The sequence below is a fragment of the Brevibacillus sp. FIR094 genome (assembly GCF_050477165.1).
Taxonomy (GTDB): Bacteria; Bacillota; Bacilli; order Brevibacillales; family Brevibacillaceae; genus Brevibacillus.
This window is the reverse complement of record NZ_JBEAES010000009.1, coordinates 171,795-222,840: the sequence shown is the minus strand read 5'-3', so window position 1 is coordinate 222,840 and position 51,046 is coordinate 171,795. Positions and strand designations below refer to the sequence as shown.

Here is a 51,046-nt window from a genome sequence, read left to right as displayed (position 1 = left end):
TGGCCTAACGGCCCGGGTTTTTCTTACTGTCCACTAAACGGGGCCTTGACCACCCTTAACGAGCGGAAAAGAGGGGGTTTTTCACTATATGGGGGAGAGGGCTTTAGCGACTGGTTGTAGCTTTGTGAGTTGCCTTCACGTTATGGGATGTTCCACCCATACGCTTGATAAGCGTCTCAATGCTTTTCGCATCTTCTGTACGTGCTGTACTCACGTTACTGGAGCGGCTTGCTACACGAGCGATTTCTTGGATGTCATTCGGATTATCGGTAACATACACTTTGTAATAGCGTGGTGAAACCGATTCAGCGTTCATTTTTGCTTGTTTTTTCGCTGTGTGCGCATCTGCTCCTTGTGTGTGCACACCTACAAAAACTTCTTTATCCGTTACCAAGACGGTAGAACGCTGAACGCCAGGGCAACTGGCAGTGACATTCCCTACAGCTTTTGCCAATGCATCACGGTCTACATAGACGTTTGTTACACTGGCGGTTTTCATATGCTGACGGTCAGTCTGCGCATAGCCCATGTGAGGCATTCCGGTTTGCATGACTCCTGCTCCACCGCGATTCCAAGAATGCTGTTGATAAATGGAATGGTGTCTTCCAGTCGGAGTATTGTAAACACCTGCTGTACCCGTACCGATACCAGCTGTACCCGTACCGATACCAGCTTTATGATCCGTAAAGGCATTGTACGGTCTCATCCCGCTTGTGAAGGCGTTGTAGTTGTTTACATTTGCTCGTGGAGTGGTAGCATTTGGATATACACCGTTGTTAATCCCAGCATTGTTGGTCAGTCCCATGCCATTGCGGACGTGAAGTCCATCACGTGTGCCGTCGTAGCTGCGGGTGTGAATGCCGTCGAAATTAGTGGTGCTTGTACCGTTGTAATTACGAGTGTGATGATACCCGTCAATGTTTGTCGAGCGCATGCCATCGTAATTACGGACGTGCATTCCATCAAAATTTCGAACGTGCGGAGCAGATTGGTACGACATCGTCTTGTTCGGATGCGTGTAGTTAGGCGCAGCATTGTTGTAACAACCAGTAGCTAAGAGCGCAATACCTGCAATTGCAGGATACAACCATGTCTTTTTCAATGGTAACACCCCCTACACGATAGAATGTCCAAAGGCACAGCTCAGTTATCGTGGGAAATTTAGCTCATGTTGCGTGAAATATGATAAGATGGACATAGTATACATGCGTAAGGAGGAAGCGAGTTTGATTCGCACGCAAGCCGGTACTTATGAAGTCATGGAAGTAAATCGAGACGGCTGGAACCTTGAAGCGTTCAAGGAGCGCTATAGCGATATCCTCGACAAGTACGATTATATTGTAGGGGACTGGGGCTATGGTCAGCTTCGTCTTCGTGGGTTTTATATTGACGCCAATCGCAAAGTACCGTTCGAGCAGCGGATCGCCGCTTTGGATGAGTACCTGCATGAGTTCTGCAATTTTGGTTGTCCGTACTTCGTTTTGCGCAAGGTAAAAGCAAACGTTGGCAACGGTGACGACCAAAGCGGACAAGATGAGGCTGCTTTTGATGTCATTGATATTCGTCAGGACATTCCTCGTGAAGAGGGTGGCTCTTCGCCCTATGTAGAACGAAAAGAACGCAGACGCTATCACCCGCGTCAAAATAAACAAGATCGCCAGAACAATGCTGGCGCTGATCGTAATGGGGCAGGGAGAAACGAGCGCGGGGATAAGCCAAAGTTTCAAAAGGATCGACCCGATAAAAACGGCAAGGATTCCAACTCACGAGAGCGCCGTCCCAATCAAATGAAACCCAATCGCGAACGCGATAAAGTCCCAACAGGACCAAATACGCCGAAACGTGAATCCTAAGAATGAATCAGAATAACCGAAGCATAAAAAAAGAGCCCTGTATGTCAGGGCTCTTTTCGTTTTTCGATCTAAAAACCGCCGCCAAAACCACCGGGACCACCAAAACCACCGGCTCCACCAATACCACCGGGACCACCAAAACCACCGGGTCCGCCAAAACCACCGGGTCCGCCAAAACCACCAGGACCACCAAAACCACCAGGTCCCCAACCAGGCCAGCCCCATGTGGGCCAATAGCCAGGCCAGCATGTATTGCATCCCCACCAAGGATATGGCTGTGGGACGACAACGACTTCAGGACCTCGTCTTCTTCGGAAAAAGACTGGATGTGCCTGATCTTCTGGAATGTATCGAAAATCCTGATCTGCTGGGTAATAAGGTGGTTGGTCATATTGAGCGGGAACAAATTGGTTTTGATCGTATTCGTTTTGATCATATTGAGTTTGATGATATTGGTTTTGGTCGTATGAGCTTTGGTCGTATGAGCTTTGATCGTATGAGCTTTGGTCGTATGGATAAGATTGCATGATGCGATTCGCACTCCTCTCGTTATCTGTCTGTGCATCTGTGCAGTAGCAGTATACGAGGCATACGCCTGTAAGGAGCATTGTCCAGTAGGAAATGGGCGGGGGCTACAAATAAAAAAAGGAAGAGCCCTCAATCGCTCTTCCTTTGGTGAATGTAAATTAAATAGCTGCTTCCAAAAATGCTTTCAATTCTTCTGCTTCACGCTCGTTCAAGTTGAACGCGAATTCCAGATAGCCTTCTTCTTCCAGATCATCATGTCCAATAATAGCCGAGCGTCCATTTTGAATGTTGATGACAATCGCCTTCCCATAAAAACGGCTGGTCGTTGTAATCGCAAGGTCAAAACGCGTAGCTTCGCCTGTGAAGCTGACAAAGCGCGTTCGAGTATCCTCGGCTTCGTCGTACAAGTAAAACAAATCATTTGCCATATAGGTATCCCTCTACTTCCATAAAAGATTTGGTTTGTGTTCGGTATTGTGTACAGCGCGGACAAAGCGAATGGTTTTGGTTTGGGCACGCATGACGATTGAATGAGTTTCCACCATATCATCACCGAGATAGCGCACGCCTTGCAACAGCTCTCCATCAGAGACGCCTGTTGCCGCGAAAATGGCGTCGTCCCCTTTGACCAGATCGTTCAGCGTCAATAGCTGCTCCGGATTGTCGAGCCCCATTTTGATACAGCGTTCGCGCTCGATGTCGTTTTGCGGCTTGAGCTGTGCTTGCATGTCGCCACCGAGGCACTTGATCGCCGCGGCACTGATCACGCCCTCTGGCGCACCACCGATTCCCAAGAACAGGTCAATCCCTGTATGCGGCAGACAGGCAGCAATCGCAGCACCTACATCGCCATCTCCAAAAAGCTTCACTCGCGCACCCTTTTCACGAATGGCGTCAATAATCGCCTGGTGGCGGTCGCGTTCCTGAATAATGACCGTCACATCTTGGACGCGCTTGTTGTTTGCTTTTGCTACAACCTCTATCATTTTATCCACGGGATCGTAAAGATTGATTTGTCCGGCAGCACGTTTGCCGACGGCCATTTTCATCATGTACATATCTGGTGCATGCAACAGTGTACCACGGTCGCCGATGGCGATAACAGACATGGCATTGTTGTGACCCTTGGCGACAATCGTCGTTCCTTCTAGTGGATCAACCGCCACATCTACCTCAGGCCCGCCTGCTTCCGGGTTACCGAGCTTTTCACCAATATAGAGCATGGGGGCCTCATCCAGTTCACCTTCGCCAATGACGACGGTACCCCTCATGTTGATCGTATCAAACATGGCGCGCATGGCGCTGGTTGCTGCTCCATCTGCTTCATTCTTTTTCCCGCGTCCCATCCAGTGAGAAGAGGCGAGTGCAGCCATTTCCGTTACCCGCACAATTTCCAGAGCCAATTCGCGTTCCACAGTATGTTCCTCCCCTTATGCTTGCCGGCAAAAATTCACCCCATCATTGTAACATAAAGTAATACGTGATTCGTGACAGGTCGTACAAATTTGGTATACTGAGGGATGAAAAGAGGTGAAACCGGTGAGCAATTCCTATTTGCAGGAAGGGGAATTGGTGCTTCTCGTCCTGGTGCTAACATTTGTGTTTACCGTTTACTACTCAAAACGCAAATCAAAAAAGCGAAAGTAAGGAGAAATATATGTACGACGTGAATACAAAACGAATCGACCAAGTATTGGAACATATGTCTCGTATGCTTGATCTGTTGGACAAGCTCAGCGAACGAGGAGCCAAAGCGGTTTTGGCAGATGAAGTAGCTGTTGCAGCGATGGAGCGAGCCCTGCACTTGTCTATCGAAGGAATAGTGGATGTCGGAAACGCGCTGATCGACGGATTTATTATGCGCGATCCAGGAAGCTACAGCGACATCGTGGAAATTTTGCGGGATGAGCAAGTTATCACGGACGAACAGGCTGCGATCCTGACACGTGTGACCGATTTCCGCAAGCATTTGGTTAATGATTATACAAGTGTGCCGGCCAATGAGATGTACAGCCTTGTAGAAGAAGCTGCCGGTACCATTCGTCAGTTTGAGCCACAGGTGAGAGCCTTCTTGAAAAAAGAACTGTTTTAACATGTTTTCATTCCAAACACTAGGTAGCGGATATTTTATACAAAAGACTTTCGTTTGTTTACTAAAACGTCTTCATCCACTACAATAGGGAGAAAGGACGGTGATACGTATGACAAACGAAGGAACGTCCACTCGTGATCAAATCCTGCACATGCTCAAGGTCAAAGGTTCACTCCCTGTCAGCGACATGGCCGTCGAGCTAGGGATTACTGAAATGGCGGTTCGACGTCATTTGAACACCCTGGAGAGAGATAATTTGATCAAGTCTACGCTTGTTCGCCAAGCGATGGGACGCCCAACGAATGTTTATTCATTGTCGCAGGAAGCAGACGAACTGTTCCCGCGCAATTATTCTCATTTGACATTAGATTTTTTACAAGACATAAAGGAAATCGACGGCTTGTCCAAAATAGAAATGCTATTTAGACGCCGCGAGAATCGTTTGGAGGAGACTTATCGCTCCCACATGCAAGGCGACTTGGAAAATCGTGTAGCCAAGCTAGCCGAGCTGCAAAACGATAAAGGCTACATGGTGGAATGGGAAAAGGACGAAAATGGAGACGGCTATCGGATTCAGGAGTTCAATTGCCCAATCTCGCAAGTAGCTCGTGAATTTAACCAAGCGTGTAGCTGTGAGCTCTCGTTGTTCCGTCGGGTCTTGAATGCCAATGTCGAGCAAACCACGTGTATGGCAAAAGGCGGAGACAAATGCGTGTTTCACATCAAGGAAGCGAAATAAACGAGCCATAACGAAAATCCACTCGAATCGGGTGGATTTTTTTCTTTTTTCTATAATCAGGCAGGTATTAAGTACCTTTTTGCTACATTCTAGCAATCTTAATGTTGGATTAACGTTTTCTTTATGTTGGACATCTACTATTTATGATGTAAAAAACAACAAAACACACAAAAAACAACAGGAAGGTGGAATGATATCAGGATAATATTGGTTAATCGGATGGCCGTCGTATCGAAAAACAGATGAGGAGTGATCCGTAATGAAAAAAATGGTATCAAGTATAGCTGCTTCTGCCCTCTTGTTGGGTGGAATTCTGCCAGTCGTTGATTCCGCTCAAGCAAAAGACAAATTTTCTGAAACAAAGATGACAATGACATTTGACGTGATCAGTGACATCCAAGGAGACCTCCGAGATTTTGATCACGTTTTGCAAGACATCAATGAGGAAAATCCAAAGTCCGAAGCGCTGATCATTAACGGTGATATTACTCCTCGCGGCTATGATTTTGAGTATCAAGCCGTGCAAGATGTGCTCGATAAAAATCCTTCCCCTGACAACGTGTGGTACAGCATCGGTAATCATGAGTTTTATGTGCCGAAGTGGAAGAATCCCCAAACGCTTGCACAAAGTAGCTGGCCAAACGGCACAACGGAAGAAGAGTTGTTCGATAACTTCTACCAATTCAGCGGAGAAGACAAAGTCTATCACCAAAAAGAAATCAATGGATATCCCTTTCTCTTCCTCGGCACAGAAAAATACATGAAATACCACGATCCAAAATTGTGGGATGAAGTATACATGAGCGACGAGCAACTGGATTGGCTAAAAGAAAATCTGAAGCGTTATAGCAAGAAGGACAAGAATAAACCTATTTTTATATTCTCCCACCATGTGCTTCCAGATAGCGTCTCCGGCTCCAGACAAAACCCATACATGAACGATTACCTGAATGTGGACAAGCTCCTTGACATCTTGAAAGACTATCCACAAGTCGTTTTCTTCACAAGTCACACCCATTGGGATCTGAACCTACCGGACTGGGCAGGCAAAAAGAAAGTCAAAGGCGGAGACAAACGCGGTTTTACCGTCGTAAACACGGGCGGCATCGAAACGGGATGGATGTCAGCCGGTCCAGACGGCGGCGAAAAAGTCGCGCCGGATGGAGGGGATTTCAAGCAAGGGCTGCGCTTGCAAGTGTATGGGAATGATGTCGTCATCCAAGCGTATGATTACCAACACGACAAAGTAATTAAAAAGCTCGGCATCCAAAATGGAAAAATCGAGCAGTTGGCGCCGGATGTACAGGCAGATGATGAGAATAATGTGCTTGTCAACACGTCGCAATACATGGAGTACGCAGTTGGCAAGCAAAAAAACTGGCGGGATTTTGATCCCGAAAATCCACCGACATTTCCAGGAAACCAGGTCGTGTATGTCCGTCATAAAGGGGAAATGAACCTAGAAGACGGCACGCCAATCATGGTCAAATTCAAGAAATAAACGGGACTTCCATGCATTGTTCGTTAGAAGAGGGCCGATCGGGTCCTCTTTTATTTGTGTCTTATTCATACCAGTAGATGAAGAGATGACTAGAAAAAAAGCAGGAAGCGGTGGAAGGCCGTTTCCTGTTTTTGCGATAGAAAGGACGAAGGTTTACACTAAGGGGGGAGAGCCTGTATAACTGGCTTACGACAACAGATGGGAGATGGAACAACGTGAAACCATATAAAGGTTACTTGCTTGATCTAGATGGAACGATTTATCGGGGAAAAGAAGCGATTCCGGGAGCTGCAGCATTTATCTCCCACTTAAAAACTCATCAGATTCCGTATTTGTTCCTGACCAACAATTCTTCAGCATCTGCACAGCACGTGGCAGAACGGCTGGTAGCAATGGGCATAGAAGCACAGGCTCGGGACGTGTATACCACGAGCATGGTGACCGCTACCTATTTACGAGAACAGGCACCAGCGGGTACACGCGTCTACGTGATTGGAGAGGCGGGCTTGCATGATCAGCTAACGGATGCAGGCTATGTGATTACAGAAGAAGATCCGGCATATGTCATTGTTGGGATTGATCGTGCTTTTACGTATGAAAAGCTGGCGATCGCCGCACGCGCTATCCGTGCAGGAGCAACTTTTATCGCTACCAATGCAGATGCAGCCCTGCCGACGGATGGTGGTCTGTACCCAGGCAATGGTTCATTGGTGGCAGCTGTCTCCGTTGCCTCAGCGACCAAGCCTATCGTGATTGGCAAACCGGAGTCCATCATCGTCCGATACGCTCTGGATCAGCTTGGTACTGCTGCGGCAGACACGCTGATCGTCGGGGACAATTTATTTACGGACATTGAGGCAGGTGCCAACAGCGGCTTGGACAGCTTGCTCGTTTTGACAGGCTATTCCACGCGCGAAGAAGCAGACAAGCATCATGCTACGCCTACCCATATTGCGGAAGATTTGCCTGAATGGCAGCGACGAATCTCCCTATGATTCTGCGCATTCTTCCTGCTGCTTCTGGCGGTGGGCAATACGGCTGGAGGCGGCGGCTGCGACCGCACCGACGAGATCGTCCAAAAAAGTATGGACACCAAAACGCTTGTCGTTGAGATCGGCGAGTTTGCCGTGCTTCAGCTTGTCTACATAACCGAAATTAGTGAATCCGATGCTCCCGTAAAGATTGACGATGGCGAGGGCTAGTACCTCGTCTATGCCATAGAGAGGCTCGTCTGATTCAATAATCGCCTGGAGCGGAGGCAGCAGCTGCTTTTGTTCTGCGAGGATGTCGAGTTGAATCCCAGTCAGCAACGCGTTTTGGACCTCACGTTTTTTCAAGACGGCAGTAACACTGTCCAGACACATGTCCAAGGTGATGTCCGGGATATATTTTGACTGTAGGAACATGACAATTTCAGCAATGTCGTCCATACTGACTCCTCGTTTCTCCAAAAGCTCAATAACGAAGTCCAGACAACTCTCGCTATTTAGTGGATGCTCACTCATGCTTGGGGTTCCTCCTTTTTCACATAGGTGTTTCAAAAAGTCGACTTTTCAGCACCCAGAAAGTCGGCATGAATGTATCTAGTATCTACATACAGATAGGCACCTATCCCGATCTCTCGACATATAATGCCAGAAGAGCAGTATGCAAGGAGGGTGAACGACTGTATGGAAGAAAAAGATCTTCTTCAGGAGAAGTACGGTTTTGAACTCCAGGGATATCGCACGACGGGGGCAAGCAAGGTACTGGAAACGGATCGAGGCCTTTACTACATGTTCGAGGCGCCAGCTGGATATAAATACAAAAGCAAGTTTATTGAGAAAGTAAAACAGCATTTGAGTCAACAGCAAAACATTCGCTTGTTAAAGCTGGTGAACACAACAAGCGGGCAGGCTCACATCGTTGATGATGAGCAGCTTTACTATTTATACAGAGGTGTGCGAGAGGCTGTTCCCGACAATCCACATTATTCCAGTGGTCAATCACTCGCACAGTTCCATCTGGCCACGAATGATTTTTCACCTGACAAGATGTTTATCCCCTTTAGCTCACTTGGCAACTGGCCGAGTACGTGGCGCAAAAAGCTACGGAATTTTAATGAGTATCGGGATGAGATGGATGAGGAAAATGTAGAGCTCGCGCCAATGGATGAATATTTGTTGACCTGCTTCACGTACATTACTCAACTCGGTGAATTGTCCGTTCAATATTTGTTGGATGCTGGATACGATAAAGTCGTGAAGGAAACAGCTGGCCTCGGGAAAGTAGCCTACCAAAATTTTGATCAAGGGTATATGCTATGGAAAGAGAAGGATGTACGTCTAATGGCAGGTGAATGGAACTGGGTTCTTGATATGCGTACTCGCGATGTGGGGCAGTGGATCAAAGCCGAGACAAAGCGAAACGGCTGGAATGAAGAGGTTGTGACCAGCTTTCTCGACGGCTACAACAGCGTCTCTGCTCTGCAGCCAGATGAATATGGCGTGATTTATGCGCTCATGCTCTACCCAGGCAGGTTTTTGAAGCTCGTAGAGACATATATGGAGTTGCCGGTAGAAGAACGTCAGGAAGTCAACATCCAAGCATGGCAAACGCAGTTGGAAGACGAGCTAACGAAAATAGAAGACGGACTTCGTAAGTACCCTCCATTCATTGCACAGCGTTATGACGTATCCATTCCACAAATTGATTGGTTGTGGAGGAAAAAAGATGATCAAGCAACAAGTTTTCGTTACAAGGAAACTCAATCCTGAAGTGATCGCGATGCTTGAAAAAGTAGCTCAGGTCGAGCAATGGACAAAAGATGCACCGATTCCGCGTGAGTTGTTGCTGGAAAAGATTGAACATGTCGATGCCGTCTTGACCATGCTGACAGAACGAGTGGACGAAGAATTTTTGGCGCGTGCAAAACGACTTCGAATCGTGGCGAATATGGCGGTCGGTTATGACAATATTGATTTGGAAGCGTGCAGACGACATGAGGTCATCGTAACCAACACGCCCGATGTGCTGACAGAGTCTACAGCCGATTTGGCTTTCGCTTTATTGATGGCAACAGGCCGCCGATTGACGGAAGCCAATCGATTTTTATTGCAGGGGGAATGGACATCGTGGAGTCCGACCCTCATGGCTGGACAAAATGTATACGGTTCGACTCTGGGGATTATTGGGATGGGGCGAATTGGGGAAGCTGTGGCGAGACGCGCCAAAGGATTTGGCATGCGGATCTTGTATCACAACCGGAATCGCAAACCGCAGGCTGAGCAAGAGACAGGTGCACGGTATGCTGATTTGGCGGAGCTTCTGCAAGAGTCCGATTACGTCGTTTTGCTTACACCGCTGACAGAGGACACACGTATGTTGATGGGGGAAAAACAATTTTCGCTCATGAAAGAAACTGCTGTGTTTATCAATGTTTCTCGTGGTGGGACAGTAGATGAGTCCGCACTGTATCAAGCGTTGGTAGACAAAAAAATATGGGCGGCAGGCCTGGACGTTTTTGCGGTCGAGCCTGTCCCGATGGATAACCCGCTCTTACAGCTGCCGAATGTAGTCGCTTTGCCACATATCGGTAGTGCAACTGTGCAAACGAGGGCGGAGATGGCGAGGCTGGCTGCTAGTAACATCGTAGCTGTACTAAGTGGGAGGGAACCTCTGACTGCCGTATGAACATGTTCTTTGTAGGAATCACAGGACTCTTATTGCTACTCTTGATTGCAGCAGTAGCCGTGTCGTTTCACGTAACCTGGCGCTTGACGCATCCCGTACGAAAGCCGGTTAACATGGACCCCCGAGATTTTGGGATTGAACAGGTGGAATCCATCGTTTTTTCGAGCAGGGAAACGACCATTTCGTTGGTTGGATGGTACTTGTCAGCTGAAAAAAATGGGAAAGTCTCCAATGGACGTACGGTCGTCTTTGCCCATGGGTATAGCCAAAACAGATTAGAACCGCATCTTCCCGCTCTGTCACTCGCCGCAAGACTTGTGCATGCTGGCTTTGACGTGCTGATGTTTGACTTTCGAAATGCGGGTGAGTCCAGCGACGCGCTGACTACGATTGGTCTTCGGGAACAGCTGGATTTGCGGGGGGCCATTGATTTTGCGGCAGCCAAGAAGCCGGAACATACACTGAGTCTCGTCGGGTTTTCCATGGGGGCGGCAACCTCCTTGATGGTGGGAGGAGTGGATGAACGCATCACGGCGATTGTAGCGGATTCTCCATTCTATTCCTTGCGTGAATACTTGGTTGAGAACTTGCCACAGTGGACGGGCCTGCCGCGCTTTCCATTCAACTGGCTCATCCTTACTTTGTGTCCTATATTGCTAGGAGCTAATCCGCGTGACGTCAATCCGTATCAGGCAGTCAAGCAAGCGAACAAACCGATTCTTTTTATACACGGGACAGGCGATACGACGATCCCCATGGTAAACAGCGAACGACTATTTGAGCTGACGCAAGACAAAGGTTCCGAGATTTGGATCGTACCGCGAGCGGGTCACGTCCGCAGTTATCCATTAGTTCCAGAGGAATACGAGAAGCGCGTCGTAGCTTTTTTGGAAAAAGGGAAGGGGAAATGAAAAAAGCAGCTACGCGGTTGCTGTAGCTGCTTTCATGTCGATGTGACTGGATTAGAATACTTGTTGAACTTCCTTGATGCCTGGGATTTCTTCCACCAGTGCACGCTCGATTCCTGCTTTTAGGGTGATGGTAGAGGAAGGGCAGCTACCGCAAGCACCCATCAGGCGCAGCTTTACGATGCCATCTTCTACATCAACGAGTTGTACGTCTCCGCCGTCACGTTGCAAGTAAGGACGCAGTTTATCGAGAACTTCTTGTACTTGATCCATGATATCCATGTTACATTCACTCCTTTCCAACCTCTCCTTTATTATAATCATACCATGGTGAGAAATCCATGGCTTACATGCCCTGTTGACACTTTGAAGTTCCGCTGACACACCGAAGTTCAGTAGCATGGACTTTTTGTAATCTTTGCATGTTATAATGAAAATGAAAGAAGCAAGTACTTCAATATAAGGAGTCAGATCTTCGTGAACGTATTTCGCAATGTGAAGGAACTGATTGGTAATACACCGATAGTCGAAATTACACAATTTGAGCTCCCTGAAGGTGTCCGCTTGTTCGCCAAGCTGGAATATTTTAACCCAGGAGGCAGCGTAAAAGACAGACTCGGCGTGGAGTTGATTCGTGCCGCAGAGGAAAATGGCCAATTGGCCCCAGGTGGTACCATTATCGAACCGACAGCAGGAAATACAGGAATTGGTGTAGCGCTGGCCGCTGTAGGAACTGGTTATAAAGTCATCTTCTGCGTACCAGCGAAGTTTTCCGAGGAAAAGCAAGAGCTGATGCGTGCTCTCGGAGCAGAAGTCGTCAATACACCGACAGAGTTGGGGATTAAGGGTGCAATCGCTAAGGCAAAAGAACTCGCAGAATCGATTCCAGGTGCTTTTGTACCACAGCAATTTGCTAACCCGGCGAACCCAGACGCACACTACAAAACAACAGGTCCGGAAATTTGGAGTCAAATGGACGGCCAAGTAAACGTATTTGTGGCAGGCGCGGGCTCTGGCGGTACTTTCATGGGTGCTGCTCGTTACTTAAAAGAACAAAACCCAAACGTAAAAACGGTAATTGTCGAGCCAGAAGGTTCCATCTTAAATGGGGGAGAATCCGGCCCGCATAAAACAGAAGGGATCGGCATGGAGTTTTTGCCTCCGTTCATGGATACGAGCTACTTCAATGCTATTCACACGATTCTCGATGTGGAAGCATTCGATCTGGTCAAGCAGCTGGCTGCCAAGGAAGGCTTGCTCGTAGGCAGCTCTTCAGGTGCAGCTATGGCAGCGGCACTGCGCGAAGCAAGAGAAGCAGCTCCAGGGACGAATATCGTTACACTGTTTGCTGACGGCAGTGAACGTTATCTAAGCAAGAAAATTTACCAGGGGGGAATTTAAGATGCGTATCAAAACTCGTCTGATCCACGGCGGAATCGATGGAGATCCACATACAGGAGCCGTATCCGTTCCGATTTACCAGGTAAGTACTTATAAACAGGAAGCAATTGGCGTTCACAAGGGCTTCGAATACTCCCGTACCGGGAACCCGACCCGTCACGCTTTGGAAACATACATCGCAGAAATCGAAGGCGGCGCTCGTGGCTTTGCATTTGGTTCTGGTATGGCGGCACTCTCTACCATCCTCTCCATGTTCAACAAAGGCGACCATCTCGTGGTAGGTGACGATGTATACGGTGGTACTTACCGCGTCGTTACACGTGTATTCTCCCGCATGGGTCTGGAAGCAACCTATGTAGATACGAGTGATCTGGCAGCAGTAGAGGCGGCAATTCGCCCGGAAACCAAAGCAATCATTATGGAAACACCGACAAACCCACTGCTGAAAGTAAGCGACATCAGCGCGTTGGCAGGCATCGCAAAAGCTAATGGCGTGTTGCTCGTGGTAGACAACACGTTCATGACACCATACTGGCAAAATCCGCTGGATCTCGGGGCTGACATCGTGTTCCATAGCGCAACGAAATATTTGGGCGGACACAGCGACGTAGTAGCAGGTCTGGTCGTAGCAAAAGATGCGCAAGTGGGCGAAGACCTCCATTTTGTGCAAAATGCAATTGGCGGTGTGCTTGGACCACAAGATTCTTGGCTCTTGCTGCGTGGTATGAAGACGCTGGGAATTCGGATGGAAGAGCATGAGCACAACGCACGTACGATAGCAAAATGGCTGTCTGAGCGCAGCGACATCAAACGCGTGATCTATCCTGGTTTGTCCAGCCATTCCGGTCATGAGCTGATTCAAAAGCAAGCGCGTGGCTTTGGTGGTATGATTTCCTTCGACGTAGGCAGTGCAGAGCGTGCTGACGAAGTGTTGGCAAAGGTAAAATACTACACGTTGGCTGAATCGCTAGGTGCAGTAGAGAGCTTGATCAGCGTACCTGCACGCATGACACATGCTTCTATCCCGGCAGAGCGCCGTGCTGAGCTGGGCATTACGGATGGCTTGGTGCGCATCTCTGTTGGTATTGAAGATGTTCAGGACTTGATCGAGGACCTGGAGCAAGCATTGTCCTAAGCTAGCTGACCCGGGGGAGGGCGGATATAGTGACTGTCGATATCATGGTTTTTGGGACAGAGCAATTGTGCGCAAGCTGCGTCAATTTGCCATCTGCAAAGGAAACAGCCGAGTGGCTGGAGGCGGCACTCTCTCGCAAATATGGGAGTGACAGCATCCGCATCGTTTATAGCGACTTTCAACAGCCGCAGACAGACGATGACAAAAGCTGGGCGAATCGCATTATCGAAGAAGATTTATGGTATCCGCTTGTCGTAATTTCCGGGGAAATTGTCGGTGAGGGAAATCCGAAATTAAAGGATATCTATGAAAAGCTGGAGAGCATGGGCGTGCAGCCGATTGCTTTTTTGGCAGAATAAGATTGCTCAAGAAACGACCAGATGATCAATATCTGGTCGTTTTTTTTAGAATAACAGTCTGAGCGCAACTTCGAAGGCCAAGAAGCGTTTAACTAGCATCAAATGAAAAAAGGGTGATTTTTCTATGTTTGGAAAAAAGATGGTGTTTAGCGTTCTAGCATGCTCCCTTTGTTTATCCACCATAGTTGTTACCCCATCTGCTACAAACATTGCAGAAGCAAACACAGAGAGCTACCGAATTACATATAAACTTCCGCCCAATCCGGAAAAATACTTGTTCTTGAATGTACAGATGGTTTCTATTACTAATCCGCACCCATTGCTTTTGCAACTACACCCTTATTCATCCGATGACTATATAATCGACATGGAAACGGAAGATTCGTATCACAAAATGAATTTCACTTATCGCTTGAATTTCTTATCCTCGAAAAAAGGATTTCTCTGGAATTTGTATGGCTTTATCGGTAATCTACCTCCAGCATATCCGGCTGACATGAATCTGAATGAGCTAGACCAAGGTATTAAGAATACGGACGCCTATTCAAAAGAGGGCAGAGCTCTACGAGAAACCAGAGCCCAAATTAATATGAATGCCCGCCTGCAGCCTCTTGTTCAAGCCGGTTACGTCATGCCAAATGAGATCGACGATGGGATCGCAACGAAGGATTTCGTCGCGACGGTTCTATATCGAATGTTCGGAACCGTTCGACCTTACCACGGTGGAATTGATCTGAAGGATTCGGAGAATGTTGCTGTGCGCTGGGCAGTTGAGGTAGGATTGCCGGGTTATATAGTAGATAGCGAAGGCTATATTTATCCTGATTCACCGCTTAGCATGGAATCCGGTCCGGAAAAATACGCGCAGGAGCATGCGTATGATCGTTTGCAGCATTTTATGAAACTCATTCTTCCCGGGAAAAAGACCGAATCAGGTTGGGAGTACTATCAGGTGAAATTAGCACCGGGGATGGTGCCGGCACAACCGCGTGATCTCATTTCAGTCAATGGAAAGCCTTATAGTGATGCTCCTGATTACTCTATTACAGAGACCCAAGAATACCAAAATGCTAGTAGAAAAATCGGGCAGTACTTTATTCCGAAGTTTCCCCAAATGCTCGATCAAGCACGTAAGGATGCCCTAAAGCCTCGAGCATGGGACTGGAGCCGCGATCTCATACACCATCCTAATTTTTCAAAGGGGATTGCCACTTATCGTAAAAACAAAAGCAGCAAAAATCTGAATGCCGTCTACCAAGCTGTAAGAAAGCACTACAACCTGAGTATCCGTCAAGACTCGCCAGCCATTATCAAAAGTGTGCTGGATAACGTCAAGTAACGTGCTGTTTACTATTTGTATATCATTCGTAAACCTTTTGTAACGAAATGGAACAGGCTTCGTCCTATAGTAGTAAATGTAACCAATAACTTACCATTTAGTGGAGGCCATAACGATGAATAAAAAATGGATGAAGCCTGTTACATATTTGCTGCTTGCAGGGGTTGTAGGCGTAGCTGGATTTTCTGCAATGAATACACAAGTAGCTCACGCAGACTCTGAAAAAGGAAAGCTTTTCTCGGCTGCGGCTGAACTGAAACTCGACAAAAACACCTATGTGATCGATCAAAAAACGGCTGACGTCAATGGCGATAAGAAGGATGACATCGTCTACCTGATTGGCGAAAAAGAAAAAGCGGATGACATCTATGCTTCCAATATGAACATCGTAGTGAAAGACGGAAAATCCGGCGCTTATAGCCAAACAGATATCAAAGAGCTGGGCGGCTATGAAGGCGAGCTGACTCTCGTAGACTTCACGGGTGATCATGTTGCGGATGCCTTCGTGAAAACAGCGACTGGTGGAAGCGGCGGTGTTTACAGCCATGTAATCGCTACTTTTGAAAACAACAAGCCAGCTGTGATTTTTGGTGAAAAGGAAAACGAAGGAATCCGTTACGAGGGGAAATTCGTGGATGGCTTTAAAGTAGAGGGCAAAGGCTCCCACCTGGATAAGCCGCTGACGCTTGACGTGAGTGCCAACCAGGATGTATACGTAGCTGCCAAGCTGTATGACAAAGCAGGTAAAGTACAGCCAACAGAAGATGCTGTTTCTGTATTCTCCTATCCATTCGGTTCTTTGACTCCAGTCGATATGGATGCGAACGGTACATTTGAGCTGGTAGGGGAGCAACGACTTGTAGGTATGAACAACACAGATACCGTTTCCCACATCAACTCCGTATGGGGCTACCAAGGTGACGGCAAGTGGAATCCATGGGAAGTAGAGTATTCTACTTTCTTGAAAAAACACCCGGGTGAAGCGATCAACACGATGATTGAAAAGTAATAATTGTAGAGCTTAATCCGCAGCCTCCTTTTCATGACGGAAATGAAAAAGGAGGCTGTTTTTCGTTGCCAGCGAATGGTTCTACCAACCGACTTTTTCTCATATGGATTTTGGGTACAGGGGTAACCAAAGGAGGAAGAGCGGATGGACCAACCGATTGCTCGCTACTACGAGTTGAAGGAAATTCAAAAGCAGGTAGAGGAAGAGTTGAACGAGCTGCGGAGTAAACTGATTGAAGCTTACAGCGAAGCAGGCAGCGCAGAGGAAGGCGAATACAAGCTGCTGATCTCCTATCAGGAGCGACGAGAATATAACGATGATCGCCTTTACAACGCCTTGCCAGATCCTTCGCTTTGGCGCCTCATGTCGAAGGCGGATACCGGGAAAATTTCGAGTTTGCTCAAGCTGAATGTCATCCATGAGAAGGTACTGGCAGACACCTATGAACCGAAGAAAGTACCGGTTTTACGTATTCAAAAGCGATAAACCAGCAAAATGAGGAAACCGTCAGGATGAATCTTGACGGTTTTTTTGCATGGAAAGAATTATTTTGTATAATGGAAGGATATTGAAAATTCCTGCTTTTTCCTTGTTTATTCTCTAGCAAGTCTTCCTTTAGAAAGAGGTATCCCCATGAAAATAGGTTTGGCTCAGACGAGGTTTCCCCAATCAGCGGCGGAGGGGCTCGCGATCATTAAGCAGCAGATGATCAACGCTGCGCAAAACAATTGCGATCTGATTTGCTTTCCTGAATCGGTGATTCCAGGGCTGCGCGGTGTAGGCTATGAAGTGGAAGCATACGATCATGAGGTACAACGGAGAGCTTTGGAAGAGATTCGTGCTCTGGCGCAGGAACGCCAGCTCGCCGTCATTTTACCGATGGAATGGAAGGATGAGAGCGGCTATCATCTTGTCGCCTTTGTGGTGGGGAAACAGGGAGAAGATCTTGGGCTACAAATAAAAAATCAGATCGATCCAGATGAGGATCAGTTTGACTATGTTCCGGGCGAAGGGCGCCAATTGTTTACGATTGAGGATGTGTCGTTTGGCATTGTCATCTGCCATGAAGGATGGCGGTACCCAGAGACGGTACGGTGGGCGGCACGCCGCGGAGCGAGCATTGTTTTCCATCCGATGTTTACAGGGGAAGTCAACAATCCTGATTTTTTCAACGGGGCAATGGTTTGCCGAAGTTTGGAAAACAACATCTACTTCGCCAGTGTGAACTACGCGATTCCGAATCAACAGGTGACGACGGCTTTGATTTCGCCTACGGGGGAACGACTGTGTGTCGCAGCTTCAGGGGGTGAGGAGCTGCTTGTGTACGAGATTGATCCTGCGAGAGCCACACGATTATTAGCCCAGCGCTTCCAGCCTGAATTGGTTGAATAGGAAGGAAAAGAGAGGAGTCGACCGCTTCGATTCTGTGCTTATACAAAAAGAAAACCTGTTAGACCATCTGGCCAACAGGCTTGCGCTTTATCCCATATGCTTTTTGTACATCCATAGCTGACCGCTCTTGATGACACGAGCCATCTGACCAACCAAAGACATTTTTCCCATGCTGGCAAAGCCTTCCTTTTTGCCAAGGGAACCGAGGAAGCCTTTGTGCTTGAGAGCAGGCAATGAAGCTGGATACTCCTCACCTTTGATGTCTTTTTTCAACATCAAGGCAATTTGTTCACCTTGGATCTCAGCTGTTTGTGCACTTGGCGCGATGATGGTACTTGCACAGTCACCTACCACATACACGTTCGTATGGGATGAGATTTGATGATACTGGTTTAGTTTGGCGCGTCCGATGTTGTCTGTTTCGATCGGCAGAGAGCGCACGATTTTATTCGCTTGAATACCTGCTGTCCATACGATAACATCACTTTCAACAGGCTGGTTGTGGTTGTACACGATTCCTTGCTCGATGCCAGTGACATTCGCCATGGAAACAAGCTGAACATCGTGTTCAATGAACCACTGAGATGCATATTCCTGAAGCTTTTTCGGGAATGGGCTCAAAATGCTTTGACCGCGGTCGATGATGCGTACATTCAGGTCGGGACGGCTCTCGCGCAGCTCAGCAGCCATTTCCACCCCGGAAAGACCACCGCCCACAACGCTAACTGTGCCGTATGGGTTCACATTATTGATTGCCATGTATGTGTTGCGGGTAGCTCCCATGGATTGAATTGAACACGTAAATTGTTCAGCACCAGGGATATCATGGTAACGATCCTCACAACCCAATCCGATTACAAGCCAATCGTAGGAGAGGGTGTCCCCGTTAGCAAAATTGACGACCTGCTCGTCCAATTCCACACCAGCAATTTCACCGTATTTGACGGTCAGGCGTGGATCGTTTGGAAAATTAACACGCAGGTGGGATTCCGGTGTAGTACCTGCCGCCAGAGCGTAATACTCTGTTTTCAAGCCATGAAACGGCATACGGTCTACGAGGGTTATAAATACGTCATCTGGTAAATCAGGGGACAGGACTCGCTCAATAATACGAAGACCCCCGTATCCTCCTCCAAGGATCACAAGTCGTTTCATAGAAGGTCTAGTCCTTTCTTCTGTCCGTTTTTTACAGCACCCACTCTATTTTTAGTCTCTTTCACTAAAAATGCAAGCAGAATCTTTTTCCCGTTTTCTCCGCTGGATTTTTATCAAAGTCGCGGTACAATAAAGTACGTGATGATGTCGAAATAATCGGTAGGTGACGATAGATGAAACCACTAGTAGAATTTTGCGCGAGCAATGTGTCCTCCTATACGCAATCCGTCGTGGATGCATTGGAAAATGATCCTGATCTGGACGTGGACGTACTCGAGTACGGCTGTCTGGGGTATTGCGGTGAATGCTACATGGAGCCATTCGCGCTCGTAAACGGCACATTGGTACAAGCTCCAACAGCCGATGAATTACTGGTGAAAATCAAGAATAAATTACGGGAGGAAGAAGAACTGCTGGATGCAGATTTTCCTCTGTAGGTTGTTCTCTTAGGATGTTCATTGGGGAGCATGATCAACCGTACACGAATCAAAATAGTAAAGCTGATGCCCAAGTGATATGGAGCATCAGCTTTTATTATGGATTAATGTTCTTTGATCACGTTGTAGAAGGTATCGCGTTCCAGCGCGCGTTTTCCTGCGCCTTTGATCAACCAAACCAATTCATCTACAGTCAGAGCTTGTTGGGTAAGTGCACCGGCTGAGTGGCTGATGCGCTCCTCGATCAAGGTTCCGTGAGCATCGGAAATTCCCATTTGCAGAGAAAGTTGTGTGAGCTGGGTACCGATGTTGATGAAGTATGCTTTGATATGCTGGAAGTTATCGAGCATCAGACGGCTAATCGCCATTGTTTTCAAATCATCAATGGCAGAGTTGCGGCGTTTGATACCAGCTGTTGCTTTAATCGGTTGAACAGCCAATGGAATGAACACCATGAAGCCGTTTGTGTCATCTTGCAGCTCGCGCAGGCGGAGCATGTGGATCACGCGCTCTTCCAACGTCTCGATGGAGCCGTACAGCATAGTGGTATGTGTTTTCAAGCCCAACTCATGAGCTGTGCGGTGTACTTGCAGGTACATGTCTGTACTTGCTTTTTCCGGGCTCATTTTCATACGATAGCGCTCAGTCAAAATTTCAGCGCCACCACCAGTAAGGCTTTGGAGACCAGCTTTCATCAGCTCTTGCAAAACCTCGCGGATAGATAGACCGGAAATGCGGGAGAAGAACTCAATCTCTGCACCTGTATACGATTTAATCGTTACATCCGGGTACGCTTTTCTCAAGGTACGAATGGTGTCGAGGTAGTATTCAAATGGCTTGTGCTGGTTATGGCCGCCAACGATATGGAATTCACGGATACCCGGATGGAAGCGCGTTTCTACATAATGAAGCAACTCATCTGTGCTCATTGTGTAGGCACCTTCATCCCCTTCATCGCGGCGGAAGCCACAGAATTTGCAATGAGCTTCACATACGTTCGTTGGGTTGATGTACAGATTTTGCAAAAAGTAAACGTTATCCTGATTCTTGCGATAGTTAACAACGTTAGCCAATTGTCCAATCGTCAAAAGATCGTTGGAATTAAAAAGGGTGACACCGTCTTCCAAAGTAAGTCTTTCGCCATGCATAACTTTTTCTGCGATTCCGGCGAGAGCTTTGTCTTGTATGGCAATCGTTTCAAGAGCCATTCCAAACACGTCCTTTCAAAGTCAATGGTTCTTAGATGAAAGAGCTTTAATCCAGTCATACCCAATCGATATTCGTTCCATGGGAGTGGAAAGGCTCTTAAGAATAGAGTAAATCTCGGGCAACAAGAGCACCTATATTATAAACCTCTTGGTAACGACGAACAATATCATAAGTTCTCCAACTCTCTAGAAGGAAGTTATGGATGTAAAAATATAACAATTACCGTCGTATTTTTGGTATATTTTCGGAAATAAAGGAATTTTTGTTTGCGAAATTCTAGCTGTTCTTGTAAAATATAGTAAGAAAGCCTGATCTATTATTAGGAGGAGCTTCAAATGCGGGACGTTTTGCTCGAGAAAATCGAACTCCTTCGACAGCGTATGGTATATATGGGGTTAGAGTTTGGGTTAGATCATCCAGATGTCCTAGAATACAGTATACAAATTGATCAACTACACAACGAACTGAACCAGATCGATCATAGTCTGTCTAAGGCAGGTAACCGGAAAAAAGCTTATAGATTTTATCTAATGGAAAATAATGCACATTTTGCATAGGAAGGGGAAACCCTTCTTTTTTATTTGTAAAAGAGAGAATGAGCGCGTAAAGTGCAGGGGAACCTTGTGGGAAGAAGCGTTTCTTAGTAAACTGAATATACTGGTTGTAACAAGTGCAGGAATAATGAGCCTGTGAAGGAGGGAAAGAAGCATGATTACATTGACAGAGAGCGCCAGTCTGAAAGTAAAAGAAATGCTGGCAGCAGAAGGTAAGCCCGATGTGTTTTTGCGGGTAGGTGTCAGAACGGGTGGTTGCAGCGGCTTTACCTACGGGATGGGCTGGGACGAAGAGATGAAAGAAGGCGACGTGACCTTCGAGCAAAACGGTGTGAAAATTGTTGTCGATAAGGACAGCTATCCATACATTAAAGGTACAGAGATCGATTTTAAGGAATCGATGATGGGCGGAGGCTTCTCTATCGAGAATCCGAATGCAGTGGCTTCTTGTGGCTGTGGATCTTCGTTCAAAACAGCGTTGGCTGAAGGTAAAGCGGAGAAATGTGACGACTAAGACGAATAGACAGAACCCCTTCGACTTGTGTGAATGAATGCGCACGAGTTGAGGGGGTTTTTTGTTGTACGAAATGAAAGAAATTTACAAAATATGGATTGATATTTATAGTTAGGAATAATTGGAAGTGAAATGAAAAGATGAGAGGCAGGATTGTTATGGATAAGAAATTCAAACGGCTTACTGCTTGTGTATTTTCGGCCATCCTTTTGTGTACGGCCATTCCAGTTACGAGTGATGCGGCACCAAAGGTAAAGTCAAAAGGATATGTGGCAGGCAATCTGACGTTGTTTCCACAACTCGATGTGAATGTGGGTGAGAAAGTCACGGTAACAGCAACGATTGCGAAACATGGGAAAATAAAAGGAGATGCGGAATTTCGCTTCACAGGTCCTGATGAGGATCTCGTGATGGAAGACGTGAAGGTCATAGAAGGAAAAGAGCAATACGAGGTAACGGGAACCTTTACTCCCTCGGAAAAAGGAAAGTATGAGATTAAGCTCATGCTAACCATGAAGGGTGAGGAAAAGGATGAGATACAGGGTGCAGCGTCTGGTCTCATTCGGGTAGGAGATGAGTGGAAATACTTCTTTGTCGCAGATAAAGACAACAAACTGAAAGGTACGATTTATAAGGATAAATTGGTCAACGAGAGTCCGATGAAAGTGAGCCAAGCCAATCAGGTGACGGGTAAAATCTTTCGAGGAAATCAAGAGATTTATTACTTGCAGGTCAACGAGCCAACTGCTGAAAAAGGGTTGCAAAAAGGCTCTCTTTACAAGGTAAAGCAAGGTAGCAGCACACCGGAAGCTGTGAAATTTGCGGGAGACAAGCTTACGTCCTTTGTTATGGATGAAAGCGATATGTACTTTACGGCTTATACAGTCGACAACCGAGCGATGCTGTATAAAGCGAAAATCAATTCGGACAAAAAAGAGGAAGTTCTTGAAAATGTAGACTATGCAACGGTTTCGAATGGCTGGTATTACTTCCATGACAGCCGTGATCAAAGACTCTATAAAATGAAGCTGGATGGGACCGAAAAAACGAAGCTTACCAAAGATGACACGAAAATAGATGTAAGCAAGGGCGGCAGCTTTGAGGTTTATACGGACGCGATTGCCTACGTGGATAGCAGCTCTCGGCATGTGCTGATTTCCAAGGAAGGTAAGCACTTGCAAGATGGCAAGCAAATCAAGGGAAAGATCACTGATGTCGTAGGTGGCAACATTTTCTATCTGGACAGCGACAAAGCTTTATACCGGACACAACTCGCTTCAGATAAAACAGAGAAAATCATGGACTTGAAGAGCGATTCGATTGTAGAGATAAACATACCAGCACAATACATTCTCTATGCCAAAACGAACAATGAGCTTTACAAGGTTCAGTGGAAATAACACAAGGAATCCATACTTCGGTATGGATTTTTTTGCGGCAACCTGATATTGACCAATTTGGTTTGATCATCGATGCGATGCAAAAGCCGGTGTACCGCTATCACATGCTGGGACAACGACAGGAAGCCATCGTAGTAAAAGTGAAAGTGCAAAATGATGAGGGACTGTATATAGCTGGCAAGCTAATGGATGGAACTGAAGAAAAGGTCGTAAAGGTCTATCAAGAGGACAAAAATAGACTCATCGAAGTGGTTGCCATGAACCCTATTCTGACGAAGAAAGAATTGCTGGCGATTGCCGAGAATTTAAAGTAGATACACGTAGTTAAAAATGTAACATTTATCCAAATGTGCACGTATTTACAAGAGCAGCTCCTTATTGGAGTCTGCTCTTAATTTTTTTAGGGAAAAAGCATGAGTAAGGAGTGAAAAAGTTGGCTGATGTTACGCAAGAACAAAAAGGCTTACAGTGGCTTTTGCTGGGGGCATTTGGGATCGGCTTACTGTTTGACTGGATGTTTTACGGGAAAGGATTGGGTATCTCTTATCTATTGTTCGTAATCGGCTTGTACGGTCTTTTTATTTGGCAGGCTAGGAAGCGCATTCATATTCGCTTTTCACGAAAACATGTATTCGACTGGGTATGGACGCTTCCGATTTTTCTATTGGCCTTTACCTTTTTTCTATTTTCCAATCCGCATTTTCATTTGTTCAACTTGTTACTGATTCCGTTTTTATTCGTGATCCAAACGATCCTGATCACCAAGCGTCAACAAGCGAAATGGTACGAGGCAGGATTTTTCATGGAGATGATGGAGACATTGCTCCTTTACACCCCGAAGTATACGCGCTTGCCATTTAGGCTGACAAAGGAATGGATCAAGGGTAGGGTGAATCAGGAGAAGTATGGGGTGATGAAGAAAGTTTTCATAGGAATCGGCATCTCGGTGCCTCTACTGGTGATTGTACTCTCCTTGCTCTCGAATGCCGATAGTGTGTTTGGACATTTTCTGGGTCAAATACCGCGAAGGGTCATTGATGTCCATTCACTTGAAGCGATCTTTCGAATGATGCTAATCGTGATCATTACGATCCTTGTGTTTGCTTACATGTATTCTCTTTTCGGGAAACGAGAAGAAGTAGTGGAATTGCCCGTACCCGCAGATGACAATAAGATCGTCTGGGACGGGGTTATCCTTGTAACGATTCTGGCGATTATCAATATGGTGTACGCAGCGTTTACATACATTCAGATATCGTATTTGTTCAGCGGGGCGAAGCGAGTTTTACCAGATGAATTGACGTACGCCGAGTATGCTAGAAATGGCTTCAATGAGCTGGTGACCGTCACTGTTATTAATTTCTTGATTCTCCTCTGCACGATGCACTTTGCATCACGGGCAAAACAAATGCTCTACCGGATCATTCAAGTTCTGCTGAGTATGTTGACGATTTGCACGGGTTTCATGCTCGTATCCGCCTATTTTCGCCTCTCCTTGTATGAGGATGCTTACGGGTATACGCATACGCGGCTGTTAGCTCACGTTTTCATGATATTTCTGTTTGTGCTGTTTATCATTGCTCTCTTGAAAATTTGGCGCGATAGTTTCTCTCTGATCAAGTATTACGCGATTGTAACACTAGTGAGTTACGTCATTCTGAATTACACTAATATGGACGTCATCATTGCCAAAAACAATGTACAGCGCTATCATGCGACTGGACACATCGACATCGAGTATTTGAGCGAGCTATCTTATGACGCCATACCAGTGGTTATGGAGCTTGTGCGGGATAAAAAGGTAGAAGAGAGGTTTATGGAGATGCTACAGGAGCGGAAAGAGATTTTGAATGAGGACAATAGCTGGCAGTCCTTTAATCTCTCGGAGTATCGGGCAAAGGCTTATCTTCCATGAAAGTAGTGAGGGCGGAGACGAGGTGATCTATCGTCTCCGTTTTGTTTGGAACCAAAAGAGATAGAACAAGATTCCTCCTGATATGATGATGACAATAATTGTGGCTAAATAATTATTCCAATTGAGATTTGCTGAAGGGACAGGCAGTGTGCCAGACCCCAACACTTGTAAGTCTTTTCCTGCATCTGCTTTGAGGACTGTTCGTGTACAGATGTTGGTTTCTAGCTCGTTTAGCTCCCAATAAGACGCATAGACAAGATATTCTTGCCCCGGTTGAAAAGGAATGCCACATGCGCCACCAAGCCCATCGGTAAGAATCAAGACTTGTTGCTGAGCTATTCCTTTCCAAGTGGATTGTACCTCGAAAATAACCTCAAAACCTCCCCGAACTGGTTTATCCCAAAACGAAAGAAAACCAATCCAGTCTGTACGTTCATTCACCTGTAGCACCTTCCCTGTAAAAACAGCAGCAGATAAATCCTTTGCTGTTAAAGGGTCAGGAGGACTGGCACAACTACAGGCTAACGCAGGGGAAGGCTGGATGAAAAAGGTGAAAAGAATCACTATGGAGAAAAGAACTACTATGGTACGACGGTTTTGTTGAAGCATCATGACTGATCCACTCCTATTAACCATTAAGACGGGTGGAAAGGAGAAGTGTTCCAAAATGATGACGACGATTGTTTTGTGTATCCTGATGGGAATGATATTTTTCGCCTATCATACGACTTATGTCAAAGCAACGACAGTGAAGCTGACACTACCTGGTATATCTCCCCTTACTTTGATTCACCTGACTGATCTGCATGGACGAACACGCTTTTGGAATGGAGAGTTGCACAAACTGGTGAATGCTTATGATCCGGATATTGTGATAGTGACGGGGGATTTGACACAGCACAGCGGGCAGTTGACGCGTGTGTTGGATGAGCTAGCGAAAATAAAGAGCGAGGATGGGATATTCTTCGTTCCTGGCAATTACGAGAGAGAAACAGGGAGATTTCAAAAAAAGGTCTATTCCGATGCTATCTACGATTCCCAAAAAGAATCCTGGCAGCAGGTGATGACTGTGTTGGAAAACGATAGTGACGTGATCGAAAAGGATAGCAGTCGCATTTGGATATACGGCTTCGATAATTCGATTTACGGCAATGAACGACGTCCTAGGCAAGAGATCCAGCAGGCGAACTTGACGATATTTTTGGCCCACTCTCCTAATATAATCTCATTGATTCACAACGAGGGTTTGAAAGCTGACCTTCTCTTGACCGGACATACTCATGGGGGACAAGTTCGCTTGTTCAATCGGACTGTTGGTGCCTACAAGTATTTTCATGTCGGGCAAAAAGAGGATCAATCCGTTGGCGTATTTGGCATCAGTCGCGGACTTGGTACTTCCAAGTTGCCAATCCGGCTGAATTGCTTTCCAGAAATCACGGTATACGCGATCAATCAATCATGAACGCTCGTGTTCATCAATCGTTCCCCAATTCGTCACTGTTCGTTCACACGATCCCAGATTTTGGATTGATTTCATCGAGTAAGATGGAAGTGTAGAAAAAGAAGAAAGAAGGGGTCATTGTGAATAAGAAGTGGGGTCTGTTGGTTTCTTCAGTTGCATTGTCTGCAATGTTGATTACAGCATGCGGCGGAGGCAAGGATCAAGCTGCTAGCACGGATGCAGCGGCTCCTGCAGCGACTACTGGCACACAAGTAAATATCGAAGCTAGTAACTGGAAATTCAATCAAGAAACCTTTGAAGTAAAAGCTGGCGAAGAGTTCACGCTCAACTTCAAGTCGACAGAAGGCTTTCACGGTATTGGTATCCAAGGGCTGGATGTAGACCTCCAAAAAGATGGCAGCAAAACGATGAAAATCGATACAGCTGGTGAGTACACCATCTTTTGTAACGTGATCTGTGGACCGGATCATGGCAAAATGGTAGCAAAATTAGTCGTGAAATAATTCGATTCTCTTATTGGAATATAACAACAAACAAGCACTTTGGCCTGCATAGCGGGTCAAGGTGTTTTTTCATTTCAATGGCAGGGACATACTACATGGGCAGTCACTCACGAATAAGGGAGGGAACCACATGTCCAAGCACAACAACAAAGACAAACGCCCAACAGAAGCATCCGCCGGCTCACGCAGCACTCCACCGAAAACGGGAGAGAACACTGGTCATAATTTGCGGAAAGAAGATCGATCGTAACATAGAGGCTTAGCAGCAAGTAGGCAGAAGTCCTCCCATGACGGAGGGCTTTTTCGCATGTCATATACATGTTTTTCGCGATTTTTGCACATGGTAAGGAGGAAAAGTTTTCAAGTCGGTGATGCGATCCAAAAAGGAGATGAGTGACACTGGATAAGAAACACTACTACGTGACCTTACAAGCAGGAACGACAGTGGCAGAAATCCGCGATGAGAAAGGCTCCGCCACGTACGATTTTGAGATCGAAGCGACCGATGTTCAAGTGGGCATGATGCGAGACTTGTTCAATAACTGCGTCCATGGAGATTTCATGATGTGGATGCATGGACATACACTCTGGTCTGACATGCCGGATCGGGACAACGACGAATACGATGACAACCTGAGGGCCATCTACCAACTCATTTATCAGTATGGCACCGAAAAAACAAAAAGTGATCTCGAGCAAATGGGTCTTGTAAAGCTATTGGGGCTGGATAGAGAAGAGTTGTGCCCTTTTTAACGGATCAATCTAAGACGTTTTCTACCAGAAGGAGTGAATCGTATGAAGATGTGGAAGCAAGGAATGATGACAGCAGCGTTAGTAATGGGTCTCGTCATGCCAGGTGTTGCGTTGGCCCAAGATGTATCGTCAACAGTTGCTCAGGTGATCAAGCCGACTCACAGCCATGATGAGCATGGAGAGAAGCACATGAAGGTGCGACACAGCTCAAATAGAGGCGTTCATCAAAAAATGTACATGCTCTTGCTAGCGGAAAAATATGCACCAGATAGTGTGCAGAAATGGCAGGCAGCGTTTAAAGAACGCGATCGTTTAATGAGCGAGTTCGAAACACTTAGTGACGACCCGAAGTGGCAGGCGAAGCGTGAAGAACGCAAGCAACTGATCAACAAGCTGAATGAACAAGTGAAAAAGGGCGAAATAACCAACGAACAGATGGAAAAGCAGTTCAAAGAATGGAAAGACAAAAACATGGGACCAAAAGAAGAACGTGACGCTCGAAAAGCTCGGTTCGAGCAAATGAAAAAAACACACGAAGCTTTTGACTCGGCGATTGAATCTGGCGATACAGCCAAGATTAAGGAATCACTCCAGCAAATGCTGGAACAAATGCAAGCAAACAATTCTCGCATGGCGGAAAAGCTAGCCATGAAGAAAAAATAACGTTTCGAACAAAAAAAGGACGTGACCGACTTACTGGTACGCGTCCTTTTCCATATCGGTTACAAGCATAGCAGGGGTCCATTCATCCAGGAAGACCGCCTGTTCGGTTTGACAGGAGGAACACCAGCCCGTATGGACGCATTGGTGGCGCGTACGATCTACGTAACCGTTGTCCATCTTGGCATCGTCTATCTCCCTGTACGGGCTGTAGCTCCCATAAAAGTCATACAGACGTCCTGCATCTTGCAGAGCTTGACCGCACGTTGAACACGTTTGTTGGAGCGGTGTGAAGCCATTGCAAACTGGGCAGAGATGATTCAAAGCAATCGCCTCCTCGTTATTGCTTCTACTGTGCACGCCAACAAAAGCGGTTATGCAATGGAATGAAAAATCCCTGTCGCAGCCAACGGAGGCACAACAGGGACGAAACATTTTTACGATTTGAAGTTGTCCATGCTTGAAGAATGACCAGGCTGCAATTTGGCATCTGGATTAAAGTAAGAAACCGCGTTGTTTACAGCGGTAGGGGCCTCACCAAATCCGACAGCAATCAGCTTGACCTTACCAGGGTAGGTTGCGATATCGCCTGCTGCGAAAATGCCTGGAATGTTTGATTCCATGCGGGTATCGACCACGATGGAGCCTTTCTCGAGCTCTAGCCCCCAGTTCTTGATCGGACCGAGAGAGGAGATGAAGCCGAAGTTGACAATGACTGCGTCGACTTCCAGATCAATTTCTTCTTTTGTCGTGCAATGGGCCAGCGTGAGTTTTTCGATGCGCTCCTCGCCGTGCAATGCTGCAATTTCGTAAGGTGTCGTGACGTTTACTTTGGAGGACATGAGCATTTCTACGCTGTGTTCATGTGCGCGGAACTTGTCTCTGCGATGGATGAGGTATACTTCTTTTGCGATAGGTTCTAGCATGAGGGACCAGTCCAGAGCGGAATCACCGCCGCCAATAACAGCTACACGCTGTCCCTTGAAGGAGTTCAGATCGGTAACAAAATAGTGCAGATTGGATTTTTCATATTTGACGGCATCTGGGTGTTCCAGCCTGCGAGGTTCGAACGCTCCTACTCCAGCAGTAATGATTACGGATTTGGAGTAGTGAGTGCCTTTGTCCGTTGTGATTTCAAACACATCGTCTACTTTTTTTACGACATTTTCCACTTTCTCTTCCAGGCAAACAGTTTGCTGAAAGCGGGAAATCTGATCTTTCAGATTATTGATCAAGTCTTGTGCCAAAACCTTTGGAAATCCGGCTACATCATATATGTACTTCTCCGGATAAAGAGCGGATAATTGCCCACCTAGCTGGGGCATGCTCTCAATGATTTTTACACTGGCCTGCCTCATCCCGCCGTAAAATGCGGTAAATAATCCGGCAGGGCCGCCACCAATGATCGTAATGTCGTAGATTTGCTCGTCCTTTTGCAGAAAATTCAATCCAAAGCACCTCCGAATTAATCGTAAGCGAACTCCTCAACCATTATAACCCATACAAGTGGAAAAACAGGAGAGAAAATTCGAAAGATGATAGGCAAAAAACCCTTGCAAATCCAATTGGTAGCCGATAAGATGAGGATGACTGTAAAGAAATTGTCACATTTTTCTACGTCTGACTTTGTGCATTTTTTCACAGAGTGGTTCGGATGGCAGCACAGGGCAATAATTCCGATACTACAGGGATCATGAAATGGGGCATCTTAATATGTACCAGACCACGTGAAAAATCGCACAATCTTCCTAAAGTTACCATGAACAAATGACATCATACATGATTGGAAGGGATACTGATGGGTACACCCAAAATCCTGATTCTTGGCGCTGGATACGGTGGTTTGCTCACAACGTTGCAGCTACAGAAGAAGCTCAACTACAATGAGGCAGAAATCACCTTGGTCAACAAGCACAACTATCACTACATCACGACTTGGCTACATGAGCCTGCTGCAGGTACAGCACCAGCGGATCATGCTCGCGTCAGTCTGGATGGTATTTTAAACAAGGACAAAGTCAACTTTGTCAAAGGAACGGTGCAAGGCATTCAGCCAGAGGAGCAGACCGTGACGCTCGAAAATGGCGAGGTGCTGTCGTATGACTATCTCGTTATCGGATTGGGAAGCGAGCCAGAAACGTTCGGAATTGAGGGACTCAAGGAGCATGCGTTTAGCATTCGCAGCATCAATGCCGTCCGCAATATTCGCGAGCACATTGAATACATGTTCTCCAAATTTAAAAATGAGCCGGATCGTACGGACTACCTGACGTTTGTTGTAGGTGGAGCTGGCTTTACAGGCATTGAGTTTTGTGGAGAGCTCGGCGATCGTCTGCCAGAGCTGTGCCGAGAATTCGATGTCGATCCAGAACTGGTGAAAGTCTACTGCATTGAGGCAGCACCAACTGCATTGCCTGGCTTTGATCCAGAGCTGATCCAATACGCAATGGATGTATTGGAGAGAAAAGGCATCGAGTTCAAAATTGGAACACCGATCAAGCAGTGCACCCCGGATGGTGTGTTGTTGGCTACCGGAGAAGAAATCAAATCGAAGACGGTGGTTTGGGCAGCAGGTGTCCGAGGCAACAGCATCGTGGAAAAAGCAGGCTTCGAAGTCATGCGCGGTCGTGTCAAGGTAGATGAATACTTGCGTGCGCCTGGTCATGAGAATGTTTTTGTCGTAGGGGATTGTGCCTTGATCTTCAACGAAGAAGGACGTCCTTACCCGCCAACTGCGCAAATCGCGGTACAGGAAGGCGAGACGCTGGGTGAAAATCTGGCCGCTTTGATCCGTGGCGATCTGCCTCAAAAATTCAATCCGCACTTGCAAGGGACACTCGCTTCTCTTGGAAAAGGCGAGGGCATCGGGCAAGTTGGTTCGAAAAAGCTGTTCGGCAGCACAGCAGCCATGATGAAAAAAGCGAGCGACCTGCGCTACTTGTACAAAATTGGCGGCGTCGGTCTCGCACTGAAGAAAGTAAAGCTGTAAACAATGCGTCACGCGAGCATTCAAGTTCGTGGGCTCATGGACCGCGAAGAAATGGATCGGTACAATGCCTTGATGGAAGTGGGAGCTTTTCTGGAGGAACAGGGGCGACACGATTTGGCATGGCATGTACAGCGTGAAGTAGATATTCTCATCCTGCCTGCCATCGACCGGCTCAAGGAAAAGGGCCGCGAAAGGGATCGGGAAAATCTGCGATACATGATCGATAATGGGCTCCTTGATGACGAGGATGATTGATAGGTACCCCCGGCGAAGAAGAGCCGGGGGTTTCGTTTAGCTAGGACGTGGAAGGAGCGAGCTGAATGCGTGAGGGGAAGGTTTGGTTAGGCGCCTGCGGGATTGTCATTCGCGGGCAAGAAGCACTGGTTGTCAAAAAAACGTACAGCGGACTAAAAGGACAATGGTCATTTCCTGCGGGATTCGTACAGGAAGGTGAGACTGTAGATGAAGCAGCAGTGCGTGAGGTGCTGGAAGAAACGGGTGTCGAGGCAGTCGTGCGACAAGTAGCTGGGATCCGTTCAGGCGTCATACGGGAGTCCATTAGCGACAATATGGTTGTTTTTTGGATGGATTACATAGGGGGAGAATCGTGCCCGCAGGAAGGTGAGATCGCGGAGGCGAGATTTATGCCGATCCAGGAGCTTCTTCAAGACCCGCTGTCTTCGACTTATTTGAAAATCATATTGCCGGACTATATCAAACGGGAGCAAGGAATGACAGGTCAATCATTTGATATCGATCCCATTTTCCAATACACTTCCTATAAAATCTTTAAGTAATACTGCGAATAAGCTAGATAAACTGCAATGTTCCCGCTTACATTGCGGTTTTTTATGGTTTTTTCGCGATGAACTGTATTGTGAATCAAGGGGAAATTCTGATATAGTTAGATACATCTAAATAATCAGAAAATACATGCAATTAGTTTTCGCGCATGTATGCCGAAAGGGGAGCTCAACATGAGACAAAAACAAGAACAGTGCCCGTACTGCCATGGTCAAGGGTATTTCCAACTGCTCCTGGGGGGCTCGGAGAATTGCCCTAACTGTGACGGAGCTGGTACACAGGAAGCTCAGAAGGAAGCTGTTTCTACTCATCAATAACGATTAAGGAAACTCGCATAGAAACCGTCGAAGCGAATGCATCGGCGGTTTTTTCTGTCAGGCATGCAACACATACGATAGGCTTCTCTTATTGACCGATCCCTCGCCTTTTTGCTACACTTAATACCGAAAATAGCCCGTCTTTCCTGTATTTGCCGAAAAAGTGGCAAAAGGTGGAGAAGGTGGCAGGAGGTCTTTTTCGTCGATGAACTTGATGCAATTTATGGTATCCATTGTTCTGTTCTCCGTGCTAGGGTTTGGCATTGGGTTTATTTTAAACATGATTTTGAAAACAACATGGTTTCCAGTTGTGATCGGCGTGGGTATAGTCGTAGGTGCCCTTGTCTATCAACAAATCGTTCCGGGAATTTGGGATTCGCTCATTCTGGGCTGCGGAATGGCAGGTACAGTGGCGAGTGGCTGGACCATTCAAACGCTTCGCAAAAAAGGATATCGGATGTTTTAAAACAAGTATAAACAGGCCGTTGTTTCGGGCCTGTTTTTCTTTTGGCATTTTATTGGAAAAACGTGTAACTGACTGAATATTTCTGTAATCAACCAAAATTTGTGTATACTTTCCTCCTCGTCGGGACATGACTAGAAGCGAGAGGAGGTTTACCAAGAAATGAATGGAAAGCAGTTCGTAAGTATCGTCGCGCTGTTCATCCTGGTCTTGACGGCCTTCGCAAGCGATGGATACAGCTATAATGTTGTGGGAGACCACGGTGTCTCATCCACTTTTGGAATCAAGGAAATGAAAGAGGGGCAACATGTCGTCAAAAAACGGACGGTATCTGCCAGTTCTCTTACTCAAGTGATTGATAAAGCGGATGTATTTCACGATCAATATCCAAAAGTACGTGTAGTAGCGACCGGCTATTATGCTGGATACGAGTCGACGGGCAAAAATCCATCTCACCCGTCCTATGGCATTACATATTCAGGTGTAAAAGTACGTAGAGACGACTATTCCACGATTGCAGCTGATCTGCGCGTTTTCCCGCTGGGGACCATTTTGTACATCCCCGGTTATGGATATGGCGTTGTAGCTGACAAGGGTGGAGCGATTCGCGGCCATAAGATTGACCTGTATTTCGAGACCAAGCAGGACGTATTCTCGCAATGGGGGAAAAAATCGGTGGACGTGTATATCGTAAAAAAAGGCGAAGGCAAAGTAACAGAAGCTTTTCTGAATAGCTTGAATGAAAAAGGAATCGCAGCCATGGCGGAACCCGTCAGCGGCCAACAACAAACTGAATAGAAACTAACGAAAACGAATGGATGCCGCATCGGTGGCATGAAAGAAAAAAGAAAAAACGTTCAAGGCAAAGGCTTTGAACGTTTTTTTGTGTCATTCTGTATGAATCAAATCAACCAGCTTCTCCAGTCCTTCCAAAATGCGAGGAGAAGGGCGGCAATAAAGGCCTTCTTCCAACAAGTGGACCTGATTGTTTCGAATCGCAGTCATGTTCATCCACTCAGGGCGGTTTGTGATCATGTCAGGCTTGATTCGCTTCAGTTCAATTCCGCACCAGACGACACAAATATGATCGGGATTGCGTTCCATGACCAATTCCCGGGTAGCCTTGACGTTCGCGACAGGATAATCTGCAAAAATATTAGTGGCACCCGCAATCTCACTTACATCGGTCAACCAGTTTTCCTGACCAGGTGTGTAGATGGGATTCGGCCACCATTCCCAGTACAGCTTCGGGCGTTGAGCGTACTTCGCGGCCTTTTGTCGGATGCTTTCAATGGTTTCGTCAAATTGAACCGCAAGCTGCTCGGCTTGCCTCTGTGTTCCCGTCGCCTTACCGACGAGTCGGATATCATGTGCGATTTCTGCGATCCGGGAAGGATTCAGGACGATATGAGGAATGTCTCTATCGCGTAGAGCCTCAATATTTTTCTCCATGCCAGGAACAGAGAGTGACGCTACGACTAGATCCGGTTGGAGGGCAGCGACCAGGTCCATATCGATTGTCAAATCGGGTCCAACCCGGGGGAGATGCTGCCACTCCAGTGGCCAGTCAGAGTGATCATCCAATCCGACGACATGCTCATGAAGGCCTAAATAATACAGGATTTCGGTATTGCTGGGACAGATGGAAACAATGCGCATGGGAGCCCTCCTTTAAAAAAACGGATGGAGCAATAACGCAATCATGACGCCTAACCAACCGCCGATCAATACCTCGATCGGTTGATGACCGAGTAGTTCTTTCAGTTTTTTTGCTTTTTCCTGGCTAGGGCGTACTTTTAATGATTTCATTCCTTCTAACAGGTTGTTGAATTCATCGACCAGCTTATTTAAGACAACTGCTTGCATACCGGCATGGCGGCGGACACCTGCGGCATCAAACATCACGATTACGCCGAGAATAGCGGAAATAGCGAACATGTTGCTGCCGAAGCCTTCACGCAGTCCCACGGCTGTGGATAGCGCCGTCACCGCAGAAGAGTGGGAGCTTGGCATACCGCCTGTACTCATGAGCAGTGACCATTGCCACGATTTCGTTGCAAAAAAATGGAGGGGAATTTTGATAAATTGGGCGATCCCTATGGCTAGCAGTGCTGCCCATAAGGGGAAGTTTTCAAAAAAATCCGCCACGGAAAATCCATTCCTTTCTACTGTGCGCTTATCTCTAGGATTATTGTAACAGAAGGGCGTTGTCTTAATCCGTGAAGTTTTTGTTTGGATGTAAAGTCATTGCCAATCTGTGTTACCATGAAGACGGAAGGTTCGAAACGGAGGCATGCATCCATGGGGTATCCCGAGCAGTATTTGCAGTTCATTGAAAAATTCAATGATGGAGAATACTATGAATGCCACGATCTGTTGGAAGACATCTGGATGGAAGATAAGTCAGACAAGTTTTTGCAAGGATTGCTGCAATTGTCAGTCGGACTGTATCACCAAGAGTACGGCAATATAAAAGGTGCTCGCTGGATGTTAGGCAATGCACGAAAGTATTTGACCCGTTACCAGCCAGTTCATTGGGGACTGGACGTAACAAGAGTTCTTCGTTACATAGATGAATGCGAGAAATTGTTGCCGGAAAAGGATGTCATTTCTTACACAGAGGCAAAAGCCATGACGTTTCCACCTTTGCGCTTATATGTTGACACATCCTGTTAAACAAATGTGCCCATATAGTATCCTACCACACAGAAAGAGGGAAGAGTATATGAAAGTAGCAGTAGAAAAACGCGTACAGCTTGTGAATATTGCGTGTGATGAACTGATCGTTCCACTGTGGAAGGGTGAGGAGATTTCGCAGGTATATCCGGAATTGGACGAAGCTTTTGGAGGCAGTCTGAGTGGCTTGCAGCAGGACAAGGAAGTAACGGGTGAGGCGAAGGAAATTACGGTTGTCCACGGAATGAACAACGTAGCTGCGAAAAAACTGTTGATCGTCGGGATGGGTGAACCAGGGAAATTTGATTTCGTCGCAGCCCGAAATGCATGGGGACGTGCAGCAAAAACGGTTGTGGGAAAAGGCAACGGCAAAACAGTGGTTGTTGATTTGCCAACAACAGAGCATCTGAGTGCTGACCGTCTGGCGCAGGCAGTGACAGAAGCCTTTGGGCTTGCCGAATACAATTACGAGGGCTACCGACAAAAGGCAAAGCGAGAGTCTGACCCAATTGCGACGGTGCAAATTTTGTCAGCAGATGCCGATGCTTCATTGGTACAGGCAGGTGTTGCACGTGGTTCGGCGCTCGTATCCGGGACGAATCTGGCGCGCACGCTCGTCAATGAACCAGCTAACTACTTGACTCCACGCGCTTTGAAGAATGCGATGGTCGAGGTAGCAGAGCGCTATGGCATGACGGTGGAAGTAATGGAAAAAGCGAAGCTGGAAGAGCTGGGGATGGGCGGAGTGCTTTCTGTGGCACAAGGCAGCGAGCTTGAGCCTTACGTCGTGGCAGTCAAATATCAAGGAAGAGACACGTGGGACGATGTCATTGGCCTGATCGGTAAAGGTGTGACGTTTGATACAGGTGGGATCTCCATCAAGCCAGTAGCAGGCATGGAAGACATGAAGTCGGACATGGGTGGAGCGGCTTCGATGATCGGCGCATTGGAGGCACTGGGACAGATTAAACCACAAGTAAACGTACTGGCTGTCGTCGGTACCGTGGAAAATATGCCATCCGGTACGGCATTCCGTCCAGGGGATGTCATCACAACGATGAGCGGCAAAACGGTAGAGATCATTACGACAGACGCAGAAGGTCGCCTCGTATTGGCTGATTGCATCACCTATGCAAAAGAGCAAGGAGTGTCTTGCCTGGTGGATGCCGCTACCTTGACAGGTGGTATCGTGGTCGCGCTCGGTCATTTCTGCTCTGGCGCCATGACCAACGACAATGCACTGTTGGATGAGTTGATGAAAGCAGCAGACGTGGCAGGTGAGCGTTTGTGGCAGCTCCCTACTTTCGATGAGTACCGCAGCCTGAACAAGAGCCGTTTTGCCGATTTGAAAAACTCGGGTGGACGTTATGGACACGGCATCATCGGCGGTGTTTTCCTGCAAGAATTCGTTGGGGACACACCGTGGGTACATCTGGACATCGCGGGTACGGCGTACACAGCAAGTGCTGGCGACATGCAACCAGCTGGCGGTACCGGAGCGATGACGCGGACCATCGTTGAATTCGTTTCCAACCGTAGTAAATAAGAGGTAGTTCAATATCCAAATTTAAAATAAAAAGGAGTGTTTTTACATGGCACAAAATCCAAGCAACGAAGCACGTCGTCAACTGCTGGAGGATGCAAAAACGATCGCAGTAGTGGGTCTGTCCAATAAGCCGGACCGCACCAGCTACATGGTATCGCAAGCCATGCAGAACGTGGGCTACACGATCATCCCTGTCAATCCTGTCATCGCAGGTGAAACGGTTTTGGGTGAAAAAGTATTGGGGAGCCTGACTGAGATTGATCAGCCAGTAGACATCGTCAATGTGTTTCGCCGCAGTGAAGACATGATGCCTGTTGCAAAGGAAGCGTTGAAAATGCAGAACAAGCCAAAAGTGTTCTGGATGCAACAAGGCATTGCTAACGAAGAAGCAGCAAAATTGGTTGCAGATCAAGGCATCGAGGTTGTGCAGGACATGTGCATTAAGGTAGATCACGCCCTTTTGCGGGTTGGAAAATAAGAGACTGACAATCGAGGGAGTGGAAACAACATGTTTATCAACCCAGCGGCAGATACCAAGCGCGATCGCATTCCACCCAATCAAAAACAGACGACAGGCTTTCCTGTCCTGCACTATGGAGAGGTTCCCGAATATACAGATCTGTCGACGGAGTGGAGTTTTCGCCTTTTCGGTCTCGTCGAAGAAGAAGTGACGCTGACTTACGAAAAAATGATGGCTTTGCCAAAAGGCGGCACAACTAACGATATTCACTGCGTGACAGGCTGGAGCAAGCTGGACAATGAATGGGGAGGCATTCCGGTGGAGGAAGTTCTGAAGCTGGTGAAGGTGAAGCCGGAAGCGAAATACGTCATGCTGCACGCTGAGCACGGATGGACTGTGAACATTCCGCTTGTCGACTTCATGAAAAACGGCAATCTGTTCGCCACGAAGCATAACGGCGAAGATTTGACCCCTGAGCACGGATGGCCGCTGCGCTTTGTCATTCCGCATCTCTATTTCTGGAAAAGCGCCAAGTGGGTGCGAGGAATTGAGTTTATGGAGAAAGACAAGCAAGGGTTTTGGGAGAAGAACGGATATAATATGTATGGCGATCCTTGGAAAGAGCAGAGGTTTGCTTGGGATTGATTGGGAAAAGAGGCGGTGATTATCCGCCTCTTAATTCGTTTCAAATGAAATAATTTTGCATGCTACTCTTCTACCACGACCACCGCAGGCTTCACCATATGTATCTACTACGATTCTGGAGAATACAGTTTGCATAATTACTTTCTTGTGCTCAAACTCAAGAGGTGGCCAGTTTTCCTTTATGCTCTTCTCTTCGGGAGTTTCTTCCGAATCTCTTCGCGGGAGGCATGGGCGTGCTGGTAGAGGAAGTGCGGAAGAAAGGTATCTATATTGGCATCCTACCAAACGAAATATGCTACATCAGTGAAGCAAAAACAATGCCAAAGGCCACAATCGGCAAAGCTACAAAGAGTGAAGCTCCTCTTGCAGCTTGCCAGGCATTCTTGGATGCCAATGGCATCGTTATTTAACATAAGGGGAAAAAAGAGATCCATTATGTAGGATCTCTTTTAAAATATTTGCATCTTAGCTACTTTCGAAACACATTTTTCATACGTTCTTTTAGAGACTCTAATGCAGTTGGAAATGAATCGATTGGACGATTCTTTATTAGTGGTATACCTAGAACTGTAGGATATGACTGAAAAGCTCTAACTTTACGCCCTCTTGCCGTAGGGGATATGCTAACTACTTCCTCATTCAATGATCGGGGACTTAAAGTCTCTTCCATTTGACGATGTATCTTTTTTATGTAGTGGTATAAGTACTCAGCGTGTTTATAAACTTCATCGTATTTAGGTATTTTACCTTTGTGAATTACGTCATTTCTAAATTCGATCCACTTTCTGGGTAAAGCTTCAGGTGTTTCTGCGAAATTGTACAAATATAGGAAATAGTATGCTCCAAGCTGACGTTCTGATTGACTTGACACTAGCTTCCAAGTTTCATTGGAATTATCTAAACCAATTTTCTCAGGAAGCAAATAAGTTTTAATACAATATTCGTAGAAGCGTTCCACCGATGTTGCGAAACTTGATACAGCTTCTCTAGGATACCCATCAATTAAGGCCATTGCTCCTAATTCGAACAGGATTTCAAAGTGGGGATGCAAAAGCTGAAGCGTATTTGTGTGATTGTTTCGGCAAGTGAATTCGTAAACCCCATTTTCATGAAATTCAAATTCAATTGTTTCATCTGGAAATCCGTCTAGAGCGCAAACATAGCATATGGATGGAAATTTCAATTTGCTTAGCCCCCATCACTAAGAATTAGAATTCATTAATGTTGAAAGGATAATTAAAGAAGAAGTCACAAAAGTTCGCCAAAACAATTATACCATGAGCAATTGGACAGGGGGAACGGAAGATGAACCACGAGCAAAAGAGGTACAGATAGATACAGACAGTATGACAATCACAGTTCCAGCTGGGAAAAATTTAGCAATTATCCTGGTAAACCCAAAACAAGGTAAAGCAAAGATATTTGGTAGAATATGGTGAAACCATGGTAAAATCAAGTCATGGAAATATTTCCAAAGTTGATTATCTTGAAAGTGAGCTGTTTTAAGTGCGAGAAGAGGATAAAATTGCTAATTCAAAACTGAATGAAATCCTTATTGAGTTCCTGAATAGCGTTACCACACTTAAATCATATGCGTCTGAGATAGAAATAGTATTAATGGAAAAAGCCTTTAAAGCATTTGAAGGTTCTGGTGATGAACTAGGAACGCTAGCATTATTTTTACATTATCAGAATCCTCAATTGTACCCTCTTCCATCAGAAAAAATTGAGGACTTTCAAAAAAAGCATGGGGAAGTACCGAGAAATTTAACGGAGTTTATGGAAAAGTTTAAAGATGAGTTTATAAAAATATTTTCCGATAATAATAGTGTATTAGCCTTTGCCCAACTTTCAGCAACAGGAGAGAAACTACCGCTTTTGTACCAAAGTTCACTCATCAGCTTAATTGTGAGTTTTGAGTTATTAATAGCAAGAATAATTGATAGTATAATTTCAAAATTTCCTCAGTCGATTGGATTACATAAAAAACAGCTATCATTGGAAACCATACGATCTATTGGAAATTTGAATGATGTCGAACGTTTTTTGGTTGAAAGTGAAGTACAACAGCTTATGTTTGGTGGTTATAAAGAATGGTTGAAATTTTTTAAAGATATTATAAAAATACCCACAAAAAGATTAGACCTTCTCGAGGCAAACATAAACGAAATTTTCTCACGTAGAAATCTATTAGTCCATAGTGGTGGAATTGTGAACTCAGTGTACTTATCACGAGTCGACGAAGATTTAACTAATGACCTCAAAGTAGGAGATAAGTTAGATGTTTCAAAAGAATATTTGAATACCGCTTTAGAATTATTTGAAAAATATGGGGTGCTATTAGTCTTCGAAACATGGAAGAAGCTAGACAAGAGCGCAGTCGATAGAAGCTTCTTTTTAGATTATTATTGCTCCATGTTGTTTGACGCAGAAAGATGGGAGTTTGCATCAGAAATTTCACTTTTCAGAATGGAAGATAATCAAAACGCTAGAGAGCGGTTAATAGGAAAGATAAATTACTGGATGTGCCAAAAATGGTTGGGAAACATTGAAAAAGTACGAAAAGAAATAACTACAGAGGACTTTTCAGCAAATACAAGAGATTTTCAATTATGTAAACTAGCTTTACTAGATCAAAAAGACGAGTTCTTCAAACTGTTAGAGAAAGCATATCCATCGGAAATCAGGGAACACGATTTACTAAATTGGCCTATTTTTAAGGAACTTAGAAATACTCCAGAATTTGAAGAGTTTATCAAGAAAAATTTCGCAGTCGATAAATAGAAATAGCCTGATACCGAGAAATGGGAGGGCGTCAGATTCACACCTACTACTGGTGTGTTCTGGCGTTCTTTTTATTTTGTCTGGAGAGGAGAATAAACCGTGGCTAGAATCTATGAAATCGTGCATGAGAAGCAGAAGTGTCGTAAGGAACCGATAAGTTTCGCAAAGCATTTGGTAAGGGCAAAAGCCCGATGCCAGAAGCCAGTACCTGCAATGTCGGCTGAAGTAATGACGATCGAAGAGATAAAACGTTTGATGGGCGATACAGGAAGACGACCCGGGAACAAGCGAGGAATTAAACGGCGGGCCGCTTATGAACGGGAGAAGCTGATGGACCCGGTGCGGATGCAAGCATTCGTGTCCCGGAGTACAGCTGGGAGCCCGTGCAATCTGACCCAATGGCAGAGGTTTCAATTGGAAGATGCTCTATCCAGTCTTACAGAGCGTGAGCGAGAGTGCTATGTCCTTACACATGGCGAGGGATTCTCTTTTGATGAGACGGCTCGCTTGTAAAAGTAGCGTGCAGACACTCGTTACTCGAGCACAGACAAAAATATGGGAGCGTGTATTGAATAGCCTTTTTCTAGTTGGGGAGGTTTTTTAAGTTAACAAATTTGGAAATGAATGTTTGGGAATCCTGAAATCAAGGAAAATAAACATTAAGAATGGGGGATGAGAATTCATGGATGAACTAAAATCTATGGTGCTGGAATCAGCAGCTTATCAACAAAAACAACGGGCCCAATATACACCCAGATTCTTTATGGAGAGATTTGGGGAATTAATTAAGAAACAAGATATTCAGGAGTATGTTGAAAATGCATTTTTGTTTTCTTGTGAGATCGCTGAAAGCTTAGTAACTGATATAGAAATAAATAAGAATATTCATAACAAATGCCTAAAAGGATGTAGCCATTGCTGTACGCAGCCAATTCAAATCCTTGAAGCAGAGAGAATCGTAATAATCAACAAAATTAATCGGGATTTTAGCCCAGAAGATAAAAGAAAGATCAAACATGCGATCAAACAGTTCCAAAAAGATTTAAGATCGAAAGTCGGAGCTGTTAAACATACAAGTAAATTCAGACAAGATTATCTCAAGCAAGGATTATATTGTCCATTCCTGGGTGAAGACGGTGCTTGTAGTATTTATAATTCGAGACCGATAAATTGCCGAACCTATTATGAATATATAAGTCCAGAGAGTTGCGAAAGACAGGATTATTCCGATACCTCAATCGCTTTTGAAGATGCACAGTTCACGATCTACTTTATGTTAAAGAATGCATTAATCGCTTACGCAGAATACCATGGCATTGACTACATTTTTCTTTGGGACAGATACGTAAATAAAAATAATATTGAGTTACTCCCGTTTTCTGTGAATACAAACGACTTTTAATAATCATAATATATTTTCTCATACGAAAGCCAGCTATATGTGAAAGGGCCTTGTATGAACCCCTCTAACCGCCCGATTTCCCGGGCGGACTCTTTTCATAGACAAACATTTTTGACTGTAGCAAAATAGTGATAAGGAGGGGGAATAAGGTGAATAGTTTTGTGCATAAAGTGCAAACCTTCAATGATTTCTTAGCAATTGAGATAAATGGAGCTAGCGAAGCATTAAGCAATGCTCATAAATGGAATCGAATTTTGGTAATTACAAACATTGTAATAACGTCTTCAATACCAGCGGTTCTAGGTCTGGATTTGTTTGGGGTTGGAAAAGAAATATCAATTGTGATTGGTCTTTTAGCCGCGGTCATCGGTGGATTAATCCAATTTTTTAATTATCCTGCTCAAATTGCATTTTTATCAGAGATCTTTCATGAATTTTTAATTCTTGAAAAGGAAACTAATTTTTATTTAAACGGAGTGTCACTTGGGGGAGACGAGGAAGAAAAGCTAAATGAGTTGCAAAAACGTTTTCTGGAAATAAAAAGAAGACATGCGGATAATGTTAAGGGCTTCAAAAAAATGAGCGATCAGAAGAAAATAGAAACGAACCCGACAGAAAATTATGAACTGTGACCTTAAATGTAGACAGTTTTAAAAAAGCGAGTCCTCCTTCGGAGCAATCCGGGGAGGGCTATTTTGTTTGTAACACTTCTGATATAAAAAATATACGAGAAAAGGGACGGTAATTCCCAAGCGCTTTGGAGATGTCTTGTTTCGTGGAAAATGTAATCATTTGTGAAACGCTTTACAAGTTATTTCCGTCAATTATAAGAGGAGGTGTAATTTGGAAAATATAACTAAATTAGAACTTTATATGAACAACACAATTCGACAACTTTCCTTGAAAAAACGTGTTAACTTACTAAAGTAAGCTATATTTTACTAATAAATCCAGATTATAATTTCCAATTGACTAAGAGACATTGAACTTTCTTATGCTGAAAGCAGAGACAGATTTTTTGAACAAAACCTTAGCACCTGCCGGTCATCCGTTGTATTAACATTAGAAAGCATCAAGGAAAGGGAGAGTGTTGATTATGAATAAGAAAAACATCACAGTTTTGGGCGCAATATTGGCGCTAACTACAATTGCTTCACCTACTGTATTTACTAAAAATCATGCAGCAAACACAGATTCACCTCCTAATTATCCAATCAACGAACAAGGACAAACTTATGGAAGCGATCCTTTAACAATAGAACCATCACAAAAACCAGACTTGCTTAAGGCAACGGGCGAAAATGGGGTTGAAGGATATGTAAAAACTTCCGATCTAAGGCCACCGGTTTCTTCACCAGAAGAGGCAATTGCTTTTCAAAAAATTACAGAAGCTACTGGTTACAGATCGATCCCACTGTATGAAACAGATGGAAAAACTGTAATAGGCGAATTTAGATTGCATTTTTCAAAATAGGGATTAATGAAATTAAATATAATCCAATATTCAATTATGATTGAGGAGGAAACGTACATTGAACACAACGAAACAGGTGACAAGACAAATTGGTAAAATGGTAAAGGTATGCGCTTTATCTGTGACTCTGATGTCAACATTTTTTATGCCAACAGCATCTGCTGCTGATGGCGACTTTGTTGAGTCTAGCCCTTATAAGACTCCGAAAATCTACGGTCATACCTATTCTTTTTATTCTGGGATACTTAGAGGAGATTCTAGTAAACTAACCATTAGAGCATATTCTAAAGTCTTAGCAGATACAACTGTTCCAACAGGATCTATGGGCCAACAAGCAGTTCTGCATGATTCTACTGGGAGATTAGTAACCGCAAGTGATATGAAATATAACGATGAAAGCCTTAAGGGTTTTTATGTGTATTCTCCTTACTTATACGATTCGACAGGAAAGTATTATGCTCGAAGTATAGCAGAATTCTATAATGGAAGTGGATACAATACTTATAATGGAAATAAATCTCCAATTATGACACTTAACCTCAATACTATGAGTCTTTCGGAAGATAAGGATATAGAGGAAATTATTCTCAAGGAGGAATACGATGTAAACAATAATGGGGAAACTTATGGTTCTTTATTATCAGAATACACAATAGGTGAAGCACCGGATTTAATTTCCGCAGTTGGCACTAACGGAGAAGAAGGATATGTTAGAGCAGAGGATCTAACACCAGAGGTTTCCTCGATTGAAGAGGCACTTGAGCAAGAGATCGAAAATGGTGAAGTTCGCACTATTCCCCTCTATGACGTAGATGGCGAGACTGTAATTGGTGAATTTGAGTTGGAAACAGAATTTGAATATATCACCGATACTGAATAGTAGAAATGCCCTCCAGACAATGGAGGGCATTTCTGATTGTTCAATTATCAAGTGAGATAAGAATTACCCTCTCTGTTTTGAGGAGACGGGTTTTCTTGGTGAATAACCGAACAATGGTTACATAAGTATATGTACAGTGATCCTTGGAAAGAGCAGAGGTTTGCTTGGGATTGATCAGGGAAAAGAGGCGGTGATTATCCGCCTCTTTTTTTGTTTTAAAGGACTTAGAGTCATTGAATCGAGGCTCACTATTTCATGAATTGAAATCTGTGTATGAGCAGATGACTGGATACTTGTAATACTGCCGCAGCAGGATGAAGTAATCTGGATGATCGGGAGAGCTTTGACGCCAATCTTTTGCAGTCACTGCTCGTGCCATATGACCATGATCAGATGAGAGCCTATCATGAAATAGCTAACCCGTCTCTGTTTTGAGGAGACGGGTTTTCACCTTTTATTCTCCTATATCCGCGAATCTCTTAATTCGTACACCAATTTCATCACGAACTCGTTGAAACTCAGACCATTCTTTGCCAGCGGGATCGTCAAATCCCCAATGGACACGTGCTACATGTGGAGGAGTGGTTGGGCAAACGGAATCTGCATGGCTGCATAGTGTCACGATTAGATCGGCCTTGTTTAAAATATCAGGGTCAATGACATCTGATGTTTGATCGGAAATGTCTATGTCAACTTCATTCATCGCTCGAACGGCATTTGGATTCACACCATGGGCTTCAATCCCAGCAGAAAAAACATTCCAGGCGTTACCCAAGTATTTCTTTCCCCATGCTTCCGCCATTTGGCTTCGGCAAGAATTTCCTGTACATAAAAAGTAGATTGTTTTTTTGTTTTCCATGATGTACACACCTTTTCAGCTTCCATTAGGATATGTGCTGGCAAAATACTTGCGCTTGAACCATAAAGCTACATGAACCAATGCAATCATCACAGGTACTTCAACAAGAGGACCGATGACGGCTGCAAAGGCGGCACCTGAATGAATCCCAAACACTCCGACTGCCACAGCGATAGCTAATTCAAAGTTATTACTGCCCGCTGTGAAAGCAAGCGTCGTAGTAACAGGATAATTTGCGCCAATCTTTTTCCCCATATAGAAAGAGATAAAGAACATGAGAATGAAATAGATGAGAAGTGGAATGGCGATGCGAACAACATCAAGTGGAACGCTTACGATGTTTTCTCCTTGTGTTGAGAACATGACAATAATGGTAAAGAGTAGGGCAATCAAAGTCATAGGGCTAATTTTGGGGATGAATACTTTCTCATACCAATGTCTACCTTTCACTTTTACAAGGGTAAAGCGTGTCAGCATCCCTGCAAGAAAAGGAATACCTAGGTAAATAAACACCGATTTTGCCACTTCTGCCATCGTAATGCTAATGACAGCACCTTGAATACCAAGCCATTCTGGTATGACAGTGACAAAGACATAGGCATATACGGAAAAGAAAAGCATCTGAAACACAGAATTGAAAGCCACAAGCCCGGCAGCATATTCTGCATCCCCTTTTGCGAGGTCATTCCACACAATCACCATGGCAATACAACGTGCCAATCCAATCATGATCAGCCCCACCATATATTCTGGTTTATCTGGCAAGAAAATGATGGCTAATAAAAACATCAAAACCGGTCCGATAACCCAATTTTGAATAAGGGATAGCACAAGAACCTTAAGGTCTTTAAATACACGTCCCATTTCTTCATATCGAACTTTAGCTAGAGGGGGGTACATCATCAGGATTAAGCCTATAGCAAGCGGTATGGATGTTGTACCAATTTGTAAGCTATTTAATCCATTTGTGAAAGTCGGAAAGAAAGTTCCGATAATAATCCCTACTGCCATAGCAAGGAAGATCCAAAGGGTCAAGAAGCGATCTAAAAATGATAGTTGTTTCATTAGGCCTCCCACTTTGTCTTAGCAGCAAGAATTGGTTGCTTCTGTTTTTGAATCTACGCAGCAGGATGTGGATTCGATTTTAGGAACGTCACTGTCAGACTTTGTGTAGAAAAATTCCCACTCATTACCGTCTGGATCAGTAACCCAAAATTTATCCTGCACGGCATAACAACATGTCGTATTCATCTCGTCACGAGCGAAGAAGCCTTCTTTTTCTAGTCTTTCCTTATGAGTAAGGATTTCATTTGCACTTTCAACCTGGAATCCGAAGTGGTTAACTTGATTTCCGCTTACATCGTCCCGAACATTCAATGTAAAGTTTAGTCCTGGGGTTTCAAGCAAGAACTTGGCATAATCAGGTTTTACCTTTACAGGATTAACACCAAAAACCTTTTGATAGAACGCAATAGATTTCTCCAGATTGGTAACGTTAACGCCAACATGTACATACTTCATTTCAGAATCCTCCTTTGCAAACTATTAATCAAAAAAAATTGATGTAATGTCTAAAAAAATTAGCAGCAACTACCTTTGCCTGTTTTCCTGAAAATACAACAAAGCTCTTCCGATAAGAGATGATTCACTTCATCATCATTCAAATCGTAATAACTCCAGGTACCTTTTGTCTCTTTGATAATCAGGTTGGCATCCAATAATATCTTGAGATGATACGATAATTTAGATTGAGGCATATCAAAAACCTCGGTAAGGTCACATACGCATGTTTTACCTCTTTGACAAAGCTCATACATAATTTCAAGTCGCTTCTGATCGGAGAGAGCTTTGAATTTCTTCTCATATTGCTCCAATTTCTGTTTGATGTCGTTCATCGATTACAACCTCATTCATCAATTTTTTTTGATGATTTTATTATATGCACGGTTACCAAGAAGATGCAATAATTAAATCAAGTTTTTTTGATGTAAAAAATTTATTGGTAGAGACGGATTTGATTAATAATTGCTTTAGCTTGGAATTGATTGGGTAAAAATCGTTGAGGCACCTTCCCATTTATAAGGAGGTGCCTCGGCTTGTTATTTAGTATATTCCATGACTTCAAAGGATTGAATCTTGCTAAATGCTACATAATCTTTTCGAGCGGTGAATGGTCCCATATTGAAGTCTTTTTCAAACATGTAGATTTCCTTACCGTTACCGTCAGCACGTTTGTTGTACCAGTTGATAAAGTCTTCAATCTCAGCAGCAGTTAGCTCAAACTCTTTTTCAAGACCACTGATCATTTTAATAACAAGCAATGCGTCATTACCGGTTGGAGTTGGCTCTGGCTCTGGTTCAGGTTCGGGATCTGGAGTGTCCGGAGAAATAACCGCTCCAGTTTCATCTATGTCGATTGAATCTATCCAAAAATTCGCTTCCTTAACAGTAATCTCAACGCTATGGCGTGAATTCGTTAGTGACTCATTTACATATGTCACCCCATAAGCTGTTTTACCGTTTGAACGAATGTTTTCAATGTCTACACCGTCAATGTTTAAGTGATAGACACCAGAATAAAGATAGGATCGAATATTCAACTTTGTCCCATTAAAATCAAACTTTATCTTTTCTCCGACGGTCTTGTTTCCCATTGAGTTACTACTTGTCTTTCCAAGACCAATTCCTACATTTTTTGATTATTGGATTCACGTTCATGCCTAAACAGCAATATCATGATCAAGGGCATTTGCATAGTATGCACCACGTGCATTTTTTAACCTGTATTGGTGTTTGGAGTGAAGCATTTCGATCAGGGAATGGCTGCCTGTATTCCTGTAAGAAAGGGGGAACCCAATTTGGCCTGCCCATTTTTTCAGTCCGCAGTCGAATATGATACGGGAGGAACATCACCTTCCAGCATTACTTCTGCCGATTTTAACGGAGACGGTTTCATAGACTTGGCCGTAGTGGATAGTGGGTCCAATGATGTTTCCATTCTTCTAAACAATGGTTCCGGCGTATTTTCCGTATCACAAACGATCCCCTTCAGTACTTTGTTTCCTGGGTCTTTACTTGGTCAAATTGCAGCAGCAGATTTAAATGGAGATGGTTCTATAGATTTGGCTGTTACAGATCAATCTTCCAATAACCGAGTTTTTATCCTATTAAATAATGGGGATGGCACTTTTGCTGCACCTGTAGCCTACAGTACCGGTGTGTTTCCTGTTGTTTCCGAATCTTTTGCTATTGCTGTAGGTGACTTTGATGGTGTGAACGGTTTGGACTTAGCGATAGCAAATAGAGGCCAACTTGCAGGAACTAGCTTTATTACGGTCTTGTTGAATGATGGATCAGGTGTATTTAGCATGGCCCCTGGAAGTCCTTTTGACACGAACCCTGGCTTGGCCCCTTCTGATATTGTAGCGGCTGACTTTAATGGAGATGGCAGACTTGATCTGGCCACTGCCAATCGAGACACCAATGATGTAACATTGTTTAGAGGGAATGGAAACGGTACGTTCCAAACGCCTGGAGTGAGCTTCTCTGTACTTCCCGGGGGCTCATCCCCCAGTAGCCTAGTATCTGCTGACTTAAATGGGGATGGGTTTATTGATATTGCTGTTGCAAATAATGCAACGAGTAATGTAACCGTCTTTCTAAACGATGGATTCGGTTCTTTTACAGAAGCAACAGGAAGTCCCTTTTCCCTGGGTACGGATGCATTTCCTTTTGATATAACAGCGGCTGACTTTACTTGTGATGGATTCATTGATTTAGCTACCCCGAATGAAGGCTCTGATAACGTTTCTGTACTCATCAATGACGGGACGGGAGGGTTCTCGACACCCTTTCAGTTCTCAACAGGTGCAGGTCCGCTCAGTATAACAACAGCTGATTTTAACGGAGACGGAAGAGTTGACATTGCTACTGCAAACGAGGCTTCGAGCAATGTTTCTGTTTTGCTCAATGGATGCGTGCAGCCACCAACCTGCCCACCTGACATGGTAGTACCGTGCCCTATTGTAAACTATCCAACACCTGTATCTCTTTGCCCTGGAGTTACCGTTACCTGTTCTCCGCCTTCAGGATCCCTTTTTCCAGTGGGAGATACTAATGTCACCTGTACGGCACAAGATATATTTGGGAATACGGAAGTCTGTTCGTTTACCATCACGGTTATTGACGAACCTCCAACCATCACTTGTCCTGAAGACATCACAGTTCTTGTTTTACCTGGGCAAACTTCCGCTACTGTTACCTATGAAGTCACTGCCACTGATACTTGTGGGGTAATCTCTATTACCTGTCATGGGATCACACGGTCCTTTTCTCCTCCTGCCCCAATTGCAGTTGCAACTTTTACCATGGACTTTCCTGTAGGAATGACTGTGCTTACCTGCACAGCCAGAGATCAGTCTGGCAATATGGCCTCTTGCAGCTTTGTGGTTACCGTCACTTCTGGAGTCTCCAACAGTATTCAGCCAGAAATCATTCGAGTAAAAAAAGTGTATGATTGGGTAGTCATTCAATCTAATTTTAGGCTCATACTGGATTTAAATCGTAGTCATGATGATCAAGGAAATCAAAAATGAACCCGTCTCCTTACAAAGGGACGGGTTTTATTAGTTGTTTCTGGCTTAATGGATACTGCCTCATTTCTTTAATCGATAGGGAACCGTAGCGATTTTTACATCTTGGCGGGCAAATAAATACGCGCGGATTAATAAACTCGTCTGGTTATGAAGTAAGTTATGCCACCAGCGCTTGGTAATAAACTGTGGAATCATAACAGTAACATGATCCGTTTCTGCCTTTTTCCACTCAACCGTGTCAATAAACTTAAACAAAGGTCTTATGATACTACGATAATGTGAACGCAGGACAATCAAACGTACTCCGGGATTCCAGAGCTCCCATTTTTCCTCCATTTTTTTCATGTCTTCATCACTGAATCCGACATATACAGCGACAATGTCATCTGACAAGGATTGCGCAAAACTAATGGTGTTTTTCACCACCTGCGAAATCCCTGCCACAGGAATAACGATGACACTCCCTTTGGGTTCGGGTTTGTCTGTTTCCATATCAAGTCGTAGCTCATTTGCTAAATCTCTATAATGCCGATTGATCTTCCAAAAGATGAAAATGACGATAGGAAGGAACACAAAAATCGGCCATACCTGAGAGAGTTTTGTAATCAAAAAGATGAGGCAAATGGTAAGGGTCGTTAGCATTCCTAACGTATTGATAACAA

General features: G+C 45.0%; 63 protein-coding genes (1 of these 63 running past the window's edge). 44 read left to right on the top strand and 19 right to left on the bottom strand.

The window, feature by feature from the left end:
- Positions 1-103: 103 nt before the first annotated feature.
- Positions 104-1,111, bottom strand: a complete 1,008-nt coding sequence (locus tag ACQ5DJ_RS10525) for a YhcN/YlaJ family sporulation lipoprotein (protein WP_429842420.1) — start codon at positions 1,109-1,111, stop codon at positions 104-106.
- A 79-nt stretch (positions 1,112-1,190) separates the two neighbouring features.
- On the opposite strand from ACQ5DJ_RS10525, the gene ACQ5DJ_RS10520 reads away from it, so the two are divergent.
- Together ACQ5DJ_RS10520 and ACQ5DJ_RS10515 are read left to right on the top strand one after the other, a co-directional pair.
- Complete coding sequence (locus tag ACQ5DJ_RS10520) at positions 1,191-1,853, top strand: YutD-like domain-containing protein (RefSeq protein WP_429842419.1); 663 nt, start codon at positions 1,191-1,193, stop codon at positions 1,851-1,853.
- 223 nt (positions 1,854-2,076) lie between these two features.
- Positions 2,077-2,382 carry a hypothetical protein gene (locus tag ACQ5DJ_RS10515; protein WP_429842418.1) on the top strand — a complete coding sequence of 102 codons (306 nt, stop codon included), beginning with the start codon at positions 2,077-2,079 and terminating at the stop codon, positions 2,380-2,382.
- Positions 2,383-2,539: 157 nt separating this feature from the next.
- Here the strand turns inward: ACQ5DJ_RS10515 and ACQ5DJ_RS10510 are convergent, their stop codons facing one another.
- Both ACQ5DJ_RS10510 and glpX read right to left on the bottom strand, forming a co-directional pair.
- The gene (locus tag ACQ5DJ_RS10510) at positions 2,540-2,809 is read right to left on the bottom strand and encodes a DUF3055 domain-containing protein (RefSeq protein WP_144619415.1); all 270 of its coding nucleotides are present in this window, start codon (positions 2,807-2,809) and stop codon (positions 2,540-2,542) included.
- Positions 2,810-2,821: 12 nt separating this feature from the next.
- The gene (glpX, locus tag ACQ5DJ_RS10505) at positions 2,822-3,796 is read right to left on the bottom strand and encodes a class II fructose-bisphosphatase (protein ID WP_069848719.1); all 975 of its coding nucleotides are present in this window, start codon (positions 3,794-3,796) and stop codon (positions 2,822-2,824) included.
- A 242-nt stretch (positions 3,797-4,038) separates the two neighbouring features.
- On the opposite strand from glpX, the gene ACQ5DJ_RS10500 reads away from it, so the two are divergent.
- From ACQ5DJ_RS10500 to ACQ5DJ_RS10485, 4 genes are all read left to right on the top strand, one after another.
- Entirely contained in the window at positions 4,039-4,473 is a 435-nt protein-coding gene (locus tag ACQ5DJ_RS10500; protein WP_429842417.1) for a DUF86 domain-containing protein, read from the top strand.
- Between the two features lie 109 nt (positions 4,474-4,582).
- Complete coding sequence (locus tag ACQ5DJ_RS10495) at positions 4,583-5,212, top strand: helix-turn-helix transcriptional regulator (protein WP_007715773.1); 630 nt, start codon at positions 4,583-4,585, stop codon at positions 5,210-5,212.
- A gap of 259 nt (positions 5,213-5,471) precedes the next feature.
- Entirely contained in the window at positions 5,472-6,713 is a 1,242-nt protein-coding gene (locus ACQ5DJ_RS10490; protein ID WP_429842416.1) for a DUF4073 domain-containing protein, read from the top strand.
- A gap of 215 nt (positions 6,714-6,928) precedes the next feature.
- On the top strand, positions 6,929-7,708 hold the full coding sequence (locus ACQ5DJ_RS10485; protein ID WP_429842415.1) for a TIGR01457 family HAD-type hydrolase: 780 nt from the start codon (positions 6,929-6,931) through the stop codon (positions 7,706-7,708).
- On the opposite strand, the gene ACQ5DJ_RS10480 is transcribed toward ACQ5DJ_RS10485, so the two are convergent.
- Entirely contained in the window at positions 7,703-8,218 is a 516-nt protein-coding gene (locus tag ACQ5DJ_RS10480; protein ID WP_144619420.1) for a phosphatidylglycerophosphatase A family protein, read from the bottom strand. The genes ACQ5DJ_RS10485 and ACQ5DJ_RS10480 overlap by 6 nt on opposite strands.
- A 165-nt stretch (positions 8,219-8,383) precedes the next feature.
- On the opposite strand from ACQ5DJ_RS10480, the gene ACQ5DJ_RS10475 reads away from it, so the two are divergent.
- The 3 genes from ACQ5DJ_RS10475 to ACQ5DJ_RS10465 are packed head-to-tail and all read left to right on the top strand — an operon-like array spanning position 8,384 to position 11,296.
- Positions 8,384-9,469: a hypothetical protein gene (locus tag ACQ5DJ_RS10475; protein WP_429842414.1), complete on the top strand. Its 1,086-nt coding sequence runs from the start codon at positions 8,384-8,386 to the stop codon at positions 9,467-9,469.
- Positions 9,426-10,385, top strand: coding sequence for a 2-hydroxyacid dehydrogenase (locus tag ACQ5DJ_RS10470; protein ID WP_429842413.1), 960 nt, complete (start codon positions 9,426-9,428; stop codon positions 10,383-10,385). The genes ACQ5DJ_RS10475 and ACQ5DJ_RS10470 overlap by 44 nt, the downstream gene beginning before the upstream one ends.
- The gene (locus tag ACQ5DJ_RS10465) at positions 10,382-11,296 is read left to right on the top strand and encodes an alpha/beta hydrolase (RefSeq protein ID WP_429842412.1); all 915 of its coding nucleotides are present in this window, start codon (positions 10,382-10,384) and stop codon (positions 11,294-11,296) included. Before ACQ5DJ_RS10470 ends, ACQ5DJ_RS10465 begins: the two co-directional genes overlap by 4 nt.
- Before the next feature lie 51 nt (positions 11,297-11,347).
- Here ACQ5DJ_RS10465 and ACQ5DJ_RS10460 read toward each other — a convergent pair whose 3' ends face one another.
- Complete coding sequence (locus ACQ5DJ_RS10460) at positions 11,348-11,575, bottom strand: NifU family protein (protein WP_007715787.1); 228 nt, start codon at positions 11,573-11,575, stop codon at positions 11,348-11,350.
- 195 nt (positions 11,576-11,770) lie between these two features.
- Here ACQ5DJ_RS10460 and ACQ5DJ_RS10455 point away from each other — a divergent pair, with 195 nt between their 5' ends.
- The 7 genes from ACQ5DJ_RS10455 to ACQ5DJ_RS10425 all read left to right on the top strand — a co-directional run bounded on the left by ACQ5DJ_RS10455 (position 11,771) and on the right by ACQ5DJ_RS10425 (position 17,928).
- Entirely contained in the window at positions 11,771-12,694 is a 924-nt protein-coding gene (locus tag ACQ5DJ_RS10455) for a PLP-dependent cysteine synthase family protein (RefSeq protein ID WP_429842411.1), read from the top strand.
- A 1-nt stretch (position 12,695) separates the two neighbouring features.
- Entirely contained in the window at positions 12,696-13,829 is a 1,134-nt protein-coding gene (locus tag ACQ5DJ_RS10450) for a bifunctional cystathionine gamma-lyase/homocysteine desulfhydrase (RefSeq protein ID WP_429842410.1), read from the top strand.
- Between the two features lie 29 nt (positions 13,830-13,858).
- Positions 13,859-14,188, top strand: coding sequence for a YuzD family protein (locus ACQ5DJ_RS10445; protein ID WP_429842409.1), 330 nt, complete (start codon positions 13,859-13,861; stop codon positions 14,186-14,188).
- 124 nt (positions 14,189-14,312) lie between these two features.
- Positions 14,313-15,527 (top strand): hypothetical protein, encoded by a 1,215-nt coding sequence (locus ACQ5DJ_RS10440; RefSeq protein WP_429842408.1) that lies wholly within the window; start codon positions 14,313-14,315, stop codon positions 15,525-15,527.
- Between the two features lie 115 nt (positions 15,528-15,642).
- Complete coding sequence (locus tag ACQ5DJ_RS10435; protein WP_429842407.1) at positions 15,643-16,536, top strand: hypothetical protein; 894 nt, start codon at positions 15,643-15,645, stop codon at positions 16,534-16,536.
- Between the two features lie 144 nt (positions 16,537-16,680).
- Complete coding sequence (locus ACQ5DJ_RS10430) at positions 16,681-17,022, top strand: hypothetical protein (protein ID WP_429842406.1); 342 nt, start codon at positions 16,681-16,683, stop codon at positions 17,020-17,022.
- A gap of 147 nt (positions 17,023-17,169) precedes the next feature.
- Positions 17,170-17,928: a carbon-nitrogen hydrolase family protein gene (locus ACQ5DJ_RS10425; RefSeq protein ID WP_429842405.1), complete on the top strand. Its 759-nt coding sequence runs from the start codon at positions 17,170-17,172 to the stop codon at positions 17,926-17,928.
- An 87-nt stretch (positions 17,929-18,015) separates the two neighbouring features.
- On the opposite strand, the gene ACQ5DJ_RS10420 is transcribed toward ACQ5DJ_RS10425, so the two are convergent.
- The gene (locus ACQ5DJ_RS10420; RefSeq protein ID WP_429842404.1) at positions 18,016-19,083 is read right to left on the bottom strand and encodes an NAD(P)/FAD-dependent oxidoreductase; all 1,068 of its coding nucleotides are present in this window, start codon (positions 19,081-19,083) and stop codon (positions 18,016-18,018) included.
- Between the two features lie 173 nt (positions 19,084-19,256).
- Between ACQ5DJ_RS10420 and ACQ5DJ_RS10415 the strand changes: the two genes are divergently transcribed.
- On the top strand, positions 19,257-19,520 hold the full coding sequence (locus ACQ5DJ_RS10415) for a DUF1450 domain-containing protein (protein ID WP_047072975.1): 264 nt from the start codon (positions 19,257-19,259) through the stop codon (positions 19,518-19,520).
- 104 nt (positions 19,521-19,624) lie between these two features.
- Here the strand turns inward: ACQ5DJ_RS10415 and mqnE are convergent, their stop codons facing one another.
- Positions 19,625-20,728 carry an aminofutalosine synthase MqnE gene (gene mqnE, locus ACQ5DJ_RS10410; protein ID WP_429842403.1) on the bottom strand — a complete coding sequence of 368 codons (1,104 nt, stop codon included), beginning with the start codon at positions 20,726-20,728 and terminating at the stop codon, positions 19,625-19,627.
- Between the two features lie 336 nt (positions 20,729-21,064).
- Between mqnE and ACQ5DJ_RS10405 the strand changes: the two genes are divergently transcribed.
- The 5 genes from ACQ5DJ_RS10405 (at position 21,065) to ACQ5DJ_RS10385 (ending at position 25,112) form a co-directional block, all read left to right on the top strand.
- Positions 21,065-21,286: an aspartyl-phosphate phosphatase Spo0E family protein gene (locus ACQ5DJ_RS10405; RefSeq protein WP_017251347.1), complete on the top strand. Its 222-nt coding sequence runs from the start codon at positions 21,065-21,067 to the stop codon at positions 21,284-21,286.
- A gap of 151 nt (positions 21,287-21,437) precedes the next feature.
- Entirely contained in the window at positions 21,438-21,797 is a 360-nt protein-coding gene (erpA, locus tag ACQ5DJ_RS10400; protein WP_144619432.1) for an iron-sulfur cluster insertion protein ErpA, read from the top strand.
- 158 nt (positions 21,798-21,955) lie between these two features.
- On the top strand, positions 21,956-23,197 hold the full coding sequence (locus ACQ5DJ_RS10395; RefSeq protein ID WP_429842402.1) for a DUF5050 domain-containing protein: 1,242 nt from the start codon (positions 21,956-21,958) through the stop codon (positions 23,195-23,197).
- Between the two features lie 32 nt (positions 23,198-23,229).
- Positions 23,230-23,511 (top strand): hypothetical protein, encoded by a 282-nt coding sequence (locus ACQ5DJ_RS10390; protein WP_429842401.1) that lies wholly within the window; start codon positions 23,230-23,232, stop codon positions 23,509-23,511.
- Positions 23,512-23,630: 119 nt separating this feature from the next.
- On the top strand, positions 23,631-25,112 hold the full coding sequence (locus ACQ5DJ_RS10385; protein ID WP_429842400.1) for a DUF4153 domain-containing protein: 1,482 nt from the start codon (positions 23,631-23,633) through the stop codon (positions 25,110-25,112).
- Between the two features lie 27 nt (positions 25,113-25,139).
- On the opposite strand, the gene ACQ5DJ_RS10380 is transcribed toward ACQ5DJ_RS10385, so the two are convergent.
- Complete coding sequence (locus ACQ5DJ_RS10380; RefSeq protein ID WP_429842399.1) at positions 25,140-25,724, bottom strand: hypothetical protein; 585 nt, start codon at positions 25,722-25,724, stop codon at positions 25,140-25,142.
- Positions 25,725-25,779: 55 nt separating this feature from the next.
- On the opposite strand from ACQ5DJ_RS10380, the gene ACQ5DJ_RS10375 reads away from it, so the two are divergent.
- From ACQ5DJ_RS10375 to ACQ5DJ_RS10360, 4 genes are all read left to right on the top strand, one after another.
- Entirely contained in the window at positions 25,780-26,574 is a 795-nt protein-coding gene (locus ACQ5DJ_RS10375) for a metallophosphoesterase (RefSeq protein WP_429842398.1), read from the top strand.
- A 119-nt stretch (positions 26,575-26,693) separates the two neighbouring features.
- Entirely contained in the window at positions 26,694-27,077 is a 384-nt protein-coding gene (locus tag ACQ5DJ_RS10370) for a cupredoxin domain-containing protein (RefSeq protein ID WP_007716755.1), read from the top strand.
- Between the two features lie 393 nt (positions 27,078-27,470).
- Complete coding sequence (locus ACQ5DJ_RS10365) at positions 27,471-27,830, top strand: hypothetical protein (RefSeq protein WP_429842397.1); 360 nt, start codon at positions 27,471-27,473, stop codon at positions 27,828-27,830.
- A 42-nt stretch (positions 27,831-27,872) separates the two neighbouring features.
- The gene (locus ACQ5DJ_RS10360) at positions 27,873-28,493 is read left to right on the top strand and encodes a hypothetical protein (RefSeq protein ID WP_429842396.1); all 621 of its coding nucleotides are present in this window, start codon (positions 27,873-27,875) and stop codon (positions 28,491-28,493) included.
- Between the two features lie 30 nt (positions 28,494-28,523).
- Here the strand turns inward: ACQ5DJ_RS10360 and ACQ5DJ_RS10355 are convergent, their stop codons facing one another.
- Together ACQ5DJ_RS10355 and ACQ5DJ_RS10350 are read right to left on the bottom strand one after the other, a co-directional pair.
- Positions 28,524-28,814, bottom strand: a complete 291-nt coding sequence (locus ACQ5DJ_RS10355; RefSeq protein ID WP_429842395.1) for a hypothetical protein — start codon at positions 28,812-28,814, stop codon at positions 28,524-28,526.
- 113 nt (positions 28,815-28,927) lie between these two features.
- The gene (locus ACQ5DJ_RS10350) at positions 28,928-29,938 is read right to left on the bottom strand and encodes an NAD(P)/FAD-dependent oxidoreductase (RefSeq protein ID WP_429842394.1); all 1,011 of its coding nucleotides are present in this window, start codon (positions 29,936-29,938) and stop codon (positions 28,928-28,930) included.
- A 350-nt stretch (positions 29,939-30,288) separates the two neighbouring features.
- Here ACQ5DJ_RS10350 and ACQ5DJ_RS10345 point away from each other — a divergent pair, with 350 nt between their 5' ends.
- From ACQ5DJ_RS10345 to ACQ5DJ_RS10320, 6 genes are all read left to right on the top strand, one after another.
- Positions 30,289-31,479: an NAD(P)/FAD-dependent oxidoreductase gene (locus ACQ5DJ_RS10345; protein WP_429842393.1), complete on the top strand. Its 1,191-nt coding sequence runs from the start codon at positions 30,289-30,291 to the stop codon at positions 31,477-31,479.
- Positions 31,480-31,482: 3 nt separating this feature from the next.
- Entirely contained in the window at positions 31,483-31,734 is a 252-nt protein-coding gene (locus ACQ5DJ_RS10340) for a hypothetical protein (protein WP_429842392.1), read from the top strand.
- Positions 31,735-31,799: 65 nt separating this feature from the next.
- Positions 31,800-32,276: an NUDIX domain-containing protein gene (locus ACQ5DJ_RS10335; RefSeq protein WP_429842391.1), complete on the top strand. Its 477-nt coding sequence runs from the start codon at positions 31,800-31,802 to the stop codon at positions 32,274-32,276.
- A 159-nt stretch (positions 32,277-32,435) separates the two neighbouring features.
- Positions 32,436-32,600 carry a YuiA family protein gene (locus ACQ5DJ_RS10330; protein WP_429842390.1) on the top strand — a complete coding sequence of 55 codons (165 nt, stop codon included), beginning with the start codon at positions 32,436-32,438 and terminating at the stop codon, positions 32,598-32,600.
- A 205-nt stretch (positions 32,601-32,805) separates the two neighbouring features.
- Positions 32,806-33,066 (top strand): YuiB family protein, encoded by a 261-nt coding sequence (locus tag ACQ5DJ_RS10325; RefSeq protein WP_429842389.1) that lies wholly within the window; start codon positions 32,806-32,808, stop codon positions 33,064-33,066.
- A 159-nt stretch (positions 33,067-33,225) separates the two neighbouring features.
- Positions 33,226-33,861, top strand: a complete 636-nt coding sequence (locus ACQ5DJ_RS10320) for a 3D domain-containing protein (RefSeq protein WP_017251330.1) — start codon at positions 33,226-33,228, stop codon at positions 33,859-33,861.
- Positions 33,862-33,951: 90 nt separating this feature from the next.
- On the opposite strand, the gene ACQ5DJ_RS10315 is transcribed toward ACQ5DJ_RS10320, so the two are convergent.
- Positions 33,952-34,722, bottom strand: coding sequence for a cobalamin-binding protein (locus ACQ5DJ_RS10315; protein WP_429842388.1), 771 nt, complete (start codon positions 34,720-34,722; stop codon positions 33,952-33,954).
- 12 nt (positions 34,723-34,734) lie between these two features.
- Positions 34,735-35,211 (bottom strand): divergent PAP2 family protein, encoded by a 477-nt coding sequence (locus ACQ5DJ_RS10310; protein ID WP_429842387.1) that lies wholly within the window; start codon positions 35,209-35,211, stop codon positions 34,735-34,737.
- 153 nt (positions 35,212-35,364) lie between these two features.
- On the opposite strand from ACQ5DJ_RS10310, the gene ACQ5DJ_RS10305 reads away from it, so the two are divergent.
- From ACQ5DJ_RS10305 to ACQ5DJ_RS10285, 5 genes are all read left to right on the top strand, one after another.
- Entirely contained in the window at positions 35,365-35,739 is a 375-nt protein-coding gene (locus tag ACQ5DJ_RS10305; protein WP_017251328.1) for a DUF309 domain-containing protein, read from the top strand.
- Positions 35,740-35,788: 49 nt separating this feature from the next.
- Positions 35,789-37,285, top strand: a complete 1,497-nt coding sequence (locus ACQ5DJ_RS10300; RefSeq protein ID WP_429842386.1) for a leucyl aminopeptidase — start codon at positions 35,789-35,791, stop codon at positions 37,283-37,285.
- A gap of 46 nt (positions 37,286-37,331) precedes the next feature.
- Positions 37,332-37,763, top strand: coding sequence for a CoA-binding protein (locus ACQ5DJ_RS10295; protein WP_429842385.1), 432 nt, complete (start codon positions 37,332-37,334; stop codon positions 37,761-37,763).
- Between the two features lie 30 nt (positions 37,764-37,793).
- Positions 37,794-38,390 carry a sulfite oxidase-like oxidoreductase gene (locus ACQ5DJ_RS10290; RefSeq protein WP_429842384.1) on the top strand — a complete coding sequence of 199 codons (597 nt, stop codon included), beginning with the start codon at positions 37,794-37,796 and terminating at the stop codon, positions 38,388-38,390.
- A gap of 233 nt (positions 38,391-38,623) precedes the next feature.
- The gene (locus tag ACQ5DJ_RS10285; RefSeq protein ID WP_429842383.1) at positions 38,624-38,800 is read left to right on the top strand and encodes a hypothetical protein; all 177 of its coding nucleotides are present in this window, start codon (positions 38,624-38,626) and stop codon (positions 38,798-38,800) included.
- Between the two features lie 59 nt (positions 38,801-38,859).
- Here the strand turns inward: ACQ5DJ_RS10285 and ACQ5DJ_RS10280 are convergent, their stop codons facing one another.
- Positions 38,860-39,573, bottom strand: coding sequence for a hypothetical protein (locus ACQ5DJ_RS10280; protein WP_429842382.1), 714 nt, complete (start codon positions 39,571-39,573; stop codon positions 38,860-38,862).
- 323 nt (positions 39,574-39,896) lie between these two features.
- Between ACQ5DJ_RS10280 and ACQ5DJ_RS10275 the strand changes: the two genes are divergently transcribed.
- The 6 genes from ACQ5DJ_RS10275 (at position 39,897) to ACQ5DJ_RS10250 (ending at position 44,930) form a co-directional block, all read left to right on the top strand.
- A complete protein-coding gene (locus ACQ5DJ_RS10275) occupies positions 39,897-41,174 on the top strand; it encodes a hypothetical protein (protein WP_429842381.1) in 1,278 nt (425 codons plus the stop codon).
- 99 nt (positions 41,175-41,273) lie between these two features.
- Entirely contained in the window at positions 41,274-41,687 is a 414-nt protein-coding gene (locus ACQ5DJ_RS10270) for a sigma factor-like helix-turn-helix DNA-binding protein (RefSeq protein WP_429842380.1), read from the top strand.
- Between the two features lie 169 nt (positions 41,688-41,856).
- Positions 41,857-42,576, top strand: coding sequence for a YkgJ family cysteine cluster protein (locus tag ACQ5DJ_RS10265; RefSeq protein ID WP_429842379.1), 720 nt, complete (start codon positions 41,857-41,859; stop codon positions 42,574-42,576).
- A gap of 149 nt (positions 42,577-42,725) precedes the next feature.
- On the top strand, positions 42,726-43,208 hold the full coding sequence (locus ACQ5DJ_RS10260; RefSeq protein ID WP_429842378.1) for a hypothetical protein: 483 nt from the start codon (positions 42,726-42,728) through the stop codon (positions 43,206-43,208).
- Between the two features lie 464 nt (positions 43,209-43,672).
- Complete coding sequence (locus tag ACQ5DJ_RS10255) at positions 43,673-44,050, top strand: hypothetical protein (RefSeq protein ID WP_429842377.1); 378 nt, start codon at positions 43,673-43,675, stop codon at positions 44,048-44,050.
- 58 nt (positions 44,051-44,108) lie between these two features.
- Positions 44,109-44,930 (top strand): peptidase, encoded by an 822-nt coding sequence (locus ACQ5DJ_RS10250; RefSeq protein WP_429842376.1) that lies wholly within the window; start codon positions 44,109-44,111, stop codon positions 44,928-44,930.
- A gap of 454 nt (positions 44,931-45,384) precedes the next feature.
- Here ACQ5DJ_RS10250 and arsC read toward each other — a convergent pair whose 3' ends face one another.
- The 5 genes from arsC to ACQ5DJ_RS10225 all read right to left on the bottom strand — a co-directional run bounded on the left by arsC (position 45,385) and on the right by ACQ5DJ_RS10225 (position 48,443).
- Positions 45,385-45,789: an arsenate reductase (thioredoxin) gene (gene arsC / locus ACQ5DJ_RS10245; protein WP_429842375.1), complete on the bottom strand. Its 405-nt coding sequence runs from the start codon at positions 45,787-45,789 to the stop codon at positions 45,385-45,387.
- Positions 45,790-45,804: 15 nt separating this feature from the next.
- Complete coding sequence (arsB, locus tag ACQ5DJ_RS10240; RefSeq protein WP_429842374.1) at positions 45,805-46,854, bottom strand: ACR3 family arsenite efflux transporter; 1,050 nt, start codon at positions 46,852-46,854, stop codon at positions 45,805-45,807.
- Between the two features lie 18 nt (positions 46,855-46,872).
- Positions 46,873-47,310 (bottom strand): ArsI/CadI family heavy metal resistance metalloenzyme, encoded by a 438-nt coding sequence (locus tag ACQ5DJ_RS10235; protein ID WP_429842373.1) that lies wholly within the window; start codon positions 47,308-47,310, stop codon positions 46,873-46,875.
- A 59-nt stretch (positions 47,311-47,369) separates the two neighbouring features.
- Entirely contained in the window at positions 47,370-47,684 is a 315-nt protein-coding gene (gene arsR / locus ACQ5DJ_RS10230) for an arsenical resistance operon transcriptional regulator ArsR (protein WP_429842372.1), read from the bottom strand.
- Positions 47,685-47,888: 204 nt separating this feature from the next.
- On the bottom strand, positions 47,889-48,443 hold the full coding sequence (locus tag ACQ5DJ_RS10225; RefSeq protein WP_429842371.1) for a hypothetical protein: 555 nt from the start codon (positions 48,441-48,443) through the stop codon (positions 47,889-47,891).
- A gap of 144 nt (positions 48,444-48,587) precedes the next feature.
- Between ACQ5DJ_RS10225 and ACQ5DJ_RS10220 the strand changes: the two genes are divergently transcribed.
- Entirely contained in the window at positions 48,588-50,384 is a 1,797-nt protein-coding gene (locus ACQ5DJ_RS10220; protein WP_429842370.1) for an FG-GAP-like repeat-containing protein, read from the top strand.
- 60 nt (positions 50,385-50,444) lie between these two features.
- On the opposite strand, the gene ACQ5DJ_RS10215 is transcribed toward ACQ5DJ_RS10220, so the two are convergent.
- Positions 50,445-51,046: the 3' portion of an APC family permease gene (locus ACQ5DJ_RS10215; RefSeq protein ID WP_429842369.1), read on the bottom strand. The gene runs 1,216 nt beyond the window's last position; 602 of the gene's 1,818 nt are visible here — the last part of the coding sequence; the start codon falls outside the window, past its right edge; its stop codon occupies positions 50,445-50,447.

What these genes read in the sequence shown, in the direction of transcription:
- ACQ5DJ_RS10395 (WP_429842402.1), top strand. Translation starts at nt 21,956, where the DNA reads ATGGATAAGAAATTCAAACGGCTTACTGCTTGTGTATTTTCGGCCATC.
- ACQ5DJ_RS10265 (WP_429842379.1), top strand. Translation starts at nt 41,857, where the DNA reads ATGGATGAACTAAAATCTATGGTGCTGGAATCAGCAGCTTATCAACAA.
- ACQ5DJ_RS10465 (WP_429842412.1), top strand. Translation starts at nt 10,382, where the DNA reads ATGAACATGTTCTTTGTAGGAATCACAGGACTCTTATTGCTACTCTTG.
- ACQ5DJ_RS10500 (WP_429842417.1), top strand. Translation starts at nt 4,039, where the DNA reads ATGTACGACGTGAATACAAAACGAATCGACCAAGTATTGGAACATATG.
- ACQ5DJ_RS10380 (WP_429842399.1), bottom strand. Translation starts at nt 25,724, where the DNA reads ATGATGCTTCAACAAAACCGTCGTACCATAGTAGTTCTTTTCTCCATA.
- ACQ5DJ_RS10295 (WP_429842385.1), top strand. Translation starts at nt 37,332, where the DNA reads ATGGCACAAAATCCAAGCAACGAAGCACGTCGTCAACTGCTGGAGGAT.
- ACQ5DJ_RS10235 (WP_429842373.1), bottom strand. Translation starts at nt 47,310, where the DNA reads ATGAAGTATGTACATGTTGGCGTTAACGTTACCAATCTGGAGAAATCT.
- ACQ5DJ_RS10320 (WP_017251330.1), top strand. Translation starts at nt 33,226, where the DNA reads ATGAATGGAAAGCAGTTCGTAAGTATCGTCGCGCTGTTCATCCTGGTC.
- ACQ5DJ_RS10255 (WP_429842377.1), top strand. Translation starts at nt 43,673, where the DNA reads ATGAATAAGAAAAACATCACAGTTTTGGGCGCAATATTGGCGCTAACT.
- ACQ5DJ_RS10515 (WP_429842418.1), top strand. Translation starts at nt 2,077, where the DNA reads ATGTGGGCCAATAGCCAGGCCAGCATGTATTGCATCCCCACCAAGGAT.
- erpA (WP_144619432.1), top strand. Translation starts at nt 21,438, where the DNA reads ATGATTACATTGACAGAGAGCGCCAGTCTGAAAGTAAAAGAAATGCTG.
- ACQ5DJ_RS10435 (WP_429842407.1), top strand. Translation starts at nt 15,643, where the DNA reads ATGAATAAAAAATGGATGAAGCCTGTTACATATTTGCTGCTTGCAGGG.
- ACQ5DJ_RS10480 (WP_144619420.1), bottom strand. Translation starts at nt 8,218, where the DNA reads ATGAGTGAGCATCCACTAAATAGCGAGAGTTGTCTGGACTTCGTTATT.
- ACQ5DJ_RS10475 (WP_429842414.1), top strand. Translation starts at nt 8,384, where the DNA reads ATGGAAGAAAAAGATCTTCTTCAGGAGAAGTACGGTTTTGAACTCCAG.
- ACQ5DJ_RS10520 (WP_429842419.1), top strand. Translation starts at nt 1,191, where the DNA reads ATGGACATAGTATACATGCGTAAGGAGGAAGCGAGTTTGATTCGCACG.
- ACQ5DJ_RS10375 (WP_429842398.1), top strand. Translation starts at nt 25,780, where the DNA reads ATGATGACGACGATTGTTTTGTGTATCCTGATGGGAATGATATTTTTC.
- ACQ5DJ_RS10460 (WP_007715787.1), bottom strand. Translation starts at nt 11,575, where the DNA reads ATGGATATCATGGATCAAGTACAAGAAGTTCTCGATAAACTGCGTCCT.
- ACQ5DJ_RS10470 (WP_429842413.1), top strand. Translation starts at nt 9,426, where the DNA reads ATGATCAAGCAACAAGTTTTCGTTACAAGGAAACTCAATCCTGAAGTG.
- ACQ5DJ_RS10300 (WP_429842386.1), top strand. Translation starts at nt 35,789, where the DNA reads ATGAAAGTAGCAGTAGAAAAACGCGTACAGCTTGTGAATATTGCGTGT.
- ACQ5DJ_RS10450 (WP_429842410.1), top strand. Translation starts at nt 12,696, where the DNA reads ATGCGTATCAAAACTCGTCTGATCCACGGCGGAATCGATGGAGATCCA.
- ACQ5DJ_RS10405 (WP_017251347.1), top strand. Translation starts at nt 21,065, where the DNA reads ATGCGGGACGTTTTGCTCGAGAAAATCGAACTCCTTCGACAGCGTATG.
- ACQ5DJ_RS10315 (WP_429842388.1), bottom strand. Translation starts at nt 34,722, where the DNA reads ATGCGCATTGTTTCCATCTGTCCCAGCAATACCGAAATCCTGTATTAT.
- ACQ5DJ_RS10225 (WP_429842371.1), bottom strand. Translation starts at nt 48,443, where the DNA reads ATGGGAAACAAGACCGTCGGAGAAAAGATAAAGTTTGATTTTAATGGG.
- ACQ5DJ_RS10325 (WP_429842389.1), top strand. Translation starts at nt 32,806, where the DNA reads ATGAACTTGATGCAATTTATGGTATCCATTGTTCTGTTCTCCGTGCTA.
- ACQ5DJ_RS10490 (WP_429842416.1), top strand. Translation starts at nt 5,472, where the DNA reads ATGAAAAAAATGGTATCAAGTATAGCTGCTTCTGCCCTCTTGTTGGGT.
- ACQ5DJ_RS10510 (WP_144619415.1), bottom strand. Translation starts at nt 2,809, where the DNA reads ATGGCAAATGATTTGTTTTACTTGTACGACGAAGCCGAGGATACTCGA.
- ACQ5DJ_RS10420 (WP_429842404.1), bottom strand. Translation starts at nt 19,083, where the DNA reads ATGAAACGACTTGTGATCCTTGGAGGAGGATACGGGGGTCTTCGTATT.
- ACQ5DJ_RS10360 (WP_429842396.1), top strand. Translation starts at nt 27,873, where the DNA reads ATGAAGATGTGGAAGCAAGGAATGATGACAGCAGCGTTAGTAATGGGT.
- ACQ5DJ_RS10335 (WP_429842391.1), top strand. Translation starts at nt 31,800, where the DNA reads ATGCGTGAGGGGAAGGTTTGGTTAGGCGCCTGCGGGATTGTCATTCGC.
- arsC (WP_429842375.1), bottom strand. Translation starts at nt 45,789, where the DNA reads ATGGAAAACAAAAAAACAATCTACTTTTTATGTACAGGAAATTCTTGC.
- ACQ5DJ_RS10345 (WP_429842393.1), top strand. Translation starts at nt 30,289, where the DNA reads ATGGGTACACCCAAAATCCTGATTCTTGGCGCTGGATACGGTGGTTTG.
- arsR (WP_429842372.1), bottom strand. Translation starts at nt 47,684, where the DNA reads ATGAACGACATCAAACAGAAATTGGAGCAATATGAGAAGAAATTCAAA.
- ACQ5DJ_RS10430 (WP_429842406.1), top strand. Translation starts at nt 16,681, where the DNA reads ATGGACCAACCGATTGCTCGCTACTACGAGTTGAAGGAAATTCAAAAG.
- ACQ5DJ_RS10330 (WP_429842390.1), top strand. Translation starts at nt 32,436, where the DNA reads ATGCCGAAAGGGGAGCTCAACATGAGACAAAAACAAGAACAGTGCCCG.
- ACQ5DJ_RS10440 (WP_429842408.1), top strand. Translation starts at nt 14,313, where the DNA reads ATGTTTGGAAAAAAGATGGTGTTTAGCGTTCTAGCATGCTCCCTTTGT.
- ACQ5DJ_RS10340 (WP_429842392.1), top strand. Translation starts at nt 31,483, where the DNA reads ATGCGTCACGCGAGCATTCAAGTTCGTGGGCTCATGGACCGCGAAGAA.
- ACQ5DJ_RS10425 (WP_429842405.1), top strand. Translation starts at nt 17,170, where the DNA reads ATGAAAATAGGTTTGGCTCAGACGAGGTTTCCCCAATCAGCGGCGGAG.
- ACQ5DJ_RS10415 (WP_047072975.1), top strand. Translation starts at nt 19,257, where the DNA reads ATGAAACCACTAGTAGAATTTTGCGCGAGCAATGTGTCCTCCTATACG.
- arsB (WP_429842374.1), bottom strand. Translation starts at nt 46,854, where the DNA reads ATGAAACAACTATCATTTTTAGATCGCTTCTTGACCCTTTGGATCTTC.
- ACQ5DJ_RS10290 (WP_429842384.1), top strand. Translation starts at nt 37,794, where the DNA reads ATGTTTATCAACCCAGCGGCAGATACCAAGCGCGATCGCATTCCACCC.
- ACQ5DJ_RS10305 (WP_017251328.1), top strand. Translation starts at nt 35,365, where the DNA reads ATGGGGTATCCCGAGCAGTATTTGCAGTTCATTGAAAAATTCAATGAT.
- mqnE (WP_429842403.1), bottom strand. Translation starts at nt 20,728, where the DNA reads ATGGCTCTTGAAACGATTGCCATACAAGACAAAGCTCTCGCCGGAATC.
- ACQ5DJ_RS10495 (WP_007715773.1), top strand. Translation starts at nt 4,583, where the DNA reads ATGACAAACGAAGGAACGTCCACTCGTGATCAAATCCTGCACATGCTC.